Annotated in this window: 50 protein-coding genes (2 of these 50 only partly in view); 27 read left to right on the top strand and 23 right to left on the bottom strand. The window is 64.3% G+C overall.

The features are described 5' to 3' along the window. From DND132_RS11315 to phnG, 12 genes are all read right to left on the bottom strand, one after another. Positions 1–679: the 5' portion of a ChaN family lipoprotein gene (locus DND132_RS11315; RefSeq protein ID WP_014322880.1), read on the bottom strand. 638 nt of this gene lie to the left of the window's left edge; the window shows 679 of its 1,317 coding nt (coding positions 1–679); its start codon is at positions 677–679; its stop codon lies off the left edge, out of view. 7 nt (positions 680–686) lie between these two features. Next, positions 687–1,403 (bottom strand): DUF429 domain-containing protein, encoded by a 717-nt coding sequence (locus DND132_RS11310; RefSeq protein WP_014322879.1) that lies wholly within the window; start codon positions 1,401–1,403, stop codon positions 687–689. A gap of 509 nt (positions 1,404–1,912) precedes the next feature. Continuing rightward, a complete protein-coding gene (gene phnE, locus DND132_RS11305) occupies positions 1,913–3,013 on the bottom strand; it encodes a phosphonate ABC transporter, permease protein PhnE (protein ID WP_014322878.1) in 1,101 nt (366 codons plus the stop codon). A 2-nt stretch (positions 3,014–3,015) separates the two neighbouring features. Beyond that, a complete protein-coding gene (gene phnD, locus DND132_RS11300) occupies positions 3,016–3,900 on the bottom strand; it encodes a phosphonate ABC transporter substrate-binding protein (protein WP_014322877.1) in 885 nt (294 codons plus the stop codon). 74 nt (positions 3,901–3,974) lie between these two features. Continuing rightward, complete coding sequence (phnC, locus tag DND132_RS11295; protein WP_014322876.1) at positions 3,975–4,796, bottom strand: phosphonate ABC transporter ATP-binding protein; 822 nt, start codon at positions 4,794–4,796, stop codon at positions 3,975–3,977. Between the two features lie 155 nt (positions 4,797–4,951). Next, a complete protein-coding gene (locus DND132_RS11290; RefSeq protein WP_014322875.1) occupies positions 4,952–6,118 on the bottom strand; it encodes an alpha-D-ribose 1-methylphosphonate 5-triphosphate diphosphatase in 1,167 nt (388 codons plus the stop codon). Further along, entirely contained in the window at positions 6,115–6,813 is a 699-nt protein-coding gene (gene phnL, locus DND132_RS11285; RefSeq protein WP_014322874.1) for a phosphonate C-P lyase system protein PhnL, read from the bottom strand. The genes DND132_RS11290 and phnL overlap by 4 nt, the downstream gene beginning before the upstream one ends. An 8-nt stretch (positions 6,814–6,821) precedes the next feature. Beyond that, positions 6,822–7,604, bottom strand: coding sequence for a phosphonate C-P lyase system protein PhnK (gene phnK, locus DND132_RS11280; protein WP_014322873.1), 783 nt, complete (start codon positions 7,602–7,604; stop codon positions 6,822–6,824). Continuing rightward, entirely contained in the window at positions 7,601–8,566 is a 966-nt protein-coding gene (locus DND132_RS11275; protein ID WP_014322872.1) for an alpha-D-ribose 1-methylphosphonate 5-phosphate C-P-lyase PhnJ, read from the bottom strand. Before DND132_RS11275 ends, phnK begins: the two co-directional genes overlap by 4 nt. Continuing rightward, positions 8,563–9,678, bottom strand: coding sequence for a carbon-phosphorus lyase complex subunit (locus DND132_RS11270; RefSeq protein ID WP_014322871.1), 1,116 nt, complete (start codon positions 9,676–9,678; stop codon positions 8,563–8,565). Before DND132_RS11270 ends, DND132_RS11275 begins: the two co-directional genes overlap by 4 nt. A 1-nt stretch (position 9,679) precedes the next feature. Beyond that, positions 9,680–10,276, bottom strand: a complete 597-nt coding sequence (gene phnH, locus DND132_RS11265; RefSeq protein WP_148266990.1) for a phosphonate C-P lyase system protein PhnH — start codon at positions 10,274–10,276, stop codon at positions 9,680–9,682. 9 nt (positions 10,277–10,285) lie between these two features. Further along, positions 10,286–10,765, bottom strand: coding sequence for a phosphonate C-P lyase system protein PhnG (gene phnG / locus DND132_RS11260; RefSeq protein ID WP_014322869.1), 480 nt, complete (start codon positions 10,763–10,765; stop codon positions 10,286–10,288). A gap of 80 nt (positions 10,766–10,845) precedes the next feature. Between phnG and phnF the strand changes: the two genes are divergently transcribed. From phnF to DND132_RS17710, 7 genes are all read left to right on the top strand, one after another. Next, positions 10,846–11,565 (top strand): phosphonate metabolism transcriptional regulator PhnF, encoded by a 720-nt coding sequence (gene phnF, locus DND132_RS11255; protein ID WP_014322868.1) that lies wholly within the window; start codon positions 10,846–10,848, stop codon positions 11,563–11,565. 222 nt (positions 11,566–11,787) lie between these two features. Beyond that, positions 11,788–12,432 carry a DapH/DapD/GlmU-related protein gene (locus DND132_RS11250; protein WP_014322867.1) on the top strand — a complete coding sequence of 215 codons (645 nt, stop codon included), beginning with the start codon at positions 11,788–11,790 and terminating at the stop codon, positions 12,430–12,432. After that, on the top strand, positions 12,429–13,151 hold the full coding sequence (locus tag DND132_RS11245; protein WP_014322866.1) for a DUF1045 domain-containing protein: 723 nt from the start codon (positions 12,429–12,431) through the stop codon (positions 13,149–13,151). The genes DND132_RS11250 and DND132_RS11245 overlap by 4 nt, the downstream gene beginning before the upstream one ends. Further along, positions 13,148–13,717 carry a phosphonate metabolism protein/1,5-bisphosphokinase (PRPP-forming) PhnN gene (gene phnN, locus DND132_RS11240; RefSeq protein ID WP_014322865.1) on the top strand — a complete coding sequence of 190 codons (570 nt, stop codon included), beginning with the start codon at positions 13,148–13,150 and terminating at the stop codon, positions 13,715–13,717. Before DND132_RS11245 ends, phnN begins: the two co-directional genes overlap by 4 nt. Positions 13,718–13,816: 99 nt before the next feature. Further along, positions 13,817–14,368: an Hsp20/alpha crystallin family protein gene (locus DND132_RS11235; protein WP_014322864.1), complete on the top strand. Its 552-nt coding sequence runs from the start codon at positions 13,817–13,819 to the stop codon at positions 14,366–14,368. Between the two features lie 556 nt (positions 14,369–14,924). Next, the gene (locus DND132_RS11225; protein ID WP_014322862.1) at positions 14,925–16,034 is read left to right on the top strand and encodes a DEAD/DEAH box helicase; all 1,110 of its coding nucleotides are present in this window, start codon (positions 14,925–14,927) and stop codon (positions 16,032–16,034) included. A 187-nt stretch (positions 16,035–16,221) separates the two neighbouring features. After that, positions 16,222–17,952, top strand: coding sequence for a PAS domain-containing sensor histidine kinase (locus DND132_RS17710; protein ID WP_014322861.1), 1,731 nt, complete (start codon positions 16,222–16,224; stop codon positions 17,950–17,952). A gap of 28 nt (positions 17,953–17,980) precedes the next feature. Here the strand turns inward: DND132_RS17710 and DND132_RS11215 are convergent, their stop codons facing one another. Genes DND132_RS11215 through DND132_RS11205 form a run of 3 tightly spaced genes read right to left on the bottom strand, consistent with a single transcriptional unit; the run spans position 17,981 to position 20,910 of the window. Then, positions 17,981–18,718 carry a LutC/YkgG family protein gene (locus tag DND132_RS11215; RefSeq protein WP_014322860.1) on the bottom strand — a complete coding sequence of 246 codons (738 nt, stop codon included), beginning with the start codon at positions 18,716–18,718 and terminating at the stop codon, positions 17,981–17,983. Then, complete coding sequence (locus DND132_RS11210) at positions 18,711–20,162, bottom strand: LutB/LldF family L-lactate oxidation iron-sulfur protein (protein ID WP_014322859.1); 1,452 nt, start codon at positions 20,160–20,162, stop codon at positions 18,711–18,713. The genes DND132_RS11215 and DND132_RS11210 overlap by 8 nt, the downstream gene beginning before the upstream one ends. A gap of 1 nt (position 20,163) precedes the next feature. Continuing rightward, complete coding sequence (locus DND132_RS11205) at positions 20,164–20,910, bottom strand: (Fe-S)-binding protein (protein ID WP_014322858.1); 747 nt, start codon at positions 20,908–20,910, stop codon at positions 20,164–20,166. Positions 20,911–21,065: 155 nt separating this feature from the next. Between DND132_RS11205 and DND132_RS11200 the strand changes: the two genes are divergently transcribed. Then, positions 21,066–22,031 (top strand): ABC transporter substrate-binding protein, encoded by a 966-nt coding sequence (locus DND132_RS11200; RefSeq protein ID WP_014322857.1) that lies wholly within the window; start codon positions 21,066–21,068, stop codon positions 22,029–22,031. Between the two features lie 76 nt (positions 22,032–22,107). Here DND132_RS11200 and DND132_RS11195 read toward each other — a convergent pair whose 3' ends face one another. Both DND132_RS11195 and DND132_RS11190 read right to left on the bottom strand, forming a co-directional pair. Next, positions 22,108–24,165, bottom strand: a complete 2,058-nt coding sequence (locus tag DND132_RS11195; RefSeq protein WP_014322856.1) for a methyl-accepting chemotaxis protein — start codon at positions 24,163–24,165, stop codon at positions 22,108–22,110. 248 nt (positions 24,166–24,413) lie between these two features. Further along, positions 24,414–27,122: an HAD-IC family P-type ATPase gene (locus tag DND132_RS11190; protein ID WP_014322855.1), complete on the bottom strand. Its 2,709-nt coding sequence runs from the start codon at positions 27,120–27,122 to the stop codon at positions 24,414–24,416. Positions 27,123–27,318: 196 nt separating this feature from the next. Here DND132_RS11190 and DND132_RS11185 point away from each other — a divergent pair, with 196 nt between their 5' ends. The 6 genes from DND132_RS11185 to DND132_RS11160 all read left to right on the top strand — a co-directional run bounded on the left by DND132_RS11185 (position 27,319) and on the right by DND132_RS11160 (position 35,073). After that, positions 27,319–27,969, top strand: coding sequence for a TetR/AcrR family transcriptional regulator (locus DND132_RS11185; RefSeq protein ID WP_014322854.1), 651 nt, complete (start codon positions 27,319–27,321; stop codon positions 27,967–27,969). Beyond that, a complete protein-coding gene (locus tag DND132_RS18320) occupies positions 27,966–29,045 on the top strand; it encodes an HlyD family secretion protein (protein WP_014322853.1) in 1,080 nt (359 codons plus the stop codon). Before DND132_RS11185 ends, DND132_RS18320 begins: the two co-directional genes overlap by 4 nt. Next, the gene (rbbA, locus tag DND132_RS11175) at positions 29,042–31,783 is read left to right on the top strand and encodes a ribosome-associated ATPase/putative transporter RbbA (protein WP_014322852.1); all 2,742 of its coding nucleotides are present in this window, start codon (positions 29,042–29,044) and stop codon (positions 31,781–31,783) included. The genes DND132_RS18320 and rbbA overlap by 4 nt, the downstream gene beginning before the upstream one ends. A gap of 2 nt (positions 31,784–31,785) precedes the next feature. Continuing rightward, complete coding sequence (locus DND132_RS11170; protein WP_014322851.1) at positions 31,786–32,925, top strand: ABC transporter permease; 1,140 nt, start codon at positions 31,786–31,788, stop codon at positions 32,923–32,925. Between the two features lie 229 nt (positions 32,926–33,154). Then, positions 33,155–34,144, top strand: a complete 990-nt coding sequence (locus DND132_RS11165; protein ID WP_014322850.1) for an acyltransferase family protein — start codon at positions 33,155–33,157, stop codon at positions 34,142–34,144. Between the two features lie 188 nt (positions 34,145–34,332). After that, complete coding sequence (locus DND132_RS11160; protein ID WP_148266988.1) at positions 34,333–35,073, top strand: transporter substrate-binding domain-containing protein; 741 nt, start codon at positions 34,333–34,335, stop codon at positions 35,071–35,073. A 98-nt stretch (positions 35,074–35,171) separates the two neighbouring features. Here DND132_RS11160 and DND132_RS11155 read toward each other — a convergent pair whose 3' ends face one another. Further along, positions 35,172–36,449, bottom strand: coding sequence for an MFS transporter (locus DND132_RS11155; protein ID WP_014322848.1), 1,278 nt, complete (start codon positions 36,447–36,449; stop codon positions 35,172–35,174). 306 nt (positions 36,450–36,755) lie between these two features. Here DND132_RS11155 and DND132_RS11150 point away from each other — a divergent pair, with 306 nt between their 5' ends. After that, positions 36,756–39,578, top strand: a complete 2,823-nt coding sequence (locus DND132_RS11150; protein ID WP_190275283.1) for a DUF2339 domain-containing protein — start codon at positions 36,756–36,758, stop codon at positions 39,576–39,578. Between the two features lie 340 nt (positions 39,579–39,918). Beyond that, a complete protein-coding gene (locus tag DND132_RS18315; protein ID WP_014322846.1) occupies positions 39,919–40,635 on the top strand; it encodes a hypothetical protein in 717 nt (238 codons plus the stop codon). Positions 40,636–40,740: 105 nt separating this feature from the next. Here the strand turns inward: DND132_RS18315 and DND132_RS11145 are convergent, their stop codons facing one another. Both DND132_RS11145 and DND132_RS11140 read right to left on the bottom strand, forming a co-directional pair. Continuing rightward, on the bottom strand, positions 40,741–41,991 hold the full coding sequence (locus DND132_RS11145) for a type II toxin-antitoxin system HipA family toxin (protein ID WP_014322845.1): 1,251 nt from the start codon (positions 41,989–41,991) through the stop codon (positions 40,741–40,743). An 8-nt stretch (positions 41,992–41,999) separates the two neighbouring features. Next, positions 42,000–42,341: a helix-turn-helix domain-containing protein gene (locus tag DND132_RS11140; RefSeq protein ID WP_014322844.1), complete on the bottom strand. Its 342-nt coding sequence runs from the start codon at positions 42,339–42,341 to the stop codon at positions 42,000–42,002. Positions 42,342–42,688: 347 nt separating this feature from the next. Here DND132_RS11140 and DND132_RS18310 point away from each other — a divergent pair, with 347 nt between their 5' ends. The 10 genes from DND132_RS18310 to DND132_RS11095 all read left to right on the top strand — a co-directional run bounded on the left by DND132_RS18310 (position 42,689) and on the right by DND132_RS11095 (position 54,530). Next, positions 42,689–43,309 (top strand): restriction endonuclease subunit S, encoded by a 621-nt coding sequence (locus tag DND132_RS18310; RefSeq protein WP_190275282.1) that lies wholly within the window; start codon positions 42,689–42,691, stop codon positions 43,307–43,309. 10 nt (positions 43,310–43,319) lie between these two features. Further along, positions 43,320–44,828 (top strand): type I restriction-modification system subunit M, encoded by a 1,509-nt coding sequence (locus DND132_RS11130; protein WP_014322842.1) that lies wholly within the window; start codon positions 43,320–43,322, stop codon positions 44,826–44,828. Continuing rightward, positions 44,825–45,850 (top strand): virulence RhuM family protein, encoded by a 1,026-nt coding sequence (locus tag DND132_RS11125; protein WP_014322841.1) that lies wholly within the window; start codon positions 44,825–44,827, stop codon positions 45,848–45,850. The genes DND132_RS11130 and DND132_RS11125 overlap by 4 nt, the downstream gene beginning before the upstream one ends. Further along, the gene (locus DND132_RS18525) at positions 45,850–46,122 is read left to right on the top strand and encodes a hypothetical protein (protein ID WP_190275281.1); all 273 of its coding nucleotides are present in this window, start codon (positions 45,850–45,852) and stop codon (positions 46,120–46,122) included. Before DND132_RS11125 ends, DND132_RS18525 begins: the two co-directional genes overlap by 1 nt. Beyond that, the gene (locus DND132_RS17705; protein ID WP_014322840.1) at positions 46,119–47,336 is read left to right on the top strand and encodes a restriction endonuclease subunit S; all 1,218 of its coding nucleotides are present in this window, start codon (positions 46,119–46,121) and stop codon (positions 47,334–47,336) included. The genes DND132_RS18525 and DND132_RS17705 overlap by 4 nt, the downstream gene beginning before the upstream one ends. A gap of 129 nt (positions 47,337–47,465) precedes the next feature. Then, the gene (locus tag DND132_RS11110; RefSeq protein WP_014322839.1) at positions 47,466–48,290 is read left to right on the top strand and encodes an HAD family hydrolase; all 825 of its coding nucleotides are present in this window, start codon (positions 47,466–47,468) and stop codon (positions 48,288–48,290) included. Positions 48,291–48,339: 49 nt separating this feature from the next. Then, entirely contained in the window at positions 48,340–48,567 is a 228-nt protein-coding gene (locus tag DND132_RS18045) for a DUF2188 domain-containing protein (RefSeq protein WP_014322838.1), read from the top strand. Between the two features lie 570 nt (positions 48,568–49,137). Beyond that, on the top strand, positions 49,138–50,610 hold the full coding sequence (locus DND132_RS11105; RefSeq protein WP_014322836.1) for an SEFIR domain-containing protein: 1,473 nt from the start codon (positions 49,138–49,140) through the stop codon (positions 50,608–50,610). Between the two features lie 10 nt (positions 50,611–50,620). Next, a complete protein-coding gene (locus tag DND132_RS11100) occupies positions 50,621–53,800 on the top strand; it encodes a type I restriction endonuclease subunit R (RefSeq protein ID WP_014322835.1) in 3,180 nt (1,059 codons plus the stop codon). A gap of 76 nt (positions 53,801–53,876) precedes the next feature. Then, a complete protein-coding gene (locus DND132_RS11095; RefSeq protein WP_050813971.1) occupies positions 53,877–54,530 on the top strand; it encodes a M48 family metallopeptidase in 654 nt (217 codons plus the stop codon). A 22-nt stretch (positions 54,531–54,552) separates the two neighbouring features. Here the strand turns inward: DND132_RS11095 and DND132_RS11090 are convergent, their stop codons facing one another. The 3 genes from DND132_RS11090 to DND132_RS18300 form a co-directional block, all read right to left on the bottom strand. Further along, complete coding sequence (locus DND132_RS11090; RefSeq protein WP_014322833.1) at positions 54,553–55,281, bottom strand: DNA-methyltransferase; 729 nt, start codon at positions 55,279–55,281, stop codon at positions 54,553–54,555. Then, on the bottom strand, positions 55,278–55,766 hold the full coding sequence (locus tag DND132_RS17700) for a helix-turn-helix domain-containing protein (RefSeq protein WP_014322832.1): 489 nt from the start codon (positions 55,764–55,766) through the stop codon (positions 55,278–55,280). Before DND132_RS17700 ends, DND132_RS11090 begins: the two co-directional genes overlap by 4 nt. A 172-nt stretch (positions 55,767–55,938) precedes the next feature. Next, positions 55,939–56,421, bottom strand: coding sequence for a hypothetical protein (locus DND132_RS18300; RefSeq protein ID WP_148266984.1), 483 nt, complete (start codon positions 56,419–56,421; stop codon positions 55,939–55,941). 316 nt (positions 56,422–56,737) lie between these two features. Here DND132_RS18300 and DND132_RS11080 point away from each other — a divergent pair, with 316 nt between their 5' ends. Then, positions 56,738–57,460, top strand: the 5' portion of a protein-coding gene (locus DND132_RS11080; RefSeq protein WP_014322831.1) for an integrase domain-containing protein. It continues 237 nt past the right edge of the window; 723 of the gene's 960 nt are visible here — the first part of the coding sequence; its start codon is at positions 56,738–56,740; its stop codon lies beyond the right edge, outside the window.

Genomic DNA, 57,460 nt, shown 5'->3' with positions numbered 1-57,460 from the left:
CCTTCTCGTCCCCGGCGTCCTTGCCCTTGTGCATGGCCATAACCGCGTCCAGGAAGGCGCGCTGGTCCGTGGCGGGCGGCACGATCTCCCCGGGCAGCCACGCCTTCTCCTCGTCGCTCAGCCCGTCGAGTCCGTCCTTCATGATCTTGCGGACCACCCCGGACGGCACGTTCAGCCCGGCCACGGGCACGCCGTTGCGCTTGGCGATGGCGAAATGGTCGCGGAACAGCCCGAAATCATAGCCCCAGTTCTCCTTCCAATCCAGCTCGCCGGGCAGCTCCTCCAGGGTCACCCGGCCTTCGCAGAAGTCGTCCAGCTCCTGCCGCCTGTCCGCGCCGACCATCTCCAGGCCCAGGGACAGCCCGTCGCCGTTGTCCGAGAGGGCCTCCAGCAGCTCCTGCTGCACCCGGTGGTCCACCGGGTTGCGGTGCCCCTCGCCGATGAGGACGTAGTCGCACCCCTCGGCCATGGCCTTGACCGCGCCCAGGGAGAGCGGCGCGCCGTAGGCCGAGATGAACTCGCCCTTCTGCGGCAGGAAGGTCACGGACAGGTCCGGCGTCTCCACCGCGTCCGCCCGCATGCCGGGGCCGCTCTTCACGCACGCCCCCAGGGCCAGGACCAGACCGGCCAACAATAGCCATGCCGCCCCTCGGGCGGCGCGCAACATATGCTCGATCATGCAAACCTCATTGGTTGTCGAATTCCGCGTACCAGATGGCCATGGGCAGCCCGGCGGCGTCCCGCTCCACGGGATCGGGCAGGGACCGGAGCCGTCCGCCCGCGCCCCGCCGCCCGCTCACGGCCAGGATCAACGCGTCGAACACGTCGTCCCCGGCCACCTTCGATGCCGGATGCGTCCCGCGCACCCGGTCCAGCAATCCGCGCACGTCCGGCACGAACCGCCGCAGGATGTCGTACCGCTCCACCACCCCGGGCGTGTCCCGCTTGGCATACCCCATGGGCGCTCCCCCGGCCATGGCGAAGCACAGCTCCGGGTGCGATTCGAACACCTTTTCCACAGCCTCGGGATGGTCGACCAGAAATATATCCACTTCCGCAATCTTGTTCATAATGCCCAATGATTGTTCGGATAAGGACTTACCGGCGGCTTTTCGGTTGCTTGCCTTTGCCGCCGCTTTGGACCCGGCATGGAGGGCCGCCCTGGCGGGCGTATTGAACACGCTGTTCCTTCTCGGGCCGAGCCTCGCCCGGAGCAGCCCCTCGGCCCGCCGGTTCGCGTCGTCCGCCAGCCCGATGGGGATGTCCACCAGCACGCTCTCGGCATCCTCGTGCTCGCTCCACAGGTCCGCGAACAACGGATACACGCCCACGTCCCACCGGCCGTCCGCCACCCACGCCGCGCACCAACCGGCCCTGCATCCGTCCACGCCCACGAATTTCATACCAGCACCTATACGCGCCCCCGGCGGTGGTCGCAACCAACTGCAACAGGGCGCACATGGGGGGCGACGGAGAGGCAGAGCGGGGGGAAGCCTCCGGCGGCCCCTTGATTCGCCCCGTCCTGGGGCTCACCCCTGCGGGGTCGCGCCTTTCCAGGCGCGGTCCAAATCCGCTGTCCTGCGGATTTGTCGGGGGGACCAGAGCACCCTTTTCAAAGGGTTCTCTGGACTCTCCCAAACTTTTTGTGTGCCTTCGGCAGGGGCGTGCGGGCGCGGGACAGGCGGTGTCCCGGAGGGTTCGCGCCGCCGGGAGGGGCGAGGGAAAAGGAAGTGTGTCAGGGCGACGTGTCGGGACGGTGGGGAAATTGGTGATTTTACGCGCTACGACCCCGCGCAGCGGCGCCAAAAAGTTTAGGAAGGGAGAGGGGATGGGGGTCCGGGGGAAGGGGAGAGGGAAAACCCTTTTCAAAGGGTTTCCCTCTCCCCTTCCCCCGGCCGCCGGAGGCGTCTCCCTACACGAACCTTCGGCGCAGGATGCCGCAGAGGTAGTCGATGAGGGTGACGGAGATGATGACCATGATCATCATGGTGCAGACTTCGCGGTAGAGGTAGCCGTTGATCTTGTCGAACATGAGGAAGCCGATGCCGCCCGCGCCCACGAAGCCGAGGATGGTGGCGGAGCGGACGTTGGATTCGAAGCGCAGCAGGGTATAGCTGACGATGAGCGGCATGACCTGCGGGATGACGGAGAAGGCCATAATCTGGGCCGGGCCCGCGCCCGAGGCGGTGACGGCCTCCACCTGGCCGGGTTCGATCTGTTCGATGGCCTCGGAGAAGACCTTGCCCAGGATGCCGAAGGTGTGGATGGCCAGGGCCAGGACGCCCGCGTAGGGGCCGAGCCCGATGACGGCCACGAAGATGAGGGCCATGACGAATTCGTTGAAGCCGCGGCAGAAGTCGAGCACGCGCCGGGCCGCGAACTGGCCGAACCAGCGCAGTGCGCGCTGCCAGATTCCGTCGCCCTGGACCATCAGTTCCAGGGTGTTGCTGGCCGCGAACATGGCCATGGGGATGGCCGCGATGAAGGCGATGAGCGTGCCCCAGATGGCGATGGCCACGGTCTCGATGAGCGCCTTGGAGTATTCCAGGAGGTGCGGCCAGGCCGTTTCGGGCGGGAAGTAGCCACCGGACTTCTCGTCCGCGATGCGGTCGTATTCGCTCCGGACGATACGCTCGCGGTCCGCCGGGCTCATGGCCTTGATGTGGGCGTCGGCCCGTTTCTGGGCCTCGCGCTGCATGGCCACGGGGTCGAGCGTCTTGCCGGTGGCCGTGTATTCCGCCTTGACCGCCTGGTAGGACTCCTCGAAGGCGATGATGGCGGGCAGCCGTTTGGCCTGGTCCAGGGCCGCCTGTTTGTCGGCGTCGTTGAGTTGTCTGCCGAACAGGTATTCGAAGGCGTTCTGGCGCTTGGCGTACAGCTTGAACGGGTCGATGTCCGTGGAGATGTACGAGGCCACGAGCACGGCCAGGATGATGGTCACCAGGCCCCCCAGGGCGAGCTTCTGCGGGAAGCTCCGCCTGGGGGTGACCTGATCGAGTGTCAGATCGGTCATCGTTACTTCTTCTTGGCCAGTTCGGCCTTGAGGCGCTTGAGGTAGCGGACCATGTCGTAGTCCTTGTCCGAGGTGTGGCGGTAGCCGCCGTTCTGGAGGATTTCCAGGGCCTCGGGATCATCGTTGATCTTGAGCAGGGAACCGGCGATGGCGCACTTCAGGCTCTCGGGCAGGTCCTTGCGCACGGCGATGGGCGCGCCGGGGATCATGTCGGAACGCTTGATGATGTTGAAGTCGTCCAGGGAGGCGGCGCCCTTCTCGATCATGCGGTCCATGTCGATGTTGTTGGTGGCCGCCACCTGGATGGAGCCGTTCTTGACGGCCAGGATGGACGCGCCGTGGGAGCCGGAGAAGCGCACTTCGGCGAAGTACTTCTCGGGGTCGATCTTCATGTCGCGGGCGAAGATGACGTTGGGCACCAGGTAGCCGGAGGTGGAGTTGGGATCGGTGAAGGCGAAGGTCTTGCCCTTGGCCTTGTCCATGTCGGTGATGCCGGAATCCTTCCTGGTGATGATGATGCCGGTATAGCCGGGCTGGCCGTCCTTGTTCAGCTCCATGACGATGGCTTCGGCGTTGGCCTTCTCGGTGGCCTCCACGTAGCTCTTGGGGCCGTAGTAGGCCAGGTCGATGTGCTTGTTGGCCATGGCGGTCAGGATGCCGTTGTAGTCGGAGGCGGTGAAGATCTCGACCTTGACGCCGAGGTCCTTTTCCAGCTGGGCGGCGATGGGCTTGGCCCGTTTGGCGGAGTCGGCCGCGCCTTCGGTGGGGATGAAGCCGAGCTTCAGGGTGGTGGGCCATTCCGAGGGGCCGGCGTTGGCCAGGCCGGGCAGGGCCACGGTCAGGACCAGGGCCGCCATCATGAGCACTTTGGACAGTTTCGAGAGCATGGGGAAATCTCCTGTGAGTCGTTGAGGTTGATGCAGTACTTGCCGATCGGCGGCCGGTTCGCTGCCGTTATGGATCAGGCGGCCGAAAGCTCTTCCAGGGCCTCCTCCGCCTTGTCGCCGTAGATGCGGGACACGGTCTCGGCGTCCAGGTCGCGGGCCGTGCCGTCGAAGATCAGTTCGCCCTTGGACATGCCCAGGATGCGCTTGCCGTAGCGCTGGGCGAAGTCGATGTGGTGCAGGTTCACGAGCACCGGGATGCCCTTGTCCTCGTGGATCCTGGCCAGGATCCGCATGACCGTCTCGGAGCTGCGCGGGTCCAGGCTGGCGATGGGCTCGTCGGCCAGGAAGACCTCGGGCTCCTGGGCCAGGGCGCGTGCGATGGCCACGCGCTGCTGCTGGCCGCCGGACAGAGCGTCGGCCCGGCGGAAGGCCAGGTCCCCGATGCCCACCTGTTGCAGGCAGTCGAAGGCGAACTCCCGCTCGTCCTTCGGGAACTGGCGGAACATGGACAGGCAGCGCTTGACCGGGTGGGCGTTGAAGCGCAGGCGGCCGACCAGGACGTTGTCGAGCACGGTCAGGCGGCGCACCAGGTTGAACTGCTGGAAGATCATGCCCACGCGGCGGCGCACCTGGCGAAGCTGCCCGCCGTTGACTCGGGTGACGTCCTCGCCGAACAGGGCGATGGACCCCTGGGTGGGCCGGATGAGCCGGTTCATGCAGCGCAGCAGCGTGGATTTTCCGGCCCCGGACAGCCCGATGACGACGCAGAAGTCGCCCGCGTTGACGGTCACGGACACGTCCCTGAGGGCCACGGTGCCGTTGGGGTAGACCTTGCTCAGCCCCTTGGCCTGGATGGCCTCGCGCTGCTGCCGCTTGCGGATGTCGATGGATTTCATGGAAGCCTCCCGACTCGATCTTTTGGGTGTTTTCGGGGAAGGCCCGGTCCGGAGACGACGGCTTCCCTCACCGTGAAGGGTCTACACGGTCCCTGCAACGGGGGTATGGTGACCGGGTGACGGTTTGACGGAATCGTCGCTTGCCGCCGTAACAATCAGGCCGCGTTTTTTGTTGTGATTTCGAGCTTCCCCGAACATCCGACCGACCACGTCCGTAACACGGCGGGCACGCCCTCGATCTCGCGCACCCGGACCAGGTCCGCGCGCAGGCCGCAGGCGATGCGCCCCCGGTCGGTCAGACCCACGGCGTCGGCCGGGTTGGCGCTGATCCGGGCCACGGCGTCGGGCAGGGACAGGCCGGTCTGGCGGTGCAGGGCGAAGGCCCCGGCCACCAGGCTGCCGGGTACGTAGTCCGAGGAGATGATGTCCAGGAGCCCGGCCTCGGCCAGTTCGCGGGCCGAGACGTTGCCCGAGTGGGACGCGCCCCGGACCAGGTTGGGGCCGCCCATGACGATACGGATGCCGTGTTCGCGGGCCAGCCGGGCGGCCGTGCGCGTGGTCGGGAACTCGGCGATGGCCATGCCCTCGGCCACGGCCTGGGCCACGTGCTCGGGCAGGGTGTCGTCATGGCTGGCCATGGGGATGGTCCGCGCGCGGCACAGGTCCACGATGGCCTGTCGGTTGCTCGCGGCGCAGGCCGCCTGGGTGGCCCGCAGACGCCGGGCGATCTCGGCGAACTCCTCGTCGCTCCAGCCTTTCTTGTAGTATGTCCGGTACTTGTCCGTGTCCGTGAACTGGCGCTGGCCCGGCGTGTGGTCCATGAGCGAGACGAGCATGAGCACCGGGTCGTCTATGTGCGGCCGGAGCATGTCCAGGACCTTGGGGTCGGAAAATTCGCAGCGCAGGTGCAGCCGGTGGTCCGCCCGCAGGATGCCCGTGGCCCGGGCCCGCCGCAGGGCCTTGAGGGACAGGTCCATCATCTGCGCGCGCTTGGGTCCGTCGTGGTATTCGCCGAGCGACACCGCGTCGAGGACCGTGGTGATGCCCGCGCCCGCCATGGTGTTGTCGTGGGCCAGGACCGCGGCCAGGGGATCGGGCCAGAACACGCCCGGCCGGGGCTCCAACTCCTGCTCCAGGTTGTCGGTGTGCAGCTCCACGAAGCCGGGCAGGAGGTAGTCGTTGCCCATGTCCTCGGCGTTGGTCACGTTGCACGTGCCGGGGTCGATGGACGTGATGACCCCGTCCGCCAGCCGGACCGCGCCGGTCATGATCTCGTCGCGCAGGACGATGCGGGCGTTCTTGAGGATGCGTTCGCGGGTCATGCGGCCTCCTTGAAGCTGCGCATCTCGAACAGCCGGTCGGCCACCAGGTCGCGCACCTCCTCGTCGTGGAAGATGCCGACCACGGCCGTGCCCCGGGCCTTGGCCTCGTTGATGAGGGAGACCACCACGCGCCGGTTCTCGGCGTCCAGGGAGGCGGTGGGCTCGTCCAGGAGCAGGATCGGGTATTCCACGCTGAAGCCGCGCGCGATGTTGACCCGCTGCTGCTCGCCGCCGGAGAAGGTGGCCGGGGGCAGGGACCACAGGGCGGACGGGATGTTCAGCCGCCGCAGCAGGAAGGCGGCCCGGTCGCGGGCGGCCGTGAGGTCCCCGGTCGGGCCGACCAGGGGCTCGGCCACCACGTCCAGGGCCGGGACGCGCGGCACCACGCGCAGGAACTGGCTGACGTAGCCCATGGTCAGCCTGCGGATGTCCAGGACCTGGCGGGGCGTGGCGGTGACGATGTCGACCATCCCGCCCTCGTGGCGGACGGCCACCGAGCCCGCCTGGGGCCGGTAGTTGCCGTAGAGCGAGCAGATGAGCGAGGACTTGCCCGCGCCCGAGGGCCCGGCCAGGGCCACGCACTCGCCCGCGTTCACGTCGAGGTCGAGACGGGAGAAGACCGGGATGACCGTGCCGCCCTGGGTGTGCAGGGTGAAGGTCTTGTCCAGGCCGCGAACCGAAATCATGGTCGTCATGGAAGCTCCTAGGCTTGCAGGATCGAGGAGACCAGCAGCTGGCTGTAGGGGTGTTGGGGATCGTCCAGGACCTGGTCGGTCAGCCCGGTCTCGACCACCTCGCCGCCCTGCATGACCATCAGCCGGTGGGCCAGGAGCCGGGCCACGGCCAGGTCGTGGGTGACGATGATGACCGACAGCCCCAGGCGCGAGACCAGGTTGCGCAGGAGGTCCAGCAGCCGCGCCTGGACCGACACGTCCAGGCCGCCCGTGGGCTCGTCCATGAACACGATCCTGGGCTGGGTGATCAGGTTGCAGGCGATCTGCAGACGCTGCTGCATGCCGCCGGAAAAGGTCTTGGGAAAGTGGTCGATGCGCCCGGCCTCGATCTCCACCTCGGCCAGCCACCTGAGGGCCTCGGCCCGGATGTTCCCGTAGTGGCGCGCGCCCACGGCCATGAGCCGTTCGCCCAGGTTGGCCCCGGCCGTCACGCCCAGGCGCAGCCCGTCGCGCGGGTTCTGGTGGACCACGCCCAGCTCGGTGCGCAGCAGCTTGCGCCGGACGGGCTCGGCGCAGCCGTGCACGTCGATCTCGCCGAACTCGCGGGACGCGTAGCGGACCGACCCGGAGGTCGGTTCCATGCGCCCGGACAGGCAGCCGAGCAGGGTGGACTTGCCCGAGCCGGACTCGCCCACGATGCCCATGACCTCGCCGGGCCAGAGGTCGAAGGAGATGTTCCGGCAGCCGATCATCTCGCCGTATTTCTTGGTGATGCCGCGCACGCGGATCATGGGTTGCGGCACAGTGGTCATGCCTTGCTTCCCTCCTTGCCGGGCCGCTTGCCCGTGAGTTCGGCCAGCTCCTCGCGGTCGGCCATGGGGCCGGTGTGCCCCTGGGCGCGGCGGGTGGCGCAGTAGTCGGTGTCCGAGCAGACGAACATGCGCTCGCCCGCGTCGTTGAGGATGACCTCGTCCAGGTAGCTGTCCGTGGCCCCGCACAGGGCGCAGCACCCGTCCCAGGTCTCCACCGAGAAGGGGAAATCCTCGAAATCCAGGCTTCTGACCTCGGTGTAGGGCGGCACGGCGTAGATGCGCTTCTCGCGCCCCGCGCCGAAGACGTGCAGGGCCGGGGAGTTGTCCAGCTTGGGGTTGTCGAACTTGGGGATGGGCGACGGGCTCATGATGTACCGGCCGTTGACCCGGACCGGGTACATGAAGTTGGTGGCGATGCGCCCGTGGCGGGCGATGTCCTCGTAGAGCTGGACGTGCATGACCCCGTACTCCTCCAGGGCGTGCATCTTGCGCGTCTCGGTCTCGCGCGGCTCCACCCAGCGCAGGGGCTCGGGGATGGGCACCTGGTAGACCATGATCTGGCCCTCGGCCAGCGGGGTCTCGGGGATGCGGTGGCGGGTCTGGATGACCGTGGCATCCAAGGTCCGCTCCGTGGTCTCGACCCCGGTGACCTTGGCGAAGAACTTGCGGATGGAGACCGCGTTGGTGGTGTCGTCCGCGCCCTGGTCGATGACCTTGAAGACGTCGTCCGGCCCGAGGATGGAGGCGGACAGCTGGATGCCGCCCGTGCCCCAGCCGTAGGGCATGGGCATCTCGCGCCCGGCGAAGGGCACCTGGTAGCCGGGGATGGCCACGGCCTTGAGGATGGCCCGGCGGATCATGCGCTTGGTCTGCTCGTTCAGGTAGCCGTAGTTGTAGCCCGCCTCCACGGAGGCGGACGGCCGGGCGGCGGCTGTTGCGGCGGGAGTCTTGACGGCGGTCATGCGGCCTCCTCGGTTTCGGCCTTGGACCCGGCCCGTTTGCGGATTTCGGCGCGCATGCCGCGGACCATGACCAGGTCGGCCTGGAAGTCCACGTAGTGCGGCAGCTTGAGGTGCTGGACGAACCCCTGGGCCTCCACGTTGTCGCTGTGGGACAGGACGAACTCCTCGTCCCGCGAGGGCGCGTCGATGTCCTCGCCCAGCTCGCGGGCCTGGAGGGAGCGGTCCACCAGGGCCATGGCCATGACCTTGCGCTCGTTGTAGCCGAAGGACAGGCCGTAGCCGCGCGTGAACCGGGGCAACTCGTCCCTGGACCCCTTGAATTTGGTGACCATCTCGCACTCGGACACGGTGATGTCGCCGATCTCCACCTCGAAGCCGAGTTCGTCCGGGCGGATGGACACGGCCACCTCGCCCATGCGGATCTCGCCCGCAAAGGGGTGGTTGTCGCCGAAGCCGCGCTGGCTGGAGTAGCCGAGCGCCAGCAGGAACCCCTCGTCCCCGCGCGCCAGGTTCTGGAGGCGGATGTCACGGGCGGCCGGATAGGTCAGGGGATCGCGGGTGATGTCCCCGACCTCCCGGCGGTCCTCCGCGCCATGGCCGGGCCGTTCCACCAGCCCTTCCTCGGCCAGCAGGTCCATGACCCTTGAGAGGGGCGCGCCGTCCGGTCCGTTGTCCGGGGCCGTGGCCGCGGGTTCGGGGGACCCTCCGGCGGCCAGGCCGAAGTCCAGGAGCCGGTGGGTGTAGTCGAAGGTCGGTCCCAGGACCTGGCCTCCGGGGATGTCCTTGAATGTGGCCGAGACGCGGCGGCGGGTCTCCATGGCCGTGGTGTCCACGGGCAGGGAGTCGTACAGCCGGGGCAGGGTGGTCCGGTAGGCCCGCAGGAGGAAGACCGCCTCCACCAGGTCGCCGCGCGCCTGCTTCACGGCCAGGGCCGCCAGCCACGGGTCGTAGAGCGAGCCTTCGCTCATGACCCGGTCCACGGCCAGGCGCATCTGTTGAAGTATCTGTTCCACGGTCAGTTCCGGGACGGTCGGTTCGCCCCGGCGCTCCTCGGCCAGGAGCCGATGGGCGTTGTCGATGGCCTGTTCGCCACCCTTGACGGCTACGTACACGTTATATCCCCACCTGGATCGTCCTCGGGAGCGAGACGATCTCCGTTTGCGTTGCCAGGATCACGTCGAAGCCCAGCGGGAAGCGCCGGGAGTTGCGTTGCAGCGACCGCCAGAAGTTCGGGTTGAGCCCGTCCACGTGCAGCCGGGTCTCACCCTGGATGCCCGGCCCGGACAGGGGAATGCCCCGGCCCACGTTCATGGCCCGGACCTGGATGATCAGGGTGGCCGAGCGGTCCGGGTATTCGAGGTCGCCGGGGTGGAACTGGCCGAGGTCCGGCAGCTCCAGGCCGTCGAGGATCAGGCCGAAGGCCGCGCTCTCCGGCCTGCGGGAGACGGTGCAGCCGCAGTGGAAGCGCAGGTAGGTCTGGATGTCGAGCGGCGCGGCGGGCCCGATCCACAGGGGCGTGTCCATGTCCACCAGGGCCAGGCAGACCGCGGCCGCGGCCGGGTGCAGCCCCTTGGGCGGCTTGGGCCAGTTGCCGAGCACGGTGACCGTGCCCGGACGGGACATGGTCAGGAGTATGGCCCGGAAAATACGCTGGTTCTCAAGGGCCGGATCGCGCGGCTCGCGGGCCGCGTCCATGGCGTGTCCTTGCATGGGTTCCCCCTAGTCTTGGCCGCGCACCATGGTGAAGAAGTTCACCCTGGTGGCCGCGGTTTTGTCGGCCCGCGCCCTGCGGGCCTGGGCCAGCGAGGCGGCGAGCGGGTCGATGACGGTTTTGTGCAGGGCGGGACCCGAGTCCGGGTCCTGGAGCAGGGCGTCGAACAGGGCCGCCAATTCGGCGTGCCGCTTGTCGCGCCCGGCCACGAAGCCGTGGCCCACGCTGCCGTCCGCCAGGCGGACCGTGCAGCGGCACAGGGTCATCTCACCGAGGTTGAAGCGTTCGCCCCGGGCCTCTGCCCTGGCGCGGACCAGGGCCATGCCCACCTCGGGCGGTCGCAGATGTTCGAATCGGGGTTCCGGGTCGAGCCGGGCGTAGGCCGCCTCCAGGCTGTCCGTGCCGGTCCGGGCCAGAACCCCCATCCAGTTCTTTCTGGCCCGGTCGGCCGGGTCCATGGGGGCCTTCATGTCACTGTCGGGTTTCATTTCTGTGAAATCCTCACGAGTTGTCTAGACAAGCGGCGGCGTCCGTGTTGTCCCGTTGGAAAAACAGTCGAGGTGCAGCCATGCTCACGCGCGGAAACGGGGTCGCCCTGTGGCGGCAGATCCATGCCCTTCTGGGGGCGGCCATCTCGTCCGGACGGTTCGGTCCGGGCGACCGGCTGCCGTCCGAACACGGCCTGTCCCGCCAGTACGGGGTCAACCGCCACACCATCCGGCGCGCCCTGTCCGCCCTGGAGGAGGACGGGCTCATCCGCGTGGAACAGGGGCGCGGCTCCTTCGTGCGCGAGCAGGTGGTCCACTATCCGGTCGGCCGCCGCACGCGGTTCAGCGAGAACCTGTCCCGCCAGCGGCGCGCGCCGGGCAACATCCTGCTCACGGCCGTGGACGCCGAGGCCGATCCGCAGGTGGCCGAGGCCCTGGGCATCGCGCCGGGCGAGGTGGTCACGCGCATCACCAGCGCGGGCGAGGCGGACGGCCGCCGCATCAGCTATTCCACGGCCTTCTTTCCCAGGACCCTGTTCCCGGGCATGGTCCGCGTGTACCGCGAACTCAGGTCCGTGACCCGGACCCTGGCCCACTACGGGGTGGCCGACTACGCGCGCCGCCGGACCCGGATCATCGCCCGCATGCCCACGGCCGAGGAGGCCCGCGAGCTGCGCCAGCCCAGGACCCGTCCGGTACTGGTCACCGAGAGCGTCAACGTGGACCCCTCGGGCGTGCCCGTGGAGTTCGGCGTCTGCCTGTTCGCCAGCGACTGGGTGCAGATTCTGGTGGAGTCGTGATAGGGTCATGACACGTTCCGGGTTTGCCGGGTCCGGGGATCGGGCCGCGTTCGGGAACGTGGTAGGCCGGCATCGGGCGGAGCACACTAGACAAGTCCCCCACTTGTCCGCTTTGGACAGGGATTTCAAGTTGTTGTAACATAACCGTCAACTTCGTCGCGGAAATGATGCGCGTCCGTGCTTTTCCAAACCGGGCGCATTTGTCAGTCAGGAGCCATGCACATGCACCCACACCTCCACGGGGACGTCCGGCTCGGCCCGGACCCCACGGTCCACCCCACGGCGGACGTCCGCGACAGCCTGCTCGGCCCCTACACCGAGGTCCTGGAGCACTGCCTGATGCTCGAATCCACCCTGGGCGACTACGCCTACCTGAGCCCGTATTGCGACGTGGCCCACGCCGACATCGGCAAGTTCGCGTCCATCGCCTCCAACGTGCGCATCGGGCCCACCAACCACCCCATGTGGCGGCCCTCCCAGCACCACTTCACCTACCGCAGCGCGCGCTACGGCTTCGGCCCGGACGACGAGGCCATCTTCGAGTGGCGGCGCACCCGGCGCACGCGCATCGGCTGCGACGTCTGGATCGGCCACGGGGCCGTGATCCTGCCCGGCGTGACCGTGGGCCACGGCGCGGTGGTCGGGGCCGGGGCCGTGGTCTCGAAGGACGTGCCGCCCTACGCCGTGGTCGGCGGGGTCCCGGCCCGGCTCATCCGCGAGCGGTTCCCGGCCGAGGTGCGCGCACGGCTCCTGCGCCTGGCCTGGTGGGACTGGCCCCACGACTGCCTGAAGGGCGCCCTGGCCGACTTCCGCGCCCTGGACGTGGAGACCTTCCTGGACAGGTACGAGGGGAGCGTGAATCCGTGAGCATTTCGACGAGCGCGCGCTACGGCGTGTATTACGCCCCGGAGCGGGGCTCCGACCTGGAGCGCTTCGGCGCGGCCTGGCTCGGCCGGGACAACGAGACCGGCCTGGCCGTGGACCCGGTCCTGCCCGACGGCCTGTCCCCCGACGCCTGGCGCGAGGCCACCCGGTCGCCGCGCCACTACGGCTTCCACGGCACCCTCATGCCGCCCTTCGTCCCGGCGTCCGGCGTGGACGAGGCCGGGATCGTCGGGCGGCTGGACGGCCTGGCCAGGGATCTGGACCCGTTCACCCTGGCCCCCCTGTCCGTGCGCGGGGTCGGCGGCTTCCTGGCCCTGGTCCCGGCGGAGCAGGTCCGGCTGGCCCGGGACGCCGAGGCCTGCCTGCGGGCCATGACCCCCCTGCGCGAGCCCCCCTCGGCCGAGGAGAACCGGGCCCGCCGCGAAGGGGGTCGCCTGACCCCGGACCAGGACCGCCTCCTCACGGAGTGGGGCTATCCCTACGTCCTCGGGGAGTTCCGCTTCCACATCACCCTGACCGGCAGGCTGGAGGACCCGGCCGAACGCGGGCGGTTCGCGGCCCTCCTGCGCGACCTGGCCGCGCCCGTCACGGGGTGCCCCCATCCCGTCGGGGAACTCTGTCTGTTTCACCAGCCGGACCGGTCCGCGCCGTTCCGGCTGATCCACCGGGCCCGGCTCGGCAATCCCAAGGAGAACTCATGAACCGAGGCAAACTCATCTACGTCATCGGTCCTTCCGGCTGCGGCAAGGACTCCATCATGCTCCACGCCCGCAACCACTGCCCCGGCGCGGAGGCGGCCTTCGCCCACCGCTACATCACCCGCCCGGCCGACGCCGGGGGCGAGAACCACGTGGCCCTGCTGCCCGACGAATACCGGGCCCGCCTGGACCTGGGGCTGTTTGCCCTGGCCTGGGACAGCCACGGCAACCGCTACGGCGTGGGCGTCGAGATCGACGCCTGGATGGAGGCGGGGCTGAACGTGGTGGTCAACGGCTCCCGCGCCTACCTGCCCGAGGCCGCCCGCCGCTACCCGGAGCTGGTCCCGGTGCTGGTCGTCGTGGACCAGGACATCCTGCGCCAGCGCCTGATCCTGCGCGGCCGGGAGACCGCCGGGGAGATCGAGGACCGTCTGCGCCGGGCCGGGGACTACGCGGTCTGCCATCCGGCCCTGCGGACCATCGACAACAGCGGGGAGCTGGCCGAGGCCGGGCGCGCCCTGCTCGAACTGGCCCGGAAGCGGCCCGAGGGCCTGCGCCGGGCGGTCTAGCCCGGCCGGGGCGACCGGTGGCCCCCCTTGACAATCGCCGCACGGGACTTATGAGAGGGATGTCGAAAGGTAACCTTAACCCCTTCCAAGGAGGATGCTATGGCAACCACCAAGCTGAACCCCTGGAATTGGTTCAAGAGGGAACACGAGCAGACCCTCCCGGTCCGTCGCAACGACCAGGGAGCAGGCGTCCCCGCCGCACCGCTTGACCAGTTCCACGCCGAATTCGACCGCATGGTCGAGTCCATGTTTTCCGATTTCGGGCTGCGAACCCCCGGATTCATGCAATCCCGTCTGCGGGACGCGGCCATCCGGCCCAAGGTCGACGTCTACGGCACGGACAAGGAATACGTTGTCCAGGCCGACCTCCCCGGTGTCGAGGAAAAGGATCTGTCCGTCGAGATCGACGGCGACGTCCTGATCCTGACCGCCGAAAAGCACAGCGAGGAAAAGACCGAGGACAAGGGATATTACCGTGTGGAGCGCTCTTCGGGCGTCTTCCGCCGGGTCCTTGACCTGCCCGACGACGTGGACCGCGACAAGATTCAGGCCAGGCTCGAAAAGGGCGTCCTGTGCGTGACCATGCCCAGGACCGGCAAGCCCGAAGGCGTGTCGCGCAAGATCGCCATCGAAGGCTCGGCCGAGGCCTGATCCCGTCATCACCCAACTTCCGGACCCCGGTCTCCCGCCGGGGTCTCGTCACACGCACGGAGGAGACATGCACTATCAATGCGACAAATGCCGTTGGAGCGGCACCTGGGATGCCCTCATCCTCGAAACCCTCTGTCCGGTCTGCAGGTCGGGCGTCAGCCCCCGGGACCCGGAGGATGACGCGGACTCCCCGGACGAGTGCGGCGCCCGACCCGGCGTCGTGCCCGGTCCGCCGCCCCGCTGCTGATGCGTCCGGTCCCTCCCGGCCGGACATGTCCCCTAGGATAAGGCCCCCGTTCTCCCGAACGGGGGCCTGTCTTTTTTCCCCACCCGAAAATACCCCTTTACTTTGTCCGGGGGATGGCCCATAAGGGCCTCTGCTCAGCGTGACTGGACGAACGAATACTTCTTCGCCCCCATCGGGGCACCCAACGTTCCACACACCGTCGAACCAAGATTTACTCCCGTACCAGAGCACTTCCGATACACCGGGCAACCGGACCCCGACCGCTGTCGCGCGCCGTCGAAAACACCCCCCTTTTTACCAAAGGTTGATATGACTTTTTCCACTTTCTCCCTGGATCGGCGAATCCTCGCCGGCGTCCGGGATTGCGGCTATGAGACCCCCACTCCCATCCAGGAGCAGGCCATTCCCCTCGTGCTCAAGGGGCACGACGTCATGGGCCTGGCCCAGACCGGCACCGGCAAGACCGCTGCCTTCGCCCTGCCCATCCTGCAACGGCTGCTGACCGGCAACAAGTCCGGCCGGGCGCTGCCCAGCGTCCTGGTCCTGGCCCCCACCCGCGAGCTGGCCCTGCAGATCGACGAGAACTTCAACCAGCTGGGCCGGCACACCGGCATCCGCTGCGGCGCGGTCATCGGCGGCGTGGGCATGAACCCGCAGATCAAGGCCTTTTCCCACTGCCGCGTCATCGTGGCCTGCCCCGGCCGCCTGGTCCGGCTCCTGAACAACGGGTCGGTCTCCCTGACCCACATCGACACCCTGGTCCTGGACGAGGCCGACCGCATGCTCGACATGGGCTTCATGCCCGACATCAAGCGCATCCTGGCCAAGCTGCCCGCCCGGCGCCAGAACCTGCTCTTCTCGGCGACCATGCCCCAGGACATCCGCAAGCTCGCGGAGAACATCCTGAACGACCCGAAGACCGTGCAGGTGGCCAACACCCAGCCCGTGGAGTCCGTGGAGCACAGTTTTTACGCCACGGAGAACAACCGCAAGAGCGAGCTGCTGACCAAACTCCTGGACCGCGCCGAGCACCAGAGCGTGCTCGTCTTCACCAAGACCAAGCACAAGGCCAAGAACCTGGCCCGCAAGCTGGCCGGGTCCGGGTACAACGCCACCTTCCTCCAGGGGAACATGAGCCAGAACCAGCGCCAGCGCGCCCTGGACGGGTTCCGTGACGGCAGCTACGACATCATGGTCGCCACCGACATCGCGGCCAGGGGCATCGACTGCGAGCGCATCTCCCACGTCATCAACTTCGACATGCCCGACACTGTGGAGACCTACACCCACCGCATCGGCCGCACCGGCCGCGCGGGCCGCTCCGGGCACGCCGTCAGCCTGGTCACCGGCGAGGACAAGACCCAGGTCCGGGACATCGAGCGCGTCATGCGCGTCAAGCTGACCCGGCAGACCCTCTAGTCCGCCCCGCAACGACACAATGAAGGCCCGTCCGGCGACCGCCGGGCGGGTCTTTTTTCACGCCCCGCCTCCGGTCCCGGCGCACGCCCGGCCCCGCCCGGGGCGCTCCATGGACCCTATTTGCAAAATCTATCCATTCGGGAGTAAGCTGTACGGACAGGTACCGATGCAGGATACAGGGGGATGCATGGATCTGATCGTCATCGCTTCCATCGCCATTCAGCTCGCGGCAGCGGGTCTGGCCCTGTTCCTCATTCCCGAGACGGGCCGCCGCTGGTCCTGGATACTGATCGCGGCCGGGCTCATCGGCATGGTCCACCGCCGGGTGCACACCCTGTACATGTTCTGGCAGGGGCGCGGGATCCTGGACCTGAATTTCGAGCTCATCGGCCTGCTGGTCTCGGTCATCATCCTGCTCGGCATCGTTCAGATTCGGCCCATCTTCCGCCAGCTCAAGGCGGCCAACGAAAAGCTCGCCCGGAGCGAGGAGCGCTTCCGGACCGTGGCCGACTTCACCTACGACTGGGAGTACTGGCGCGGCCCGGACGGCGGGTTCCTGTACATGTCGCCGTCCTGCGAGCGGATCACCGGCTATCCCCGGTCCGCCTTCGTCAAGGACCCGGACCTGATGGTCCGGATCGTCCATCCCGAGGACCGCCCCATGGTCAAGGCCCACCTCTTCCGGGAGCACCGGGCCGAGGACACGGACACCCTGGATTTTCGCATCATCCGGCCCGACGGCGTGCAGCACTGGCTGTCCCACCGCTGCGTGCCCGTGACCAACGCCCAGGGCACCTTCCTGGGCGCACGGGCCAGCAACCGGATCATCGACCAGCGGGTGGAGGCCGAGAACCGCCTGCGCGAGAGCCGCAGGCTGTACCGCGACCTGGTCGAGCAGTCCCACTTCATCGTCCTGGAGGTGGACACCAGGGGCAGGATTTTCTTCATCAACCGCTGGGGGCTGCAGTTCTACGGATTCCTGGAGGGCGAGCTCATCGGCCGCGAGGCCGTGGGGCTGCTCCTGCCCGAGACCGACGAGGAGGGGGTGAACCTGCGCTCCCATTTTCGCGACCTGCTCGAACGCAATCCCGGCCACACCTTCACCGAGGTCCTGGTCTCCCGGCACAACGAGACCAAGGCCACCCTGTCCCTGGGCACCTCGGTCATCGTGGACGAGCTGGGCAAGGCCACCGGCATCCTGTGCATCGGCATCGACGTCACCGCGCGCCGGGCGGCGGAAAAGCTCAAGGAGGACGTGGAGCGCATCGTCCGCCACGACCTCAAGTCGCCGCTCATGGGCATCATCGGCCTGCCCCGGCTCATGCAGGAGGACGAGAACCTGACCGACCGGCAGAAGGAGATGCTCGTGGTGGTCGAGGAGGCGGGCATGCAGATGATGGACCTGATCAACCAGTCCCTGACCCTGTACAAGCTCGAATCCGGGACCTACGAGCACCAGCCCCGGCCCGTGGACTGGCTGGCCATCATCATGCGCGCCGTGCGCGACACGACCATGCACCGCGAGCCCGCCTGCCCGGTGGAGGCGACCATGGACGGCAAGCCCGTGGACAGGGACATGCACATGGTCATCCAGGGGGACAACACCCTGCTCTACGGCATGACCGCCAACCTGCTCAAGAACGCGGTGGAGGCCTCGGGCGGCCGGCCCGTGCGCGTGGCCGTGACCGGCGGCGACCCCTGCGTGCTCGAAATCCGCAACAGCCTCCCCGTGCCCGAGGAGGTCCGCCACTGCTTCTTCGACAAGTATTCCACCTCCGGCAAGCACAACGGCACCGGGCTGGGCACCTACTCCGCCCGCCTGGCCGCCGAGGCCCACGGCGGCAACATCGCCATGGACACCTCGTCCGAGGGCACGGTGGTCCGCGTGACCCTGCCCAGGGGCAAGGCCGCGTCCTGATTCCCGATGAAGGTGAGGGGTTCCGGGCCTAGCCCGTGACCACGAACAGGTGCATCTCGCGCGGCCCGTGGGCCCCGTGGACCAGCTGGGCCTCGATGTCCGCCGTCTTGGACGGTCCCGAGATGAAGGTGAAGGAGCCGGGCAGTTCCCCGCGGCCTTCGAGCAGGGCGTATCCCTCGGGCAGGTCGGCCACCAGCCGCTCCAGGGGCAGCACCGCCACGTGGATGGACGGCACCAGGGACACGGCCCGGCCGTGGCCCGGCCCGGTGAGCAGGGCGATGGCCGCGCAGTCCGCGGCGCACCAGTCCGCGCCGGTCACGCCGATGTAGGCGGACTCGGCCACGGCCCGCAGCCGCGCCTTGCCCGCAAGCTCGTCCTCGCCCGGTTCGAAGCGGGCCACATCCACCCGGATGGCGTCGTCGGCCAGGAGCTCCGGGAGGTTAAGGTCGCGCAGCAGGGGATCGTCGTGCATGAGCACGTGCTTGTCCCCGCCCCACTCGGTCTCGGCCTCGCGCGCCAGGGCCGCGATGCGCAGCCCGGCCTCGGCCAGGTCCTCGGCCTCGTGAACGTGGAGGTTCAGGGGCACGGCGTTGCGCTCCAGCTGTTCCAGGAGGGCCAGCCGCCCCTCGCGGTCGCGGTCGGCGCGCGTCAGGAGCGCGTCCAGCTCGCCCTCGGGGCGGCTCGAAAACAGGGTGGCCGCGTCCGGGGCCTGGTCCCGGCCCAGGGCCTTGCGGATGCGGTCGAGGAACTGCTGCTCGTTATTCATGGTCGGCTCCCTTGAGGCGCTTGGCGTGATCGGTCTTCCACCGCTCGGCAAAGGTCTTCCCGGCGATGGCCGGAAAATCGCGGGTGGCGGTCCACTTGGCCAGGGGGCCGACGCCCTTGCGCAGCACGCCGTCCCGGACGAACGGGGCCTGGGCCAGCCGTCCGGCCCGGACCAGGAGATTGTAGGCGGTCCGGCTGGACATGGCCGCGCCCCACGCCTTGAAGGCCAGCGCCTCGGCCCTGTCCACGGGCTCCACATTCCAGGCCGCGTCGCCGTAGGCGAGCATGTGCCGGAGTTCCGAGAGCATGCGCGGCAGGTCGTTGTTCACCGGGCAGATGTCCTTGCACGCCCCGCACAGGGACTCGCCCCGGCAGAGGTCGGCGTGCGCGTTGACCCCCCGGATGAGGGGCATGATCACCGCGCCGATGGGGCCGGGGTAGGGGCCGTTGTAGGCGTGCCCGCCGATGCGCCCGTAGACCGGGCAGACGTTCAGGCAGCCGCCGCAGCGGATGCAGGACAGGACCTCGCGGAAGCGCGGGTCGGCGAGCATCCTCATGCGCCCGTTGTCGATGACCACCAGGTGGAACTCCTCGGGGCCGTCGGTCTCGCCTGGCTGGCGGGGGCCGCCCAGGAAGGAGACGTAGGTGGAGACCTTCTGGGCCGCCGCGCCGCGCGTCAGCAGGCGCAGGAGCATGTCGTGCTCGGCCAGGGTGGCCGTGACCCGCTCCATGCCCATGAGGGCCACGTGGACCCTGGGCATGGTCGTGGCCATGCGGATGTTGCCCTCGTTGGACACCAGGCAGACGTGGCCGGTCTCGGCGCAGGCGATGTTGCAGCCGCTCATGCCCATGTCCGCGCCGAGGAGCTTCTCGCGCAGGGCCTTGCGCGCCGCCCTGGTCAGGGTCGGCGGGTCCTCGGAGTAAGGGATGGAAAGCTTTTCCTCGAACAGTTTGCCGATCTGGCGCTTGTTCATGTGGATGCACGGGGCGATGATGTGCGAGGGCGTGTCGCCCGCCAGCTGGATGATGTATTCGCCCAGGTCGGTCTCGACCACCTCGATGCCCTCGGACTCGAACAGGGGGTCCACGCCGATCTCTGCCGAGGTCATGGACTTGCCCTTGACCACGCTCCGGACGTTGTTCCTGCGGGCCACGTCCAGGCAGTAGTTGCGCGCGTCCTCGGCCGTGGCCGCGAAGTACACGTGCCCGCCGCGCGCCCGGATCTTGTCGGCCAGGGTGGCCAGGACCAGGTCCAGGTTGTCCAGGGTGCGCAGCCGCGCCTCCTTGGCCAACCGGCGGTGCTCCGGGGTGATCTCGTCCCGCCACAGGGTCTGGGTGGACTTGCCGATGCGCTCCTGGATCATGCGGATGGCCGCGTGCAGCTCCTCGTTGCCGATGGCGTCGTGGGCCAGCTCGGCATAGGTCTTGGTGCTCGGTTCGTGCATGCTAGTTCGTCTCCCCGGCCAGGATGCGGGCGATGTGCAGGGCGCGGACATTGGAGCCCAGGCGCGACAGCCTCCCCTGGATGTTCATCAGGCAGCTCACGTCGCAGCCGACCACGGTCCCGGCCCCGGTGTCCAGGATGGTTTTGACCTTGTCGTCCACCATGGCCGTGGAGATCTCCGGGTACTTGACGGAAAAGGTCCCGCCGAAGCCGCAGCAGCGGTCGGACTCGTCCATCTCCACCAGGGTCAGGCCCGGCGTGTTCTGGAGGAGCAGGCGCGGCTGCCGCCGGATGCCCAGCCCCCGCGAGAGGTGGCAGGAGTCGTGGTAGGTCACGGCCCCGTCGAAGCGGCAGCCGAGCTGCGCGCCGGGGTCGGTCACGCCCAGGACGTCCACCAGGTACTCGGTGAACTCGAAGGTCCTGGCCGCGACCATGCGCGCCCTGGCCAACTGGGCGGGCTCGTCGCGGAACAGGTCCAGGTAGTGGTGGCGGACCATGTGCACGCAGGAGCCGGACGGGCAGACGATGGCCTCGCTGTTTTCAAAAATGTCGAGGAACCGTCGGGCGGCCTTGGCCGCTTCCTCCCGGTACCCGGAATTGAAGGCGGGCTGGCCGCAGCAGGTCTGTTCCGGGGGGTAGTGCATGCGCACGCCGAGGCGTTCCAGCACGTGGACCATGGCGTCTCCGGTCTCGGGACTCAGGGAATCCACCAGGCACTGGATGAAAAGGGTCGCGGTGGGTCGGGTCATTGTACAAAATCCGGAATGGGGATGTGGGTTGGAGGGGCCGGATGTTGCACCCTTAGCCCAAAACTTGCAAGTCCTTTCATGTTGCTATAGAAAAACCGACACGTTAGCGGATTTTACGGGATTGTCCCACAAGCTGTTCCTCGGGAGGGAATTTCATGAAGCGTTTTCTTTGTCTTATGGCCGCGCTGCTCATCCTGGGCGCGGCCGGCCCGGCCTGCGCGGGCAAGGTCGTCATCGACATCAGCCAGTTCGTCGAACACCCGGCCCTGGACGGCATTCTCAAGGGTTTTCAGGATGAACTGAAGGACGCCGGCATCGACGCCGAGTACAATATCTACAACTCCCACGGGAACATCAGCGTTGTCTACCAGATCGCCACCCAGGTGGCGGCCGACAAGCCGGACATGATCGTGGCCATCGCCACGCCCAATGCCCAGGCCCTGGTCAAGCAGTACGACAAGACCCCGGCCCTCAAGGGCACGCCCATGCTCTTCACCGGCATCACCGACCCGCTGCTCGCCGGGCTGGTGACCAACTACGAGCGTCCGGGCGGCGACGTGACCGGCGTGTCCAACCAGATGCCCATGGGCAAGCACCTGGACATGCTGCGCAGGTTCCTGCCCGACCTGAAGCGGCTCGGCTTCCTGTACAACGCGGGCGAGGCCAACTCCGTGTCCAACCTGAACCGCATCAAGGTCGCGGCCAAGGAGCGGAACATCGAGATCGTGGAGGCCACCGTGACCAGCTCCGCCGACGTCCAGCAGGCCGCGGCCAGCCTGGTGGGCAACGTGGACGCCATCTACGTCCCCACGGACAACACCGTGGTCTCGGCCATGGAGGTGGTCGTCAAGGTGGGCCAGCGGAGCCGGACGCCGGTCTTCGTGGCCGACGCGGACTCCGTGTCGCGCGGGGCCATCGCCGCGCTGGCCTTCGACTACTACCTGCACGGCCGCCAGACCGGGGCCATGGCCATCCGCATCCTGAACGGGGCCAAGCCCGGCGACACCCCGGTGGAGTTCCAGAAGCAGCTCTCCCTGCACATCAACACGGCCGCGGCCGCGAAGATGGGCGTGACCGTCCCCGACGCCCTGCTCAAGGAAGCGGCCGTGGTCCACGAGTAGCCGCGCACCGGATCAAACGGCAAGGGCCGCCCCTCCATGCGGGAGGGGCGGCCCTTTTTTCATGCGTGCGTGGGGATCAGAACCGCTCGAAGTCGCCCTCGTCGCCCATGTCCAGGTCCATGCCGCCCTGGAATCCTCCGGGCGCGGCGTGTTCGGACACGGCGGGCCGGGACACGGACCTGGCGGGCCTGGGAGCGGGCAGGGCGGCCGTCGGCGCGGCCTGCGCCACGGCCTGCCTGCGCCCGGCGCGTCCGCTGTGACCCACGTTGAAGAAGGACATGGTCTCCTGGAGCTGTCGGCTCTGGCTGGACAGCTCCTCGCTGGTGGAGGCCATCTCCTCCGAGGCCGAGGCGTTCTGCTGGATGACCGTGTCGAGCTGGCCGATGGCCTGGTTGATCTGGGTGGCGCCCGCGTTCTGTTCGTTGCTGGCCGCGGTAATCTCCTGGATCAGGGCGGAGGTCCGCTCGATGTCCGGGACCAGCTGGCCGAGCATTTGGCCCGCCTTTTCGGCCACCGCCACGCTGGTCGAGGACAGCTCGCTGATCTCTGCGGCGGCCGTGCCCGAGCGTTCGGCCAGCTTGCGCACCTCGGCCGCGACCACGGCGAATCCCTTGCCGTGCTCCCCGGCCCGCGCGGCCTCGATGGCCGCGTTCAGGGCGAGCAGGTTGGTCTGGCGGGCGATCTCCTCGATGATCGAGATCTTTTCGGCGATCTCCTTCATGGCCTCCACGGTCTGGCCCACGGCCCCGCCGGACTCGCGGGCGTCCGAGGCGGCCTTGGCGGCCAGGGCCTCGGTCTCGCGGGCGTTCTCGGCGTTCTGGCCGATGTTCGCGGCCATCTGCTCCATGGACGAGGAGACCTCCTCGATGGACGCGGCCTGCTCCGTGGCCCCCTGGGACAGGGACTGGGAGGAGGCGGACAGCTCTGCGCTGCCTCCGGCCACGTTGCGGGTGGCGGTGTCCACGTCGGCCACCACGGCCTGGAGCCGGGAGACCATGTCGTTCAGGGCCTGGGCCAGGACGCCGATCTCGTCGCGCTGGTCGATGTCCAGGGTGCTGGTGAAGTCGCCCTCGCTCATGCGCCGGGCAAAGCCCACGCCCTTCAGGATGGGGCGCGTGATCATGCGCGTCAGCACCCAGGCCAGGAGGACCCCGACGAGGAAGGCCGCGGACAGCCCGATGGCCATGACGGTGGATGCGGTCTTCAGGGACGCCATGGCGGTGTTGGCCCGGACCTGGGTGGCCTCGACGCCCGCCCCGGCCGTGTTACGGGCCGCGGCGAGCACGGCCAGGCCGGCCGCGTTGCGCCGCTGGTTCAGGCCCTCCAGGGCCTGGAAATGCTCCATGTACCGCTTCATGGCCGTGCTGTAGGCCGTGCCCGCGCGATCGATCACCGCGAGCTGGCGGAGGTTTTCGGCCCGCCGGGTGATGGCCTTGAGGGCCTCGAACTTGTCGCGCATGAGCGTGAACGACTTCAGGGCCGACTCCACGATCTCGGGGGTCCGGGTGGCCTGGGACTTGAAATTGCCGACGCGGGTGGTGTTGCACAGGTCGATGATGTCGCGGAGCAGCATGATCTTGGCGTGGCGCTCCAGAATCCGGGCCTGGCTCTCACCCGCGTTGAACTCCTGGTCCAGGAGCTTGTTCTGGGTCTCCAGGAAGGCCCGGCAGTTCTCCATGAAGTCCCCGGCGGCGGCGTCCATGGCCTTGCGCTCCTGGGCCATGCCCCCCAGCAGCCGGTGGGTCTCGTCGGCCAGCCCCTGGTAGGCGGCCACGCCCTGCCCGGCGTTCTCCGCGTCCTGCTTCAGCTTGACCAGGTTGGGGTAGCGCTCGGCGTGGGCCTTGGCCTTGCTCAGGGTCTCCATGGTCGCTTCCAGCTGTTTGCGTCCGTCGGCCCAGTAGGTCTCGGATTCGCTCAAGGAATAGCCCCGCATGGCGAACATGGTCATCAGGGCGTCCCGTTCCAGGTCGTTGGCCAGGGCCACTTCGGGGACGTATTCCTCGGCGAGTTGCCGCGAATCCTCGCTTACGGTCAACATGTCGTAGATGGCCAGACTGCCCAGGGCGGCGGCGATAAGAATCAGACATCCGAAGCCCAGGGCGAGCTTCAGTCCGAGCTTGAGATTCTTGAACATATGTCCTCCAGGGTGGATTTGTCGTTCCGGGTGGATTATCCCGTTTTGTCCAAGGGCATATCGGAACTGAAGCAAAGTGGGCTATTATATTTGTGTTATAATTAGTTTTTTATGGATTCTGTGGGGCGAATCGCCCCGGTCCCCGCCCCTGAAAGGGGGGGAGCGCTCGGGGGGCGTGGGCGCGCGAGGCCCTGCGCCGGGGAGCGAACAGCCCGGTATCCTTTGATATTCCGGTCTGTTCCGACCCCTCAGATGCCCGGGAACAGCTTCTTGTCGAGCTCCACCAGGAGGTGGACGGCCAGGCCGCAGCCCGCGACGGCGGCCCATTGCCCGAGGTCCATGGACGCGGAGGCGAAGAGGCGGTGCATGACCGGGAGGTCGGAGTAGAGCAGTTGCAGGACCAGCATGGCCCCGACCCCGCCCAGGACCCATTTGTTGGTGGACAGCCCCAGGGCCAGGGGCGAGCGGGTGAAGGACCGGGCGCTCAACAGGTAGAAGGCCTCGACCATGACGAAGACGTTGACCGCCACGGTCCGGGCCGCCTCCATGGACGCCCCGCCGGCCAGCTCCCGGTGGAACAGGGCGAAGGCGCAGGCGGGCAGGAGCAGGCTGACCATGGCCATGCGGCGCAGCACGGCCCGGTCCAGCAGGGGCCGGTCCGGGCGCCGGGGCGGGCGGTCCATGATCCCCGGCTCGCGGGGCTCGAAGGCCAGGGTGATGCCCAGGCAGCCCGCCGTGGTCATGTTGATCCACAGGATCTGGACCGGCAGGATGGGCAGGGGGGTCCCAAACAGGACGGCCGCCAGGATGACCAGCCCCTCGCCCGCGTTGGTCGGCAGGGTCCAGGCCAGGAACTTGATCAGGTTGTCGAACACGCCGCGCCCCTCTTCCACGGCGGCCTCGATGGTCGCGAAATTGTCGTCGGTCAGGACCATGTCCGCGGCCTCCTTGGCCGCCTCGGTGCCGGTCACGCCCATGGCCACGCCGATGTCCGCCCGCTTCAGGGCCGGGGCGTCGTTGACCCCGTCCCCGGTCATGGCGCAGATCTCGCCGTTGCGTTGCAGGGCCGTGACCAGGCGCAGCTTCTGCTCGGGGGTGACCCGGGCGAAGACCGGGACGTCCCGGACGCGTTCGGCCAGCCCGGCGTCGTCCAGCCCGGCGATCTCGCGGCCGGTCATGACCGGGCAGGTCGCGCCGTCCCCGCACCTGTCGCCGCCCAGCCCGAGCCTGCGCCCGACGGCCTCGGCGGTCAGGGCGTGGTCCCCGGTGATCATCTTGACCTCGATCCCGGCCCGGCGGCAGGCGGCGATGGCCGCGCCCGCCTCGGCGCGCGGCGGGTCCATCATGCCCTGCAACCCGAGGAAGACCATGTCCGCGCACGTCCCGGCGGGGTCCAGCCGGGCGTCGCCGGGCAGCTCCCTGCGGGCGAAGGCCAGGACGCGCAGCCCGGCGGCGGCCATGGCCCGCTGGGCCTCGGCCACGGCCTCCCGGTCCAGGCCGCCGACCTCGCCCGAGGAGGTCAGCCCCTCGGCGCAGCACGTAAGGACCCGTTCCACCGCGCCCTTGAGCAGGAGGGTGCGGCCGTCCCGGCCGGGCGTCTCGTGCAGGGTGGCCATGGACTGCCGCTCGGACTCGAAGGGCAACTCGTCCAGCCTGGGGCGGGCCGCCAGCTCCCGGTCCCGGTCCAGGCCGAACTTCCCGGCCGAGACCAGCAGGGCGCCCTCGGTGGGGTCGCCCTCCACCAGATGGCGGCCGTCGCGGACGATGATCGTCGCGTCGTTGCACAGCAGCCCGGCGCGCAGGCAGGCCGTGAGGGCCGCGTCGGACCCCTCGTGAGCCTCCGGGCCGTGGGCGGGCGTGATGCTCCCCTCCGGGCCGTAGCCCGTGCCGGAGACCGCGTAGGACCGGCCCCCGGCAAAGACCGCCTGGACCGTCATCTGGTTCTCGGTCAGGGTGCCGGTCTTGTCCGAGCAGATGACCGTGGTTCCGCCCAGGGTCTCCACGGCCGGGAGCTTGCGGATGATCGCCTTGCGCCCGGCCATGCGCGACACGCCCATGGCCAGGATGATGGTCACGGCCGCGGGTAGCCCCTCGGGGATGGCCCCCACGGCCAGGGCCACGGCGGCCATGAAGGTCTCGCCCAGGGGCTGGCGGCGCAGCACCCCCAGGACGAAGGCGGCCGCGGCCAGCCCCAGGATGGCCAGGAGCAGCACGCGGCTGAACCGGGCGATCCGGCGGGTCAGGGGCGTCTCCAGCTCGCCGGCCGTGTCGATGAGGTTGGAGATGCGCCCGATCTCGGTGCGGTCGCCCGTGGCCACGGCCAGGCCGAGCCCCTGGCCCGAACCAACCAGGGTGCCCGCATAGGCCATGTTCCGGCGCTCGGCCAGGACCGTGTCCGGGGGCAGGGGGGCGGGGTTCTTGTCCACGGGCAGGGATTCGCCGGTGAGCATGGACTCGTCCAGGCGCAGCTCCCGGCCGGAGACCAGGCGCAGGTCCGCCGGGACCCTGTCCCCGGAGCGCAGCCGGACCAGGTCGCCGGGGACCACCAGGGGCGCGGGGATGCGCCGGGTCCTGCCGTCCCGCAGGACCTCGGCCTCGACGCTCAGGTCGGCGGCCAGGGAGTCCAGGGCGCGGACCGCCTTGGACTCCTGGAAATACCCGACGACCGCGTTGACCAGGACCACGCCGAAGATGACCCCGGCGTCCACCCACTGGCCGAGGATGGCGGTCACGATCCCGGCCGCGATGAGGATGTAGACCAGGGGCTGGTGGAACTGGGTCAGGAACCGTTCCAGGTCGGTCCGGCCCCGCTTGCCGGTCAGGACGTTCTCGCCGAACCGCCGGAGCCGCCGGGCCGCCCGGTCCTCGTCCAGCCCCCGCTCGGGGTCCGTGTCGAGGAGTCGGGCCGCTTCCGCGCCGTCCACGTGGTGCCAGTGCCTGTCCGGTATCGATTCCATGTCCGTCTCGCTTCGTGAAGAGGTGGCCGACGGGTCCGGGGGATTCGTCTCACCATAAAGCCTGAAGCAAAGGGGTGCCCGCGTCAAGGCCGGACGGCGGACGGCCGGAGCGCCGTCCGGCGGGGGGTTCCGGTTTCGCCGTCGTTCCGCGCGGGACGTCTTGACTTTCCTTAGTGAATGGTCATTAACTAATCGTATGAGGAAGCGTCTCGACAGCGACGTCCGCAGGGGACAGATCGCGGAAGCGGCCCTGAAGCTGGTGGTCTCCGAGGGGATCTCCGCCCTGACGGTCAAGAATATCGCCCGGCAGGTGGGGGTCACGCCCCCGGCCCTGTATCGCCACTACGCGGGCAAGACCGAGATCCTGGCCGCCGTGGTGGAGCACATCAGCGGCGTGTACGCCGAGAGCCGGAGACGGGTGTTCCGGGAGGCGGCCGGGCCGGTGGCCCGGTTGCGCGGCCTTTTTTTCTCCCAGGTGCGCCTGTTCGAGCGTCATCCGGCCGTGCCGGTCTTCTTCTATTCGGACCTGCTCTGGCGCGAGGAGCCTTCCCTGGGCGAACGGTTCAAGCGCCATCTGGAGGAGTTCGCGGACGAGGTGTCCGCGGTCATCCGCCGGGGCCAGGACGAAGGGGGCATCCGGGCCGACGAGCCGCCCGAGCGGCTGTTCGTCGCCTTTCTCGGGCTGTTCTCCACCCTCGGCATCCTGGCCGGGCGCGGGCTGTGCCATGTGGACATGGCCGCCCAGGCCGAGACCAACTGGAAGATTTTCGAGACTTACATCACCGCTGCGGATGCCCCCTCGGGACGGGCGGGCAGGGAACGCAACAACTGCGAGGTGGTCCCATGAAGCGCAAGTTCGGCCCGTGGCTGACGGGCATCGTCATACTGATCGTCCTGGGCGGCGGGGCCGGGGCCTGGTACTGGCTCAACCTGAACACCCTCGAGGAGGGATTCGCCGAGGGCAACGGCCGCATCGAGGCCACCGAGATCGACGTGGCCGCCAAGTGGGGCGGCAAGGTGGCCGAGGTCCTGGCGGACGAGGGCGACTACGTGCAGGCGGGCGACGTGGTCGCGCGCATGGACATGCAGACCGAAAAGGCCCAGGTGGCCGAGGCCGAGGCCGACCTGGCCAAGGCCGGAAGCGCCCTGGAAACGGCCAGGGCCCAGGTCTACCAGCGCCAGGCCGAGGTGGCCACGGCCCAGGCCGACCTGGCCCGCCAGAAGAGCCAGCTGGACGTGGCCCGCAAGAGCGACAAGCGCATCCAGACCCTGGTCAGGAGCGGGGTGGTCTCCCAGCAGGATGCGGACAACAGCCGCGGCGACCTGCAGACCGCCCAGGCCGCCTGGCGCGCGGCCCGGGCCCAGGTCAAGGCGGCCGAGGCGGCCGCCGAGGCGTCCAAGGCCCTGGTGGCCCAGGCCCAGGCCAATATCAAGGCGGCCCAGGCCGTGGTCGACCGGCTGAAGCAGGTCCTCGAGGACGGCGTGCTGCGCGCGCCCAAGCCGGGCCGGGTCCAGTACCGCGTGGTCGAGCCCGGCGAGGTGGTCGCGGCGGGCGGCAAGGTGGTCAGCCTGGTGGACCTGAGCGACGTGTACATGACCTTCTTCCTGCCCGAGGTCCAGGCGGGGCGGACCGCCATGGGCGGCGAGGCCCGCGTGGTCCTGGACGCCGCGCCGGAGTACGTCATCCCGGCCAATATCTCGTTCGTGGCCAGCGTGGCCCAGTTCACGCCCAAGAGCGTGGAGACCAGCGACGAGCGCCAGAAGCTCATGTTCCGCATCAAGGCGCGCATCGAGCCCGAGCTGCTCCGGCGCTACGCCCGGTACGTCAAGACCGGCCTGCCCGGCGTGGCCTACGTCCGCCTGGACCAGACCAAGGCCTGGCCCGACCGGCTGGCCGTGCATCTCCCGGAGGAGAAGAAGTGATCCCGGAACCGGAGACGCCCTCCCGGCCGGACCCCGTGGTCCGGCTGACCGGCGTGACCCACCGCTACGGCCGCACCCTGGCCGCGGCCGACGTCTCCCTGGAGCTGCCCGCCGGGAGGATGGTCGGCTTCATCGGCCCGGACGGGGTGGGCAAGTCCACCTGGCTCGGGCTCATGGCCGGGGCGCGCAGGATACAGGCCGGCGAGGTCATGGTCCTGGGCGGGGACATGCGCGACAAGCGCCACCGCGAACGCCTCTTCCCTCGCATCGCCTATATGCCCCAGGGGTTGGGCAAAAACCTGTACCCGACCCTGTCCGTACGCGAGAACATCGACTTTTTCGGCCGGTTGTTCGGCCAGTCCCGGTCCGAGCGCGACCGGCGCATCCGGGACCTGCTCCGCAGCACCGGCATGAGCGACTTCGCGGACCGGCCCGCGCGCAAGCTGTCCGGCGGCATGAAGCAGAAGCTCAGCCTGTGCTGCGCCCTGGTCCACGACCCGGACCTGCTCATCCTGGACGAGCCCACCACCGGCGTGGACCCGCTCTCGCGCCGCCAGTTCTGGGAGCTCATCGAGCGCATCCGGTCCGGGCGGCCGTCCATGAGCGTGCTCATCGCCACCGCCTACATGGAGGAGGCCGAGCGCTTCGACTGGCTGGTGGCCGTGGACGACGGCAAAAAGCTGGCCGAGGGCAGCCCGGCCGAGCTGCGCGAGCGCACCGGGGCGAGCTCCCTGGAGGGGGCCTTCCTGGCCCTGCTGCCCGAGGACCGCAGGCGCGGCCACCACGAACTGACCATCCCGCCCCTGCACAAGGGCGACACGGTCATCGAGGCCGAGGGGCTGACCATGCGCTTCGGCAGTTTCACCGCCGTGGACGACGTCAACCTGTCCGTGGACCGGGGCGAGATATTCGGCTTCATCGGCTCCAACGGGTGCGGCAAGTCCACGACCATGAAGATGCTCACCGGCCTGCTCGAACCGACACGGGGCGAGGCCCGACTCCTGGGCCGCAAACTGGACGCCCGGAACATGGCCACCCGGCGGCGCGTGGGGTACATGTCCCAGGCCTTTTCCCTGTACGGCGAGCTGACCGTGCGCCGCAACCTGGAGCTCCACGCCAAACTCTTCCACCTCACCCCGGACCTGGCCCGCGAACGCATCGAACGGCTCGAGGAGCGCTTCGGCCTCAAGCGCTTCGCCGACGACCGGCCCGACGACCTGCCGCTGGGCATCCGGCAGCGGCTGCAACTGGCCGTGGCCGTGATCCACCGGCCCGACGTGCTCATCCTGGACGAGCCCACCTCGGGCGTGGACCCCGTGGCCCGCGACCGCTTCTGGGAGCTGATCATCGACCTGTCGCGCCAGGACGGGGTGACCATCTTCATCTCCACCCATTTCATGAACGAGGCCCTGCGCTGCGACCGCGTCGCCCTGATGCACGCGGGCCGCATCCTGGACACGGACACCCCGCGCGCCCTTAAGGAGAAGCGGGGGGCCGCCACCCTGGAGGAGGCCTTCATCGGCTACCTCGAGGACGCCTCGGGCGAGACCGGCGAAGCCCCGGCCGGGCAGGGGACCTTCGCCGCCGGAGAGCGGGCCGGGCGCGGGGTGGCCCATCCCCGGTTCAGCCCGGCCCGGCTGTTCAGCTTCACCATCCGCGAGTCCATGGAGCTCAAGCGCGATCCCATCCGGCTGGGCATGGCCCTGTTCGGCACGCTCCTGCTCATGCTGGTCATCGGCTACGGGGTCAACCTGGACGTGAACAACCTGTCCTTCGCCGCCCTGGACCAGGACCAGACCACGGCCAGCCAGAGCTACATCCTGGAGTACGAGGGGTCGCGCTATTTCTCGGTCCGGCCGCCGGTTTCGAGTCCGTCCGACATGGACCGGCGCATGGTCGCGGGCGAACTGTCCGTGGTCATCCAGACCCCGCCGGACTTCGGCCGGGACCTGGACCGGGGCGACGCGCCCGAGGTCGGGGCCTGGATCGACGGGGCCATGCCCAGCCGGGCCGAGATCGCCCGGGGCTACGTCCAGGGCGTGCACAACCAGGCCCTGTCCCGGCTGGCCGCCCGGACGGGCGGATCGGGCTCCCTCTACGGCATGCCCGTGCGCTACCGCTACAACCCGGAGATGAAGAGCATCATCGCCATGGTCCCCAAGGTCATCCCCCTGCTCCTGGTCTTCATCCCGGCCATGCTCACCGCGCTGGGCGTGGTCCGCGAGAAGGAAATGGGCTCCATTCTCAACGTCTACACCACGCCGGTGACCAAGTTCGAGTTCCTGGTGGGCAAGCAGCTGCCCTACATCGCGCTCTCGCTGATCAACTTCGCGTTCCTGTTCCTCATGGCCGTGTTCCTGTTCCGGGTGCCCTTCACCGGCAGCCTGCCCGCCCTGGCGGCGGGCGCGCTGGTCTACGTGGTGGCCACCACCGGCCTGGGGCTGCTCGCCTCCACCCTGACCTCCAGCCAGGTGGCGGCCATCGCGGGCACGGCCATCTTCACCCTGCTCCCGGCCATCCAGTTCTCCGGGCTCATCGACCCGGTCTCCACCCTGGAGGGCACGGGCCGGATCATCGGCTCCCTGTACCCGACCACCTACTACCTGCTCATCAGCGAGGGGACCTTTTCCAAGGGGCTGGGGCTGGCCAGCCTCGCCGGATTCTTCTGGCCGCTGCTGGCGGCCATCCCCGTGACCACCATCCTGAGCGTGCTCATGCTCAGAAAGCAGGGGGCCTAGCCATGGGAAGCGCGTTCCTGGGCAGCCTGTCCAACATCTTCTCCCTGGGGATCAAGGAGTTCCGCAGCCTGCTCTACGACAAGGCCATGCTCTTCCTGATCCTGTTCATGTTCACGGGCACGGTCTACGCCGACGCCAGGGCCAAGCCCGAGTCCCTGAACCGGGCCACCGTGGCCGTGGTGGACGAGGACCGTTCCCAGCTGTCCTCCCGGATCATCGCCGCCCTGCACCCGCCGCAGTTCATGCCCCCCGAGCGCATCGACCTGGCCGAGATGGACAAGGGCATGGACTCCGGGCAATACACCTTCGTCCTGGACATCCCGCCCGACTTCCAGCGCGACGTCATGGCCGGGCGCGCCCCGGACCTGCAACTCAACGTGGACGCCACGCGGCTGTCCCAGGCCCAGACCGGGACCAGCTACCTGCAGAACATCGTGGACGGGGAGATCCGGGCCTACGCGCAGCGCCACCAGTCCTCGGCGGCCTCGCCCATCGGTCTGAACATCCGGGTCTTCTTCAATCCCAACGTCAGCCAGTTCTGGTTCGCGGCCATCAACTCCATCGTCAACAACATCACCCTGCTGGGCATCCTGCTGACCGGGGCGGCGCTCATCCGCGAGAACGAGCACGGGACCATCGAGCACCTCCTGGTCATGCCCGTGACCCCGCTGGAGATCATGATCTCCAAGGTCTGGTCCATGGGCTTGGTGGTCCTGGTGGTCTCGTCCCTGTCCCTGCACGTCATGGTCCAGGGCGTGCTCGGCGTGACCCTGAACGGCTCGACCCTGCTCTTCGCCTGCTGCACCCTGCTCTACCTGTTCGCCGCGGCCTCCATCGGCATCTACATGGCCACCCTGGCCCGGACTATGCCCCAGTTCGGCCTGCTGGCCATCCTGGTCCTCCTGCCCCTGGAGATCCTGTCCGGCGGCACCACCCCGCGCGAGAGCATGCCCCAGGCCATCCAGTGGATCATGTCCCTGGCCCCGACCACCCACTACGTCTCCCTGGCCCAGGCCATCCTCTTCCGGGGCGCCGGCCCCTCGGTCATCTGGCCCGACTTCCTGGGCATGGCCTCCATCGGCACCTTCTTCTTCTGGTTCGCCCACCACCGGCTGCGCCGGATGATCAGCTCCCTGCACTGACCGGCCGGGGGGCGCAGGCACGGGCAGACGGCAATATTCGCTTTCCAATGTTGCGGAAAACGACTATGTCTGGGGCGAAGGTGTGACCCCTAACAAGCTTGTTCCCTTTGAGAACCTGGCGGGGCTCCCCGCGCGGACCCGTTGCCGCCCGGCCAGGCGGCGATGACGGGCGGGGGGTGTCCGGCGCAAGGCGCCGCCCGGCAGCAACCCAAAGCGTTCCGGAGCGATCATGGATTCCTCGACCCGACCCGCCAAGGTGGAATACGTCAATCTCTATCTGCTGCGGCTGGTCGCCATCCTGCTCATCGTCAACGCCCACATGGGCGAGGTCTATCCGCGCGCGTCCATGGCCATGGGCGGCTACCTCGGCAATTCGCTGTTCTATTTCGTCTCCGCCGTGGGGCTGTCCCTGAGCCGCTCCGTCAACCTGTCCTACCTGACCTGGCTCAAGAAGCGCTTCTTCAACCTGCTCCTGCCCATCGTCATCCTCTTCGCCCTGGTGGAGCTGAACCCGGCCAAGACCTGGGACATCCTGTACAACCTGCTCATTCCGCACAGCCTCGCGCAGAAGGGCAACTTCTTCACCAACCTCGTGGTCCTCTACCTGGTCTTCTGGCCCCTGCAGCGGCTGTCGTTCCGCGCCCTGGGCTGGCTGCTGGCCGGGCTGATGACCGTGCCCTGCGTGCTCCTCGCCCTGCACGCCGTGCCGCTGAATCCCGGCACCTCGCCCGCCCAGGCCTTTTTCCCGGTCTCGGCCTGGATGAACTTCGTGTCCGGCATGCTCGTGGCCCGGCTCATGCAGCGCGGCCGGTTCCGCGCGCCCGGCGCGGCGGCCTGCGCGGCCGGGGCCGCCCTGTTCGTCCTGTGCATGGCGGTCCACCACGCCCTGGGCCGGTCGTCCGTGGACCTGGTCCGCCTGCTGGCCATGCACGTGAACCTGCTGACCGTCCTGGCCCTGTTTTATGCGACCCTGCTCGCCAACCGGCTGTCCGCCGACGCCCCCCTGGCGGCCGCGGCCAAGGGGCTGTCCCTCCTGTCGCTGCCGGTCTACGCCATCCACTTCAAGGTCCTCCACGTGATCCGGCCCCTGGACCTGAACCCCTACCTCAAGGTGGCCCTGATCGTGGTCGTGGCCTTCATCCTGGCCAAGCTGTTCGACCTCGTCTATTCGCGCATCCGCGACAGGGGCAGGAAGCTGATGGGGCTCGAGACCGCCTGACCCGGCGCGTTCGGGCACCCGGCAAAACGCATCTATTTTTTGCCAGTGGGCGGGAAATGGCGTAGGCAGTGACATGCCCCGCCGCGCGCGCCCCGGCAAGGGGGAGCGGCGGCCCCGACGGTTCGCTTCAATCCATGGAGGAGAGTGCTCCCATGACCAAAACATTTGGCGCTTTACTGGTGTGTTTCATGCTGCTTTGCACCGTTTCCAACAGCCAGGCCCGCAGCTTCGACGACATCGTCGCCAGCGGCACGCTGCGCGTCGGCACCACCGGGGACTACAAACCCTTTTCCTTTGACAACAACGGCACCTACGAGGGTTTCGACATCGCCGTGGCCCAGAGCTTCGCCGACCGGCTCGGCCTGAAGCTCGAACTGGTCAAGACCACCTGGAAGACCCTCATGGCCGACCTCAAGGCCGACAAGTACGACATCGGCATGAGCGGCATCACCCGGACTATCGCCCGGCAGAAGGAGGCCCGCTTCTCCCAGGGCTACGTCATGTTCGGCAAGACCATCCTGGTGAACCGGGACAACGTGGCCCGGTTCAAGTCCCTGGCCGACGTGGACGTCAAGGGCGTGCGCATCGGCGTGAACCCCGGCGGGACCAACGAGAAGTTCGTCAAGGCCAACATCAGGAACGCCGAGGTGGTCATGTTCGAGTCCAACCTGGCCATTCCCCCGGCCGTGGCCGTCAAGAAGGTGGACGTGATGATCACCGACAGCGTGGAGGCCCTGTACTACGCGGCCACCGACGCCAACCTGTCCGCCCCCCTGGCCGACGCCCCCTTCACCCGCGCCGAGCTGGGCTACCTCATGCCCGCCTCGGCCGAGCGGTTGCAGGACACGGTCGATTTCATGATGGACCAGATGATCCTCAAGGGCGAGATGGCCGACCTCCGGCAGCAGTACCTGCACATGACCGAATAGCCCGGCCTTGCCCGGCCCGGAAACGCGAAAGCCCCCGCACGGAACGCCGTGCGGGGGCCTTTTCGTCGGTCCCGGCGGGCTTCCCCGGCCGGGCGCGGTCAGGCGTTCTTCGGCCGGGTGGCCGCCAGGCCGCACAGGATCATGATCACCGAGGCGCAGACGAGCAGGATCATGCCGCTTTGCCAGCCGCCCGAAACCTCGCGCAGGTGTCCCACGGCAAAGGGGCTGGCCGCGGCCACGATGTAGCCCGCCGTCTGGACCACGGTGGACATGCTCCTGTTCTCGTTCAGGTCCTTGGCGTGGTTCATGATCATGCTGAAGATCACGGTGAAGCCGCCCCCCGAGGAAACCCCGCCGCAAAGGACCCAGACCACCCACCAGGCGGGCGCGAGCCAGAACCCGGCCGCCGTGAGCAGCCAGGCCAGGGTCACCACCAGAAACAGCCCCCTGTCGGCGAACCGCTGGGTCCCGGCCAGCAGCGGGAGGCCGAAGGAGCCCAGCAGGCCCAGCAGCTGGAACAGGGACGCGACCAGCCCGGCCCGGGCGTCCGTCATGGACAGGGTCTGTTCCAGGTACACGGGAAGCCAGGCCGTGAGGCCGTAGAACAGGAAGGTGTGCGCGGCGAAGGACGAGGACAGGAGCCAGACCAGGGGGCGGCGCAGGACCGATGCCGACGGGGCGGGCGACGCACCCGGTCCGGTCTTTTGCGCCGGGGTGTCCCCGGCGGCCCGGGGGTCGGTCCAGGCGGCCTTGCGGCGCTCCACGACGACCGCCAGCCAGAGCCCGAGGCCGACCAGGGCGAGGGCGGCCGGAAAGGCGAGGGCGTATCGCCAGCCCAGGCCGTGCGACAGGGGCGCGGTCAGGGCCATGGTGCCCATGGAGCCGCAGGACATGCCGCAGACGTAGAGCCCGGTCATGGCGCCGATGCGCTGCGGAAATTCCCGGCCGATGACCAGCAGGGCCGCGATGTTGCCCATGGTCAGGGACACGCCGATGACCACCGTCCCGGCCACGGCCAGTCCGATGCCCCCTGTGGAACGCAGCACCGACCCCAGCACAAGCCCCATGAGCGTGGCGAAGACGGAGGTCTCAAGCCGGATGCCCTTCATGCAATAGCCCACGAGCGGGGTCAGCAGGCCGAAGCAGAGCACGGGGATGGAGGTCAGGAATCCGGCGAAGCCGCCGGAGATGTCGAACAGGGCCCGCAGCTCCTGGATGATGGGCGGCAGGGAGGTGATGGCCGCCCGCATGTTCACGGACAGCGCGAAAAAGGCCAGGATCATGAGGAAACGCCCGTGACGCTCTTGCCGGGGCCGGGCGTCGTCCCGGTCCGCCGGTCCGTCGCCCGGGCGCATGGTCTCCGTGTTCTCGTCCATTTGCGATGGTTCTCCAAATTCATGAACGCCGCAAGGGCCTGTCGGGCTCCGCGCGGCTGGGGATTGTCAACGGTTCTCTTCTTGAAGCTTCAGCGGGCGGCGCGAACGGCCTGGCGAACGACCAAGGAAGGAGAATGGGCCGGGGGGATACAAACATCGAACCCGACGGCTTGTAAAGGTCCTTTCAGCGGCAGGGGCGCCGTTGGTTTATCCCGTCATCCTGAAAGGTTGCTGTAGCTTCTTGTTTTTGCTAGATAACGGATGCTGCGTATATGGCTTGCCGGGAGGCGTTCCTTGGAGATGCTCTTGCTTATCGGTCTCGGTTGGGTGGCGGTTTCCATCGTTCTTCCCATTTATTGTCTGGTCAAGGTCAAGGGGCAGTCGGCCCGCATGGAGGCGCTGGTCACCCGGCTGGGGTCCCTGGAAAAGGAACTGTCCCGGCTCGCCGCCGCCCGGCGGGACGGGGAGCGCCCGCCCGCGCCCGAGCCGGACGAGGCCCCGGACGAGACCCCGGTCGAACCTGCCCGGAAACCAGCGGCCGACTTCACCTATGAGGCCTCCCCCGCCTGGACGCCCGCGCCCGAGCCGGAGCCCCAGGCCGTGCCCGTGCCTGAGCCGAAACCGGAGCCCCTGGTTGCGCCCGTGCCCGAGCCCCAAGCCGGAGCGGGCGGCGAAGCCATGGCCCGCCGGGCGGCCGAACCCGCGACCTCGCCTTTCGAGCCCACGCCCGTCGAGCCCGCGCCCGTTGGCGGCGAGGTGCCGGAAGACGCCACCCCGGCGCGCGGCATGGAGTGGCGGCTGGGCGCCCGGCTGCCGGTCTGGCTGGGCGGGGCCGCCCTGATCCTGGCCGGAATCTTTCTCGTCAAGTATTCCATCGAGCAGGGGCTGCTCGGCCCCCTGGGCCGGTGCATCCTGGGCGGAGTGTTCGGCGCGGCGCTCCAGGCGGCCGGACTCAACCTGTACCACCGCGAAGGCGTGGTGGACCGCGAGCGCATGGCCATGTCCCTGGCCGGTGCCGGGCTGGCCATCCTGTACGGCACGCTCTATGCCGCCTCCGTGCTCTACGGCCTCATCCCGCTGTGGCTCGGCTTCCTGGGCCTGGCCGCGGTCACCGCCGGGGCCGTGCTCGAATCCCTGCTCATGGGCGAACCCATCGCCCTGCTCGGCATGGCGGGCGGTTTCGCGGCCCCCCTGCTCGTGGGCCGGGCCTCGCCGTCCCCCGTGGTCTTCTTCGGCTATCTCATCCTGCTGCACGGCGGCCTCCTGTTCATCTGCCGCCGCAAGGGCTTTTTCCTGACCGCCGTCCTGTCCAACGTCCTGGTGGCCCTGTGGCTCGGCTATTGGCTGGTCCGGGTGATCTCCCCGATGGACCAGAGCGTGCTTCTGGGATTCATCCTGCTCGACGCGGGCCTCATCGTCCGGCTCCTGTGGCAGCGCTCCGACGCCGAGGTCCCGGACGACAAGTTCCTGCCGTCCAACCGCTGGAGCCTGCTCAGCATCGCCTCCGTGGCCTTTGCCGTGGTCCTGTCCTCGGGCATGGGCCATCTCTATTCCGGCAACGCCGTCAACCTGATCTTCCTGCTCGTCCTGGCCGCCGGGATCATGGTCCTGTGTTGGTTCCAGGAGCGGACCTATCTTCCGGCGGCCTACATGGCGGCCGTCTTTCTGGCCGTGGTGGGAGCCGAGGCCCTGCCCTCGGCGCCTTCGCCCTACCATCTGTGGCTGGCGGCCTATGCCGGGGTCTTCTGCCTGGGCGGCATCCTGCTGTTGATGCAATCCGAGACCCCCGGCAAATGGACGCCCCTGGTCCTCGGTGCGGGCGTGGCGGCATTCTATCTCTTCCACCGGGATTTCGGTCGGCTCATGCCGGTGGCCTTCTGGTCGGCGGCGGCCTCGGCCCTGGGCGCGGTCGCCCTGGGCATGGCCCCACGGGTGGGACGGCTGCGGGACGATCCGGCCACACGCAACGCGGCCCGCGCCTTTGCCTGGGTGGGCGGCTTCGGGTTTCTCTGGGCCGTGGCCTACGGCCTGTCGTCCCATTACGAGGCGTTGGGGTACGCGGCCCTGATCGCGGCCGCAGCCCTGCTGTGGCGGTGGACGCGGGAAGAGGCCTATGGCCATCTCCCGCTGCTGCCCCTGGCCGCGCTCGCGTACAAGACCGTGAGCCTCGGCATACTCCCGTGGACGATCACCCTGTTCGGCGCGACGCTGCACGCCTTTTCCCGTCCCTACTGGCTCGAAACCGCCACCTTCTCCCTGCTGCTGCCGTGCGTCCTCGTCATCGGCGCGCTCGTGCTCGTCCGCGACCTGCCCCGGCTTTCCCGGAGAGGGCTGGAGGGCGCGGCCGGCATCCTGCTGGCCCTGAGTTTGGCCGTCCTGGTCAGGGCTCTGGCCTCGGGCGGCATCCCGCAAGGCCTGTCGTCCCTCATCGAGAACGGGCTGGTCACCAACGGCCTGTTCGTCGCGGCCTTTGCCGGGTTCCACCTTGCCCGGCGCAGCGAGGACCATTCCCTCAACTGGGTCGCCCTGGGGCTGGCCGCCCTGGCCGTCTGGCGGGTCGCCTGCCTGGACGTGGCGCTCAACCCCTGGCTGCGCGGCATTTCGGTCGGGAGCGTCCCGGTCTTCAACCTGCTCCTTGCGGAATACATCCCGCCCATCGTCTGGCTGAGCCTGCTCGCCCGGCTTCTCAGCCCCCTGGGCATCCGGTTCATCGGCACCGGCTCCCGGGTCTTCTGCCTGGTTCTCCTGTTCCTGCTGGTCACCCTGGAGGTCCGCCAGGTCTATCACCCCGTGGGGCTCGGCCTGGGGGCGACCACGGACCTGGAGATATTCACCTATTCGGTCGCCTGGATCGTCCTCGCCATGGCATTTCTCATCATCGGGACCATCCGGGGCAACCGCATGCTCCGGCTGGCCTCCCTGTGCCTCATGGCCCCCTCGGTGGTGAAGATCTTCCTGTACGACGCCTCGGAGTTGACGGGCCTGCTGCGCGCCTTCTCCTTCCTCGGCCTCGGCGTCTGCCTGATCCTCATCGGCTGGTTTTATTCGCAGTTCGTGTTCAACGACCAGCCCCTCAACCGCGAGACCTTCAAGAAAAGCTGGCGGGCCTTCCTGCCGCAAAAGAAGTAGAACGGGCCGGGAAAACGGCGAGCGGCCAAAACAAAAAACGGGTTACAGCTTCCGCTGTAACCCGTTGTTTTGTCGGTGGCGTCCCCAAGGGGGTTTGAACCCCTGCTGCCGGCGTGAGAGGGTATATTGAAAACCACGGGAGGCCGCTTACCTACGTGATTTCAGCCAGTTGCAAACGCCACCAACGCCACGAAAAGCACGTTTGACACGTATGGAGCCACGGACGAGCCACGTGGAAATGGGTCTCCCCGGCAATCTCAGCCGTGGCCATCGACTTTCAAATATTTGTTGACGACACCTGCTCTTTATGCTATTGTAATATAAAAGAAAAGAGGTTAACATGGCCACCTGCACCATTTCTCATGACGACTTCGTGTGTTTCTTGGGTCCCAAGGTACGCAATAATATCAAGGAAACTACCCGGCAATATAAGAAAAATGCCGTTTGTGATTGTTGCGGGAAAAAAAGATCGTTGCAATCCGCTCATCTAATGACCAGAAAAAGAAATGATATCATAAAAGAATGTTTGGAGCGTTCTGAAAAAGTAGGTTCCGAATATTCTATCGAAATAGAAGAAATGGTTCATCTGATAGAGGTGTCACATTATCCGATATCAGAAACATGTGCATTTTTGTGTAAAGAATGCCATGGGAAGTATGATAATGAAGATGAAGAAACTGTTTCCAAGGTCAATCACGCTATTTACAGAAAAGGCAGAATAAAATCTTTTGTTGAGATAAAGGGAACAAAGTTGCCAACGGCCTTGGGCAATGAAACAAGTAAAGATTATTTGTTTCTTGTCATGGGCATATTGGTTCAAAAACTTTCACCTAAGGATATTGGCCTTTTGCAGGACCATGCCTTTTGTCGAAAAGTATTGGGTTTGGGGCATCCGGTTTTGACGACAGATCCCTTCAAGGTTTTTGATGCCAACGGACGGCGGCGGTATTATAAGGACGCCTTGGGGAAATACTTTTTGTGCATGGAATGGAAAAAAGAGAACTTTCCCCGGCTTGCCAGGATGCTGAACGATTACAGCATCAAGTATTCAAATTGATTTTGCCCGGGCCGAGACGGGAACGACTTGTTTACGTGCGAGGCGCTTGAGTCCCCGAGGAATGGCGTGATCACGTTGTTGGTTCGAGAAAAGCGAAGGGCTGAATTATCCCCCTTCCAAAAGGGCAACCCGGTACGCCTCCTCGATCAACCGTATTTTCGCTTCCGGCACGCCTGCCCGCTCATTCTCTCCCTGCCAGTTTTCGCGCACCAATACGGCCATGCCCAGGGCGATTTCCCGGGCCTTGGGCAAATCGAGATCGAAATCAGCACATCGTGACAACGCGTTGTCGAGCGTAGCAACCCGGCCCTGTTTGCCGATGCCCAGGGTCAGGCGGCTGGCGTCGTCGCCGTCGCGCTGGGGTTGCGGCACGATGTCGTAGGCGGGTGAGAGCCGCCATTTGCCGCTTGCGGTGTCGTAGAGGAAGCCGTGGTTCTTGAGGTGGTCGTCCCAGTTGTTGCACAGGATGTTGAAGACCATGCGGCGGAACAGCTCCTCAAGGTCGGCCTTGAGGTGGCCCGCCACCCCGAAACGGCGCAAGGCCAAGGCGATGTCGCCGTAGGTTCCGTTCGCCATGTCGTCGGCCCCGGTGAGCGTCATGGCTGACAGGAAGTGATGGCGCATGGGCGGGTTTCCGCCCCGGTCGAACCGGGCGGCCAGGAATACATCCCGTCCGCCCACGTCCACCACCAGGCATTCGGGAACCCGGATGCCGCATTTCGCGGCCAGCCGCATGGCCGCCAACTCGATGCGGCAGGTTGGCCACTGTTCCAGCTCCCGCGAGAATTTGGCGATCCAGGACCTGCCCTCGTACTCCACGGCCGCCTTGGGCTGTGCGCCGCCTACGGACGAGCCGCGAATCAGAAAGCGCCGTTGGTCGGCGGGCAAGGCCTCGTGATTGAGGACCGCATCCACGTCCCGGAGCATGGCGGCCAGGTCAAGGCGGTCGCCGGGGATTTCCTCGGGCCGCCAGACAGGCGTCGCCGGTCGCGGGCCATTCAGATCCGGCCCGAAAGCGAGCGCGCCGATGCGGTCCTCCTGGTTCAGGACAGTCAGATAGTCGAATTCCGAGGGGACAACCCCGTCCCGTTCCGCAGCCCGATCCAGTAGGTGGCGGCCCCATCCGTCCGGGCTGGCGTCCTGGAAGGCCCGGAACATGCCTCCGGCATGATATTCGGCCTGCCCCAGCGGCAACTGAAGCGGATCAACGGGTGCGGCATCCCTTCGTTCCAGGTAACGCCGACCATAGGCGAAGGCGGAGACCACCTCCCGGCCGTCCTGGTGCATGGTCAGCAGTCCCGCCGGGACGAATTCGCCGCCAAGATGGATATAGACGTAGGTTTTGTCCGTGGGCATGCGGCCTCCTAGAAATCAAGGTCGTCACGCTTCTTGGTGCGGACTCGCTTTGGGCTTTTCAACTGTTGGAGAGACTTCCCGACGTCGTCCATGTCCGGATCGGCCACTTGGCCAAGCCCTGCGGCCAGCCCCAGCACGTCTAGGACCTGCACCAGGATGCCGATGCCCACCGACGGTTCGCCGCGTTCAAGCCGCCCCAGGGCGGCATGACTGGTCGATGCCCGTGTGGCCAGCTCGACCTGCGTCATCCCTCGACGCACACGTGCTTCCTTGATGTTCGCACCCAGTTGTTTCAACGTCTCCGCAGCATCGGGGGACAACGCCTTGCTTGCGAGCGATGTATTTCCCATGCGCACCTCGCTTGCTAACATGAATATTAGCTTAAATCGTTTTGACTAATATATATGTTAGTCTTTGCGACTGTGCAAGTTGAAAATGGAAAGAGCGTTGCCCAAGTGAAAAGGTCGTTCACTAGGGAGGGGGCGGCAAGAGGTTAGAAATATTTCTGGGGTGGAAAACAAGTCCAGAGATGTTGGGAGCCCCAGTGCTGTTGCGCGGCAAAACGGCCAATAGGTTAACGCTTCAAACTGGGATATGGGGGCGGCGATCAGTACCCCAAAGTGTATCCAAAATATTTTTTGCATCAAAATGCAAACTGCACTTGACGAGCTGGTCCCGCTTGCTTATATCGAAACACATGATTCGAGAAAAAACAAAAAGCTTGGTGCATTCAAAATGCCAATCGGCTCCCTTGAAGCGCGTGGCGAAATTGTTCGCCGGGCATCCGTTCCGGGGCAGGATTGAACACGATCCGGAAGGTACGATATCCGTGGTCCAGCTCAAGAATGTGGACCCTGTTCTGGGCGTGAACGAGAAGCGGTTGCCCAAAGTCGTACCGACTGGGCGCCGCCGCCCGACATTTCTGGAGGAAGGGGATATCCTTTTCGTAAACCGCGGGATGCGTTTTTTCGGAGCGCTGGTCGACAAGCCGCTTGAAAAAGCCGTGGCCGCACCGCATTTTTTCATTATCAAGGCCAACCCCGCGTTGGTTCGCCCGGATTATCTGGCCTGGTTCCTGAACGGCAAGCAGGCCCAGCGATATTATGGGCAGTGCGCGGCCGGGACGGCCTTGCCGCATATCACCCGAAAGACGTTGGAGGCGCTTCCGGTTCCGGTGCCGTCTCTCGAAAGGCAAGCGCTGATAGCCAAGGTCTACCAGTGTGGTTTGCAAGAAAAAATTTTGACGGAACGGATCGTGGAGCAACGGGAATTGTTGTTGTCCGAGATATTGGACGCCGCATCGCAAGAGAAAAAATAACGGAGAATATATGACCACCACCAAAGTGAACCAGAAAGAGATCAATGATATCCTTTTCAAGGCGTGCGACACCTTCCGGGGAATCCTCAACGCCAGCCAGTACAAGGATTATATCCTGGCGATGCTTTTCGTGAAGTATCTCTCGGACGTTTACCGGGAGCGGTATGACGAGTTGAGCCAGCAGTTCAAGGGTGACAAGGAGCGCATCGGACGCCGTCTGGCCAGGGAGCGTTTCGTCATGCCGGAAGGGTGCACCTTCTATGACCTTTACGACCAGCGCAACGCCACCAATGTGGGCGAGGTCATCAACACCACCTTTGAGAAGATTGAAGACGCGAACCGTGCCAAGTTGCAGGGTGTCTTCCGCAATATCGATTACAATTCCGAGGCGAATCTCGGCAAGACCAAGGACCGTAACCGTCGTCTGAAGAAGTTTCTGGAGGACCTCAATGATCCTCGCCTGGACCTGCGCCCGTCGCGGGTGGGCAACCTGGATGTCATCGGCAATGCCTATGAATACCTCATCGCCAACTTCGCCGCCGGCGCGGGCAAGAAGGCCGGGGAATTCTACACGCCGCCGGAGGTCTCGGAGCTGATCGCGGAACTGGTCGCCCCCCAGCCGGGCGAGCGCATCTGCGATCCCGCCTGCGGTTCGGGCTCGTTGCTCATCAAGTGCGGCAATCGGGTTCGCTGGACGTCCGAGGATTTTTCCCTGTACGGGCAGGAGATCAACGGAGAGACCTGGGCGCTCGCCAAGATGAACATGTTTCTGCACGGCATGGACCGGGCCAGGGTCGAATGGGGCGACACCCTGCGTGAACCCAAGCTGATCGAGGACGACACCACCATGAAGTTCGAGGTGGTCGTGGCCAATCCGCCCTTCTCCCTCGACAAGTGGGGCTACAAGTCGGCCCAGAGCGATCCGCATAATCGGTTCCACCGCGGCCTGCCGCCCAAGTCCAAGGCGGATTACGCTTTCATCTCGCACATGATCGAGACCACCACTCTGGAATCCGGGCGGGTCGGCGTGGTCGTGCCGCACGGTGTTCTTTTCCGGGGTGGCGCGGAAGGCAAGATCCGGCAGCAACTCATCGAGGAAAACCTTCTGGACGCGGTCATCGGCCTGCCCGCGAACCTGTTCTTTGGCACGGGCATCCCGGCGGCCATCTTGGTGTTCAAGCGCAACCGGCCCGACAAGGATGTCCTGTTCATCGACGCCAGCCGGGAATACGCCGACGCCAAGAATCAGAACAAGCTGCGTCCCGAGAATGTCCGGAAGATCGTGGACACGTACAAGGCCCGCGAGTTCGTGGACAAGTACGCCTATGTGGCCGGGTTCGATGAACTCAAGGAGAACGATTTCAACCTGAACATCCCCCGCTATGTGGACACCTTCGAGGAAGAGGAAGAAGTGGACATCGCCAAGGTGCAGGGCGAAATCGAGGAACTGGAAAAGGAGTTGGTCGAAGTCCGCAAGGAAATGGCCGGATACCTGGAAGAGCTGGGGGTGCTGCGATGAGTGAAAAAAGCCTGACCCCCATGGATCAGACCACGGAATTCCTGCTGTATACCGCCCCGGGCGGCAAGGTGGCCGTTGAGGTCTTCCTGCACAACGAGAATATCTGGCTGCCGCAAAAGCGGATCGCCGAGCTATTCGGAGTCGGTGTCCCGGCCGTTTCCAAGCATCTTGCCAACATATTTGAAAGCGGAGAATTGGCCGAGGATTCAGTTGTTTCCGTTTTGGAAACAACTGCCGCAGACGGCAAGAATTACAAGACAAAATACTACAATTTGGATGCCATCATCTCCGTCGGTTACCGGGTGAACTCGTCCAAGGCCACCCAGTTCCGTATCTGGGCCACCGAACGGCTCAGGGAGTTCATCGTCAAGGGGTTCGTGCTGGACGACGAGCGGCTCAAGAATGGCCGCTATTTCGGCAAGGACTATTTCCGGGAATTGTTGGAGCGGGTCCGGTCGATCCGGGCCAGCGAGCGGCGCATTTACCAACAGATCACCGACATCTTTGCCGAGTGCAGCGAGGATTACGACAAGAATTCCGAGGAAGCGCATCTGTTTTATGCCCATGTGCAGGACAAGTTTCACTTTGCCATCACCGGGCAGACTTCAAGCGAGCTGATCCATCAACGGGCCGACGCCGACAAGCCGAGGATGGGTTTGCAAACCTACAAGAACGCCCCGGATGGCCGGGTTCTGTTGTCGGACACCAAGGTCGGGAAGAATTATCTGGCCGAGGACGAGATCAAGCAACTGGAACGGACGGTATCCAGCTTTTTCGATTACATTGAGCGGATCATCGAAAGCCGCACCACGTTCACCATGAGGGCCTTTGCCGACAGCGTGAACCGTTTCCTGGAATTCAACGAGTACAAGGTGCTGGAAGGCTACGGCTCCATCTCCCGCAAGCAGGCCGATGCCAAGGCCCGTGCCGAGTACGAGAAGTTCAACGCGACCCAGCGTATCGAATCGGACTTTGACAAGGCGGTGAAGGCGATCGAGGCAAAGAAGGAAGGTGGGGAATGATGGTTGAAAAAAATATCACCGAGCTCGCTGCCAACCTGTTCCGAGCCACGCAGACCGAGGAGAAGCTCCGGCGAGAGAATCTCCGGGGCAAACAAACGGCCAACCAGACCCATTTCGAGGTCGGCAAGAAGGTCCGCCAGACCATCAAGGAGCTGGGCGGAACCATGCCCGAGGAACTGCCCGTGCCGGATGAGGACCTGGCGAAGGTCGCCCGGCGCGTGAAGGCTGCGGAGAAGAAGGCGCTTGGGGCGAAGAAGGATGGTGGGGAATGATTCCTGAAGGGTGGCAGAAAGCAAAAGGTGTGGAGATAGCGGATAAGATTACCAAGGGAGCCTCCCCGAAGTGGCAAGGCTTCGAGTACCAAGAGAATGGGATTTTGTTCGTCACAAGCGAAAATGTGAGGGACGGCTTTTTGGATATTTCTAGGCCAAAGTTCTTGCCGGACGAGTTTGGCGAAAAGATGAAGAACAGTCGCTTGGCTGATGGAGATATTCTCATAAATATTGTGGGAGCTTCTATTGGCCGTAGTTGTATATATGAGAACAACGGTGTCCCTGCGAACATCAATCAGGCCGTTTGTTTGTTGAGATTGAAAAAAGGCTATAATGTCCGCTTTTTCTCACTGTATCTCCAACTTCCAAGTACGGTTAGGATGCTTTTGGGTATCCAGTCAGATTCTGCGCGTCCTAATCTGTCCTTGGCAGATATACGAAACTGCTTGTTCGTTTTTCCCAAAGAACAAGAACAAAAGGCCATTGCCACCATCTTGTCCACCTGGGACCGCGCCATCGAGAAGGCCGAGGCCCTCATCAAGGCCAAGGAGCGACGGAAAACGGGTCTCATGCAGCGACTTCTGACGGGCAAGGTTCGGTTCGGGGAATTTGCCGGGGAAGCGTGGAAGGAAGTTCCCTTGGGCACTTTGTTCGAACCGGTCGCAGATACCGTTGGGGACAAGGATATCCCCCCCTACAGCATTTCCGCCGGAATCGGTTTTGTCTCCCAGCGCGAAAAATGGGGCAAGGACATCGCCGGTCGGCAATATGCCAACTACACCCATTTGCGGAAAGGCGAGTTTGCCTACAACAAGGGCAACTCGAAGAAATACCAATGCGGCTGCGCCTACCTTTTGCGCGATCAGGACGAGATTTCCGTCCCGAACGTCTTTATCAGTTTCCGCCCCAAGTCCGATCAAGTCTCGGCCGATTTCTATGAACATTTCTTCATCGCCGATTACCACGCCAGGGAATTGAAGCGGTACATCACAAGCGGAGCCCGTTCCGACGGTCTTTTGAATCTGAACAAGAAGGATTTTTTCAAGATCAACGTCCCGTGCCCACCACCCAGGGAACAAGAGGCCATCGCCAAAGTCCTCAATGCCGCCGTCGCGGAAATAGACGAGCACCGCAACCAGCTCGCCGCCCTCAAGGAACAGAAAAAGGGCCTCATGCAGCAATTATTGACCGGAAAAGTGCGAGTAAAATCATAACGCGTGCAAATTAAAATTAACTATAAAAGATAGTTGCGAGCACGCGGCGTGAAGGCTTGGCTTCGGGGACCGGAGAGAGTATATTTTGAAGTCTAGAAAAAATCTAAAAACAATTCTGAAGGGGGCCGCATGAGCTTTCGCAAACAGAGAATTGCATTTGTCTACGACTTCGACGGCACGCTTGCCCCCGGGAATATGCAGGAATACGACTTCATCCCGAAACTCAAGCTGACCAGTAAAACGTTCTGGAATGAGGTGAAAAGGCGCGCCAAGGATCAGCAGGCAGATGAAATTCTTGCCTACATGTATCTGATGCTTCGAAAGGCCAAAGAAAACGACATGAGGGTCACGCGGCAGGACTTCAAACAATACGCCAAGAGAATCGAGATGTTTCCCGGGGTCTCGGGATGGTTTGACCGAGTTGACGACTACGCCAAAGAAAAAGGGCTGATTCCCCAACATTACATCATCTCCTCCGGCATACGGGAAATGCTTTTGGGAACGAGCATTGCCAACAAATTTACCGATGTGTTCGCTTCGTCGTTCATGTACGACCAGCATGGCGTCGCCGAGGCCCCAGGGCTTGCCGTCAACTATACGACCAAGACGCAGTTCCTGTTTCGGATTAACAAAGGGGTTCGGGATATCTGCGACAACAAGAAGATCAACCAGTATATCGAGTCCGATCAGCGGGAAGTGCCGTTCACCAATATGATTTTCATCGGCGATGGGGCGACGGATGTCCCGTGTATGCGGCTTGTCAAGGCGCAGGGGGGACACTCCATCGCTGTCTATAAACCGAAGACTTCGAAGGAGCTTGCCGAGCAACTGAGGAGCGAAGGCCGGGTTCATTATGTGGCCCCGGCGGACTACTCGAAAGGCAAGCACATGGACAAGGTAGCCCATGCCATCATCGATAAGGTGGCGGCATACTGGGCGGCAAAGAAATTGTAATTTTCGCATCCGGGCAACCGGGAAATGAGCACCAAAGGAGGTGATACGAATGAGCGGTAAAGACATGCATGTCACGCCCCATCCTGATGGTGGCTGGCAAGGCAAGAAAGGCGGCGCAAAGCGCGCTTCCTTCAAAGCCGAAACCCAGGCCGAAGCTCGGGAACGAGCCATTGACCAGGGGAAACGGGAAGGTCTTGAGGTCAGCATTCACGGAAAGGATGGAAGAATCCGTGAAAAAAACAGCTACGGCAACGACCCATACCCGCCCAAAGGGTAGCAGGCTAGGAGAAGGGAAATGATTGAAGTCCACAAGAAAAGCGGCCTGATGCTGGAACCATCAGACCGCCCTTGAGGTCAACCTGCTCGAACACGAGCCGTTGCAGGTTCATCGGACCTCCGCCATAAGCGTGCGCGGAGCATACATAATGGTCCGGTATAGTTCAAGACGGCTCATTCATCTGTTTAAGGGAAAAACATGTCTATAACTATTGCAGGCTACCCAGCGGAGGGACCATACACCTCGACTGATGATCTAGAAGACCGCTCGGGGGTATATACGATCCTGACGCGCAAAGATGCGACCGAGAAATGGACAGTTCTGGATGTTGGAGAATCGAAAGGACTTAAGTCTCGTGTCGAAACTCACGATCGTGCTGGGTGTTGGAGCCGTCACAGCCGGGGGATATTGGGATGTGCCCCTCACTACACCCCGAACAAGCAGCAAGCCGGGCGTAAAGAAATCGAACAGGCTATTCGAGCGAAATATAACCCGGCCTGTGGAGAACGATAGAATGAATGGCCGGGAGGGCCTCCTTCCCGGCCTCGTTTATAACAATACGGTGCAAGCATGAGCAATATCGAAAATTCCGTCCCCAAAGTGTTTATTTCCTATAGCTGGACAACCCCCGATTACGAATCACAAGTCGTTGCTCTTGCGGAGCGGCTTGTCGAGATGGGCGTCGATGTTGTGCTGGATAAATGGGACCTTGTAGAAGGTGCGGACGTCAACAAATACATGGAGCAGATGAGGGCGGACGCTAATATTTCCAAGGTCCTTATGCTCTGTGACAAAGCCTATGCGGAGAAAGCCGATAGCCGCAAAGGCGGGGTTGGAACGGAAACGCTTATCATCACCCCGGAGATTTACGGTCAAACAGATCCCGCAAGCAAGGATCAAAGATATATCCCGATTATAATGGAACGGGATGAACAGGGCCACGCGTGCTGCCCGATATTTCTTTCTGGTAGAAGTTATATCGATATGTCCACCCCTGATTTGTTTGAGAAGGGATTTGAACAGTTGCTACGGGCGATCTTCAACAAGCCGGTTTTTAAAAAGCCGGAATTGGGAAAACCGCCTGCGTATATTCTTAGTGACGAAGAAATCACTCTCGGAAGTACCTCGAAGCAACGAGCTGCCATGACGGCGCTTCAATCTGGGAAAGCAAATGCTCTTGGGGCCTGCAGGGACTATTTCGATACGGTTATCGAGAACCTTGAGCGTTTTCGGGTTGAGCCTGAAGGTGATGGGGAACTGGACGATCGCTTGGTGCGGAGCATCGAGATGCTGGAAGAACCCAAAAACGAATTGGTTGAATTTTTCGCAACCTTAATTCGATATGTCCCTGCTCAGCAGGCTGGAGAGACTCTTCGTCGGTTCATTGAAAGGCTTTATCCGTTTACCCAGTGGCCCGATGACGGAAGGCATCAATGGGTGGAAATTGCTGCCGACAATTACCGATTTTTTCTTCATGAGTTGTTCTTATGCGCCGTTGCCATTGCCTTGAAGGAAGAACGCTTTGAAGTGGTTCCCGAATTGGTACAGGATTTCTATTTCGTCGGTCGGCTTAGCTCCAATGAACACCCTATGAAGTCGTACACTCGCTATCGACCATATCTCGGGGGGCTCAATGATGTGCGAAATGCCCGCCTTGAATTGAATAGGAGATCAATTCATGCCGACATGTTAAAAAGTCGGGCCGACATGTGCCCGTCCTTAAGCTTTTACCATCTGATGCAGGCAGATTTTTTCTTATATCTGCATAGCTATCTTCACGGCAGAGAAGAGGGACATCTGTGGTACCCTATTTCGTTGCTATATATAGGGTACAGGAGTGCGCCCTTTGAAGTCTTTGCGCGATCCCAATCTACGGCTTATTTTGAAAGAATGAAGGTGGCGTTAGGCGTAGAGTCTAAAGTCCCTTTGGTTGAATTGTGTGGGGAATTTGCCACCGGGAAAATTGAACCGCCAAAATGGGGGTTCGAATCGTTTAGCCCTGCATATTTGATAACCATAGACGCGTTGTGTACGAAACCTTGAGAGATCACCAATGAATAGCATCGATTTCAAGGAATACACCGCATCTCACGCCCCTGCCCTGATCTTGCTGGAACAGCTCGGTTACGAATATGTTCCGCCCATCAAGGCCCTGGCCATGCGTGGGGGACGCAAGTCCATGCCGGTCCTGCTGGACGTGTTGGAAGCCCGGTTGCGGGAGATGAATTCCATCACCTTCAAGGGGCAGAGGCACGAGTTTTCGGATGCCAATATCGCGCGTGCCGTTCGGGAAATCGCCCAGGTGCCGTTTGACAGTCTGATCGCCACCAGCGAACAGGTCTATGACCTGCTCACCCTGGGCATCAGCCTGGAACAGACCATCGACGGGTCCGTGAAAAGCCATTCCCTGAAATATATCGATTGGGAACACCCGGAAAACAACGTCTACCACATGTGCGACGAATTCGAGTTCGAGCGGCGCCATTCCGATGCCGTGCGCCGGCCGGACATCGTGCTGTTCGTCAACGGCATTCCCGTGGCCATCATCGAGTGCAAGCGGCCCGACCAGCGCGGGGCCATCAAGGAAGGCATCAGCCAGCACCTGCGCAACCAGCGGGTCACGGAAATCCCGGAGTTGTACATCTACAGCCAGATATTGCTTTCAATCAGCCAGAATCGGGCCATGTACGCCACCACGGACACGGATGCGAAGTTCTGGTCGATCTGGAAGGAAGAGGACGCTGACGGCCAAAACGAAGCCCTGGACGCCATCGTCAACGCACCCTTGGCCGAAGCGCAACGGTTCCGGCTCATGGCCGAGGCCACGGACGAACAGCGGGAAGCCCTGACACGTATCCTCACTTCCGGGCATCGCACCCCCACGCCGCAAGACAAGACCCTGCATTCCCTCCTGCGCCCGGAGCGGCTCCTGGAACTCATATACGGTTTCATCATCTACGACAGCCGCATCAAGAAAATCGCCCGCTACCAGCAATATTTCGCGGTCAAGGCCACGGTGGATCGGGTCACCGACGTCAAGGGCGACAGCCGCCGCCGGGGCGGGGTCATCTGGCACACCACGGGATCGGGCAAGTCCCTGACCATGGTCATGCTCGCCAAGGCCCTGGCGCTCGACCCCCGCATCAAGAATCCCAAGGTGGTCATCGTCACCGACCGCATCGACCTGGACAACCAGATTTCCAAGACCTTCAAGGCGTGCGGCAAGGACGTGGTCCAAGCCCGGACCGGGGAACACCTGCTCAAGCTCATTGCCGGGGAACGCGCCTCCATCGTCACCACCATCATCGATAAGTTCGAGACCGTGGCCAACAAGCGCACCAAGGACGAGGACCGGAACATTTTCGTGCTGGTGGACGAAAGCCATCGCAGCCAATACGGCCAGAGCCATGCCAAGATGCGCGTGGTCTTCCCCAACGCCTGTTATATCGGCTTCACGGGTACTCCACTCCTGAAGAAAGAGAAGAGCACGGCCGACCAGTTCGGCGGCTTCATCCACAAGTACACCATGAACCAGGCTGTCCAGGATCGGGCCGTGGCCCCGCTCAGGTACGAAGGCCGCATGAGCGAACTGCACGGGGACGATGCCGAACTGGACAAGTGGTTTGATCGTATTACCGAAGGGCTGACTCCCGAGCAGAAACGCGACCTCAAAAAGAAGTTCAGGCAGGCCGAGCAGCTCTTTTCCGCCGAGTCGCGGATTGCCGAAGTCGCTTATGACATCGCCCAGCATTTCAAGCAGTTTTGCAAGGGAACCGGCAAGAAAGCCCAGTTCGCGGTTGCCAGCCGCCCGGCGGCTCTGGCCTACCTTCGGTGTTTCGAGGAACAGGACGAAGTCTCCGTGGCCGTGGTCATGTCTTCCCCCGACAGCCGAGAGGGCAACACCTCCACCGATGAATTCAAGATACCCGAGGTGCAGGTGTTCTGGAACGACATGATGCGCCGGTATGGCAACGAGAAGCAGTATCTCGAAAGCATCATCAACGCCTTCAACCACAATGACGACCCCGAAATCCTGATCGTCATCGACAAGCTTTTAACCGGGTTCGACGCGCCCCGGAACAGCGTCCTTTACCTGGACAAGAACCTCAAGGAGCACAACATCCTTCAGGCCATCGCCCGGGTGAACCGTTTGTGGGACGGCAAGGATTACGGCTTGGTTGTGGATTACCGGGGCATCTTCGGGGCCTTGAATGAAGCCATCGACACCTATGCCGCCCTGGAAAAGGAAGGGTTCGACCGGGCCGACATCGAGAATACCATTCTCGACGTCAGCGGCGAGATCGAACAACTTAAGGCCAGGCACGCTAATGTCTGGGAGATTTTCAAGGAAGTCGGGAACAAGGTGGACATCGAGGCCATGCAACTGGCTCTGGAGCCGGAAGACATCCGGGAGCGGTTTTACGATGCCCTGCGCCTCTTTGCCAACACCCTGCAACTGGCGCTGAGCAGCGCGCGGTTTCTAGACAATACGCCCGAAAAGACGATCCGCCGGTACAAGGCCGATTTGAAGGATTTCCTAAACCTTCGCAACGCCGTCAAGCGTCGGTTTGGCGAGGCCGTGGATTACTCGGCCTACGAGCAGCAGCTCAAGAACATGGTCAGCAAGCACATCGGAGCGGATGCCGTGCAGGAGGTGGTCGCCCCGGTGGATATCTTTGCCGTGGACGCCTTCGAGCAACAGTTGGAGCTGATCCAGGGGGATGCCGCCAAGGCCGACCACATCGCGGCCCGGGTGAAGAAAACGATCACCGTCCGAATGGACGAGGACCCGGTCCTCTTCAAGCGTCTGTCGGAAATCATCAACGAAACCATCAGCAGCCATCGTGCGCACCGGCTTTCCGATGCCGAATATCTCGGCAAGATGCGGGGACTGCTGGATGACTTGCAACAGGGGGAACGTGGCAACCTGCCGCCGTCCCTCAAGGGCAAGGACGAAGCCGCCGTTTACTTCGGAATCCTGGGGGAAATGCTGGAGGGGCAGATCGCCGAAGCTTCCTTGCCCCAGATGGCGATATCCATAGACGACGCCGTAACATCCAGGAAAATCAGGGATTGGAGCGACAATATTGATATTGTCAACGAAATGAAGAACGATATTGAAGACGTTTTGTATGACGCTTCGGAATCATCCGGTGTGACATTTCCCGGCGAAGTGATAGATGCTGTCATCGATAAATTGATTCTTGTTGCCAAGAGACGTGACCTTGCCTGATTTGCCAGCCCGCGGTTCCGTACATTACGGGACCACCAGAATCGATTACTCCATCCGGCCAGCGACCAGGAAGACCTTGGCCATCCATGTCTTCCCCGATGGTACCGTCGTCACGGATACGCCTCGGACGGCAACTGTCGATGAGATAGCGGCCAAGGTAAAAAGCCGGGGAGCTTGGGTCCTCAAGCAGCAGAGGATATTCGCGGCTTATCCCCCGGCCATCCCGGCCAGGCGATATGTCTCCGGCGAGGAAGTCAGGTATCTGGGACGGCAATATCGGTTGAAGCTGTTGGTTGGCCACGAACGTTCAGCCAAGCTCAAAGGAGCGCATCTGGAAGTGACCCTCCTGGCCCAGGATGGCGCAGATGTGGCCAAGAAACTGGTGGATGCGTGGCTTCGTGATCGGGCGGATGCGATTTTCCATTCCCTGGTGGGATCGTGCCTGGAGAGAACTTCCGGGATGGGCGTGAAAACCGTTCCGGAGTGGCGAATGCTTCGGATGCGAAAACGTTGGGGAAGCTGTACCAATAGCGGTACGATCATCCTGAACCCTGAGCTTGTCGCAGCGCCGAAGGATTGCATCGAGTACGTGATTTTCCACGAACTTTGCCATTTGCGCGTCAGGAACCACTCGGCAGCGTTTTATCGCCTGTTGTCCCGAGTCGTCCCAAAATGGGAACATCTTAGGATGAAGTTGAATAGGGCAGTCGAGCTTCGTCTCGAATATTAATTCGGCTTGTTGGTGTTTGGCCTTACTCTTCCCCTAAAATCCTGTCCCATGCAGCGATGTGGTTTCGGAAGCCGTACTCGACCATCTCGAATTTTCTACCCAAATTTTTGGCTGCGACCCCGAGCGTTCCGGTGCCTGCGAAGGGATCAAAAATGGTGTCGCCTTCTTTGCTCAATGCGGTAACCAGCGTTTCGATTACCGACAATTTTTTTTGCGTTGGGTGAAGGGTCTTTTCGCCCTTCTTGGTTGACCATTCCTCATCGGGGTCAGGCATCATCCGTTCATTCCCTGATGTTTTTCCAGCGACCACATAATTTTTATAGCGGCCTTCCTTGTCGAAATATGAATTTTCTGAGCACACATGCAGCCCGAGTTCGAAGCTCTCCTGAAACATCCCCTTGTTGGTGCTTCGCGAATCCGGTTTGCACCAAGCATACTTGCGCAACTTGGTAAAATAGCGGGAAAGCTCCCGATACCAATCGCCGAATTGAAAATCCGAGCAGAATACAAAGACATTGCCGCCAGGTTTCAGAACGCGATAGAATTGGTAGGCTAGAACGTCGGTCCGAAGCTTTTTGCAATCCCAATCCTTGCCAGCGATACCGATCTCGAAAGGCGGGTCCGTGATTATGGCCTCGTACCGGTGGGAAGGACAATTCTCCAAAAAAAGGAACGCGTCATCGTTGTGGATGTCGCCGTCATCGGACGACGAGGTTACCCCCAGGTGGTCTTGTTTCCGTAGATCAATCACGAGTCACCTGCCACCGGTTTTCCATACGTCGGCTTTTGGTTTTCCAAAATGAATTCCCGCATTCGTTGAAGCGATTTTGAACTCAGCCCAGGGTTGAGAACTTTGCGCCGCTTGGCTCGTTCTTTGGGATTTGCAATCGTGTGGCAACGGTTGGCGGCATTAGCCATTTCCGGGTCATTCTCCAGTATGCTCATCAGCGCTCGATATGTGTCATTGTGCATGGTGACGAGAACGATTCGAACGAACTCCGGCACAGGAAGATCATAGGCAAGGGAGAAGTCCAGTACCCGATCCAGTGGAATCGAAGCGTCCCCCTTTTCGATCTGGGATATGAACGAGTTGGAGACCCCCAACTTCTGGGCCACCCACCGCAAAGGCTTGCCCTGAGTCTCCCGGACAATCTTCAGATAAAGCCCCACTTCTTCCTTCAACAATTGTTCCGGAGTCTTCACAGGGGTGAGGTCAACGACGCTGTCTTCAGTCATGATTAATCAACTGCCTTGTTAACATAATTAAGTAATTAGTTGCTTAGTTAAGATAATAAATAAGTTAATTACCAATAGCAAGAGGGTTGTCGCTTTTTTGGGTGGATGCGTGAGCGCGGACCACGGGATAGCCCCTGAGCCGGATTCAAAATCGAGTTAACCAACCACATCATCAACAGTGGTAAGTAACTTGTCTATTAATTAGATTAAGTAATAAGTTAGTAAACAGCAGCAAGAAGTTTGTTACTGTTTTTGGGATGGATGCGAGAGCAAGGGCCAGGGAATATCCCTTGAGCCGGAGTCGAAACCGCCATCCCTCTCGCCGTCGCCTGCGGTAATCACGACGCAAGTAAAGTCGTCGGGGCAAGGCCGGATCGCGAAGCGTCCGCCCGAAGGGCTTGGCCTTGCCTCGGCGGCTGCTTGCGTCACGCTCGCGAAAAAAACGGCGGGAGGTGAAGAAATCGTCCCGCCGGAGCTTGCGCGAAGATTTCGCGGCGTCATATGGTGGGGCATATCCACCGGATAATTCCGTAACCAAAAGGAGGTGAGACGCATTGACGCGCGTCATAAGTTCGTGACGAAGTCCGAACTGATGACGCATGAAGAAGCCTTGAGCTTCAACGATCCACGCGCCGTTTTCCAAACAAACGGCCATTTCAGAATCCAAACACGCAGGCTGTAACGCAGCACCCGCCGATGGTGGAATGGCAAGTATCTACGCTTGTCATTGCCGCACTTCCCCTACGGCTGCCATTCTATCCGCAAGACGTATGCGCTTGCGGGGCAGCACCCCTTATTGACTGGGTCTTCCGGAATCTTCTTCCAATGGGAAACGGGCATTCATTCTTCCCTTAGCTGGTGATGCGTGGCGGGTTTACCGCCACAGGCAGGTCTTTCCCGGATAACGGGAAAAGTCCGACCTGCTTGGCCCCGGGGCGCTGCCCCGAACCTTTAACGGAAGGAGAATTCCAATGGGAAAATCCGACAGCCTCAAGTTTGCGGCGAACCGGGCAACCTTGTCCGGGCCAAAATCGAAACAACACCGAATCCGCCAGACGGCCCGCCATTTCGTCGATGTTTTGCGCCAGGCGAACATGGGGGTCGAGAAGTGGACCAAGGTGACAAACAGGCACTTCCAGAGCGTGGCGGATACCATGCGTGCGGACGGCGTGGGCGACGGCAGGATTGCCGAAGTCTTCACCGCTGCCCGCCACGTCTGCCGAGCCTACGAGAACGACAATATCAGCAATAGCAACGCGACCTTCGGGGTGCGGCGCGGCTCCATCGCCAATCAGGCGTCCCGCGCGGTCATCCCGGATATGGTTAAAGAATCCCTGGCCAGCATGCGGAACGACGCGTCGTTCCGGCATGCCGGCCGGGCGGCGGCTCAGATCGAGCTGATGTATGAGCTCGGGCTGCGTCGGGAAGAATCAGCCAAGCTGGACCTGCCCAACGATTGGGACCGGGAAAACCATAGCCTTCTCGTTCAGTACGGGACAAAGGGCGGCAGGCCTCGGACCCTGCATGGTCTGTCCCGGCAACAGGAAGCGGCTCTTGAACGAGCCGAGGAATACGTGTCCCCCTCCAACAGGAAGGGTATTCACAACCTCATGCCCGAGGGCATGGGCGACAACTGGCTGCACCGGCTGGACTATGCGGCCAGGAAACACGGCCTTGCCGGTAAGAATGCCGGA

This window comes from Pseudodesulfovibrio mercurii, from assembly GCF_000189295.2.
Taxonomy (GTDB): Bacteria; Desulfobacterota; Desulfovibrionia; order Desulfovibrionales; family Desulfovibrionaceae; genus Pseudodesulfovibrio; species Pseudodesulfovibrio mercurii.
The sequence above is the reverse complement of the archived record's forward strand: the minus strand, read 5'-3'. Positions and strand labels throughout refer to the sequence as shown.

Excerpts from the sequence above, each read along its gene's own strand:
- DND132_RS11310 (WP_014322879.1), bottom strand. The coding sequence starts at position 1,403 with ATGAAATTCGTGGGCGTGGACGGATGCAGGGCCGGTTGGTGCGCGGCG.
- phnE (WP_014322878.1), bottom strand. The coding sequence starts at position 3,013 with ATGACCGATCTGACACTCGATCAGGTCACCCCCAGGCGGAGCTTCCCG.
- phnD (WP_014322877.1), bottom strand. The coding sequence starts at position 3,900 with ATGCTCTCGAAACTGTCCAAAGTGCTCATGATGGCGGCCCTGGTCCTG.
- phnC (WP_014322876.1), bottom strand. The coding sequence starts at position 4,796 with ATGAAATCCATCGACATCCGCAAGCGGCAGCAGCGCGAGGCCATCCAG.
- DND132_RS11290 (WP_014322875.1), bottom strand. The coding sequence starts at position 6,118 with ATGACCCGCGAACGCATCCTCAAGAACGCCCGCATCGTCCTGCGCGAC.
- phnL (WP_014322874.1), bottom strand. The coding sequence starts at position 6,813 with ATGACGACCATGATTTCGGTTCGCGGCCTGGACAAGACCTTCACCCTG.
- phnK (WP_014322873.1), bottom strand. The coding sequence starts at position 7,604 with ATGACCACTGTGCCGCAACCCATGATCCGCGTGCGCGGCATCACCAAG.
- DND132_RS11275 (WP_014322872.1), bottom strand. The coding sequence starts at position 8,566 with ATGACCGCCGTCAAGACTCCCGCCGCAACAGCCGCCGCCCGGCCGTCC.
- phnH (WP_148266990.1), bottom strand. The coding sequence starts at position 10,276 with ATGCAAGGACACGCCATGGACGCGGCCCGCGAGCCGCGCGATCCGGCC.
- phnG (WP_014322869.1), bottom strand. The coding sequence starts at position 10,765 with ATGAAACCCGACAGTGACATGAAGGCCCCCATGGACCCGGCCGACCGG.
- phnF (WP_014322868.1), top strand. The coding sequence starts at position 10,846 with ATGCTCACGCGCGGAAACGGGGTCGCCCTGTGGCGGCAGATCCATGCC.
- DND132_RS11250 (WP_014322867.1), top strand. The coding sequence starts at position 11,788 with ATGCACCCACACCTCCACGGGGACGTCCGGCTCGGCCCGGACCCCACG.
- phnN (WP_014322865.1), top strand. The coding sequence starts at position 13,148 with ATGAACCGAGGCAAACTCATCTACGTCATCGGTCCTTCCGGCTGCGGC.
- DND132_RS11235 (WP_014322864.1), top strand. The coding sequence starts at position 13,817 with ATGGCAACCACCAAGCTGAACCCCTGGAATTGGTTCAAGAGGGAACAC.
- DND132_RS11225 (WP_014322862.1), top strand. The coding sequence starts at position 14,925 with ATGACTTTTTCCACTTTCTCCCTGGATCGGCGAATCCTCGCCGGCGTC.
- DND132_RS17710 (WP_014322861.1), top strand. The coding sequence starts at position 16,222 with ATGGATCTGATCGTCATCGCTTCCATCGCCATTCAGCTCGCGGCAGCG.
- DND132_RS11215 (WP_014322860.1), bottom strand. The coding sequence starts at position 18,718 with ATGAATAACGAGCAGCAGTTCCTCGACCGCATCCGCAAGGCCCTGGGC.
- DND132_RS11210 (WP_014322859.1), bottom strand. The coding sequence starts at position 20,162 with ATGCACGAACCGAGCACCAAGACCTATGCCGAGCTGGCCCACGACGCC.
- DND132_RS11205 (WP_014322858.1), bottom strand. The coding sequence starts at position 20,910 with ATGACCCGACCCACCGCGACCCTTTTCATCCAGTGCCTGGTGGATTCC.
- DND132_RS11200 (WP_014322857.1), top strand. The coding sequence starts at position 21,066 with ATGAAGCGTTTTCTTTGTCTTATGGCCGCGCTGCTCATCCTGGGCGCG.
- DND132_RS11195 (WP_014322856.1), bottom strand. The coding sequence starts at position 24,165 with ATGTTCAAGAATCTCAAGCTCGGACTGAAGCTCGCCCTGGGCTTCGGA.
- DND132_RS11190 (WP_014322855.1), bottom strand. The coding sequence starts at position 27,122 with ATGGAATCGATACCGGACAGGCACTGGCACCACGTGGACGGCGCGGAA.
- DND132_RS11185 (WP_014322854.1), top strand. The coding sequence starts at position 27,319 with ATGAGGAAGCGTCTCGACAGCGACGTCCGCAGGGGACAGATCGCGGAA.
- DND132_RS18320 (WP_014322853.1), top strand. The coding sequence starts at position 27,966 with ATGAAGCGCAAGTTCGGCCCGTGGCTGACGGGCATCGTCATACTGATC.
- DND132_RS11170 (WP_014322851.1), top strand. The coding sequence starts at position 31,786 with ATGGGAAGCGCGTTCCTGGGCAGCCTGTCCAACATCTTCTCCCTGGGG.
- DND132_RS11165 (WP_014322850.1), top strand. The coding sequence starts at position 33,155 with ATGGATTCCTCGACCCGACCCGCCAAGGTGGAATACGTCAATCTCTAT.
- DND132_RS11160 (WP_148266988.1), top strand. The coding sequence starts at position 34,333 with ATGCTGCTTTGCACCGTTTCCAACAGCCAGGCCCGCAGCTTCGACGAC.
- DND132_RS11155 (WP_014322848.1), bottom strand. The coding sequence starts at position 36,449 with ATGGACGAGAACACGGAGACCATGCGCCCGGGCGACGGACCGGCGGAC.
- DND132_RS18315 (WP_014322846.1), top strand. The coding sequence starts at position 39,919 with ATGGCCACCTGCACCATTTCTCATGACGACTTCGTGTGTTTCTTGGGT.
- DND132_RS11145 (WP_014322845.1), bottom strand. The coding sequence starts at position 41,991 with ATGCCCACGGACAAAACCTACGTCTATATCCATCTTGGCGGCGAATTC.
- DND132_RS11140 (WP_014322844.1), bottom strand. The coding sequence starts at position 42,341 with ATGGGAAATACATCGCTCGCAAGCAAGGCGTTGTCCCCCGATGCTGCG.
- DND132_RS18310 (WP_190275282.1), top strand. The coding sequence starts at position 42,689 with ATGATTCGAGAAAAAACAAAAAGCTTGGTGCATTCAAAATGCCAATCG.
- DND132_RS11130 (WP_014322842.1), top strand. The coding sequence starts at position 43,320 with ATGACCACCACCAAAGTGAACCAGAAAGAGATCAATGATATCCTTTTC.
- DND132_RS11125 (WP_014322841.1), top strand. The coding sequence starts at position 44,825 with ATGAGTGAAAAAAGCCTGACCCCCATGGATCAGACCACGGAATTCCTG.
- DND132_RS18525 (WP_190275281.1), top strand. The coding sequence starts at position 45,850 with ATGGTTGAAAAAAATATCACCGAGCTCGCTGCCAACCTGTTCCGAGCC.
- DND132_RS17705 (WP_014322840.1), top strand. The coding sequence starts at position 46,119 with ATGATTCCTGAAGGGTGGCAGAAAGCAAAAGGTGTGGAGATAGCGGAT.
- DND132_RS11110 (WP_014322839.1), top strand. The coding sequence starts at position 47,466 with ATGAGCTTTCGCAAACAGAGAATTGCATTTGTCTACGACTTCGACGGC.
- DND132_RS18045 (WP_014322838.1), top strand. The coding sequence starts at position 48,340 with ATGAGCGGTAAAGACATGCATGTCACGCCCCATCCTGATGGTGGCTGG.
- DND132_RS11105 (WP_014322836.1), top strand. The coding sequence starts at position 49,138 with ATGAGCAATATCGAAAATTCCGTCCCCAAAGTGTTTATTTCCTATAGC.
- DND132_RS11100 (WP_014322835.1), top strand. The coding sequence starts at position 50,621 with ATGAATAGCATCGATTTCAAGGAATACACCGCATCTCACGCCCCTGCC.
- DND132_RS17700 (WP_014322832.1), bottom strand. The coding sequence starts at position 55,766 with ATGACTGAAGACAGCGTCGTTGACCTCACCCCTGTGAAGACTCCGGAA.
- DND132_RS18300 (WP_148266984.1), bottom strand. The coding sequence starts at position 56,421 with ATGGCCGTTTGTTTGGAAAACGGCGCGTGGATCGTTGAAGCTCAAGGC.